We start from the raw sequence: 57,671 nt of genomic DNA, 5'->3' as shown, positions 1-57,671 counted from the left end.
GTTTAACGGCGGCTGTTGCAACAAAACTGGCATCCCGTGATATTAGTGCAAATGTAGTTGCTGCGTATTATCACGATTATATATTTGTGCCGAAAGAAAAAGCAGATGAAGCTCTATTAGCGTTAAAAGAGTTCGGTGCAGAAGAGAACTACTTTTAAAAGTTTTCAGAGGTCCATTTCCATTGTACTAGCTGGAGACATGCTAGTAAAATCAAGGGTTTTGACCATTACAGGATTTTTCCTAATCTTAGATTCATACCTTCCGTCATAATAAGATGTCTATTTGGTGCTTTCTCAAAGAGCTTTAATTATTAACACGAATTAGTTGTGGCTGTATGTGAACGATATAAACAGTTTATATAAACATATATTGCAGGAGTTACTTATGCTGTGACATTTAGAAGCATTCATATAGATATCTATTGATTTTTTATTATGCACGAAAAAAGAACGTTAAGTGATTTAACTTTTTTTAAAATAGTTCAGGAAATACTTTCACATTATTCATGGCCACGTACATGTCCTGCGATTTGCTGCAAAATAGCAGATATCAATCTGGATGAAAATGATCTAAACACATTAGGGGAAATACCAAAAGATAAGATAGAATCCTTCATTGAAGACGGAGAACGTCATTATAAAATGTCTCCTCCTTGCCCCTTTTTGGAATCTGATAAGTGTACTGTATATGATAGGAGACCAACTATGTGCCGTTTGTTTCCGTTTAATATCACCACTATGCCAGATGCGTTGCTTTTATTTCCATGTGATATGGGGGGAAGTATATTCGAAGACTATGTCGAATATTCAAACAATATATTAAAGCGTCCTGTTCCTACAGAAACGACTGGTGCTTTCAAGCAATCACATTCTTCTTTTGACATCAAGCTGAATGAAGATTTGCCCATTCCGATGTTATTATGAAAATTAATGATCTAATACATTTTAAAGAATATCTCGAATCAAGATAAAGTAGGATCAACTAATGAAACACATAATAATAAACACTATAAAATTTGAAGTGTACAAAAAATTGGCTTTGTGGCAATCCTCTTAATAAAATAAGCCCAAATAAGATTTCTACGAATTCTGATTTTTATTTATTTTTGTGTTTTCAGACAAAGCTAGTTGTATCTTAGTACATGGTGTTATTGTTTGCAGATTCGTCTGGTATTTTTTGTATGCTATCCCAGTGCTCGACAATTTTTCCGTTGTCATCAAATCTGAAAAAATCCATTGTAACATACTCTTCATTGCCCGGCCATACCTGATGCGTATGCAGGGCAACAAGATCACCTTCGGTTATAGCCCTTACAAACTCGATGCTTTTCTCAGGGTATTCTGCCTGCATCCTTTCAAAGTATTTGATGAATTCTTCAGTTCCATCATCCACCAATGGATTGTGCTGAATGTATTCTGTTCCTACGTATTGTTCTGTTGCTTTTCTGGGATTTCCGCCATAAGCCATTTTGTAGAAAGCAATTGCATTTTTCTTATTTTGTTCTAAATTTTGTTCCACTATTATCCCTCCCTTCTTGTCTAAAATTCAAGAGGCTCTTCGATTGCATCATTTGGACACTTTTCATAGCAGTTGCCACATTCAAGGCAAAGTAAGTTATCAATGACGTAAATATTGCCTTCACTTATAGCTCCGGTAGGACACGAATCCTTGCATATGCCACAGGCAATACAGTTATCGGTGATTTTGTATCCGCGTTCACTTACAGTTTCTCCGCCAAATGCAAATCTTTCACATTTTGGAGTATTTGTCGAGAGATCGAAAACTTCACCGACTCCTTTTGGAAGACAAAATGCTTCCAGAATTTCCCTTGTATCTCCTGGATATATGTGATTCATAACCGGATTTTCATCAAACATCTTATTAAGGAAACTGTTATCAACAAACTTAATTTTCCCCTTAACCCTTACAGTAACATAGTTTTCATCCATGGCAACAATGGAAATTTCAGGATTAGCTTTTAGTTGTTTATAGTATGGTTTTCCCCTTGCTGTCAAAAAGTATAACTTATCATCTTCATACAGCATCACATCAGCTATCCGAACTTCCGGTCTGTTGTTATCAACAGTTGCAATAGATACGGATTTAACCTTCCTCAAAAACTCCAATGGATCTTCCATTTCATCACAGCTTGATATTTATTGTTAAAATTGAATAGGACAAGTTCTTCATGAAAACTTGTCCCTTATACTTGATAATACATTCCTTACCGACCATATAATAATTGCCAGCCATTCTGCGGTCAATGGCAGAATGGAGTCAGAAATGGCATGATTCTTGATGTTGTGAGCTTACTACCCTTCTCACATCTCTAATCTCCCCATAAAATAAGCATAATTTTAGTTCGAAGCACATCCCACTTTTTGCTATTGGGGTATATGGAACGTGAAAAAGTGTCTGTGTACTACTTATGCAAAACAGACGTTTTTTGTGTGTTAGAAGGAAAGGAAAAAATATTTTTAAAAACATCTTCGATTCAGGCAATTACAAAATAAGCATTATATGCAATGGTCTAAAAAAATATACTGAAGTTATTTTCAATTTTATTCTTTTGACTTCAAGTATTCTGCAATCTTCTGACCCAGTTCTTTTGCGGCATTAACGGCTTCAGGCTGGTCTTCAAATCTGTTTATTCCTACGGACGCTTTAGTTGCATCTGGACCGAACATCATCTTGATGCCGCTCATGTCACATGTATCTCCATATTTGCATCTTACACAGGGATTATTGCCAAGGACCCTAACAGAACCTACCGATTCCATGCCTTCTTCCATCATGTAATACATGATTGCATTGATTCCGTTATCGCCTGCAGGTGGCAACATATCGAAATCCTTCGGAACTGCAGATGTGACTATAGCACCACCTGGTTTTCCTTTCATAAATCCGTGCCTGTGGCGAAGTGGATAGAGCCGTTCAATGAATGCCTTTGTACGTGCGTCAAGGGAAGAATATGGTGTAAAGCCCGCAATAATAAGAGCATCTGCTTCTTTTGCTTTTTCTGCCAGCGCAATACCATCGTCTTTTATTACACAGACATTTGTATTTACACATCCCAGACAGGCCTTGCAGGGAGCAACGGTATAATCAATCAGCTTGACATATTCGTAATCCATACCTGTTGCTTCAAGTGCTACCATAAGAGCACGATCTGTATTGCTGTCTTTTATCGGGGAACCCGATACACCAAGAACTTTCATAATTATACACTCCTGTAAATAATTATCCAGTCACTGGACCTTTGCCTGAATTTCTTTTGCGAATTCCCTTGCTTTCTGAACACGGGATTCATCAGGCTGTCCTTTTGTGGAGGGGCCCATCTCAGCAAATGCTTTCATCTGAGGGTCATCGGACTTTGATAGCATATCAATAATTGCTTGTGCAAGTTCACCCTGGCATCCAAATATACCAAGATAATTACCACTGGCTGCAAGATCAGTGCAGGAACAAGTCCATGAATGAATGGCAGGAGTTCCTTCAGGAACAGCATGGGTCATGAAGAATGCCACGTTCTTACCAGCCACGTTCTCTGAAACGAATTTTGTAACATTCTCAGGAACATTGAACTGCATTACCGGGAATCCCACAAATACCAGGTCATAGCCCTCAAGGTTGCTTACATCTTTGATATCTTTGATGTCCTTTTCACCAGTAATTTCACCATAAATTGCTTCTGCTATTCTTTTTGTGTTTCCTGTCTTTGTCATATATGTTACTAATGTTTTCATAAACTCCCACCTTATAGTTGATAAATAATCTGAGTTATACTGCCTTATAATGTTGACGACTAGTATTATGTACTTTTATTAAATCAGCGCATAAAAATACACGATGGTGAGAAATATTTGTAAACATTTTTTAAATGCTCGAGTCTTTTTAAGGTTTAAATTTCAATAATTCAAAAAAACAACAAAAAAGGAAAAGATACTTTAAAGAAAGTGAGGGAAGTTATAACCCTGCCCTTTCAACGAGAATGTCTGCAATCTGTTTTGCATTGTCAAATGGGAAGTCCTCTGCTGTAAGAAGTTTTCCTGCTTCACCTGCAGTTACTTCGACATCTCCTGACTTACATGTGGTATCTGCACCAGCAGGGAATGCTGCAAGCAAATCTTCAGGTGTATTTATAGGGAATGTTGCATTTGCAAGTCCGCCAAGAATCTGTGAATGAATATCTTCTTTTACGCTCATTATTTTTGTCTCCTTTATATATGATATATATGGCTGCATGTTTTCCGGAAGATTAGAACCACAATATACTATTGTATAGTCATTCATATATACTTAAGCGGCACCACAATGCACTTGGTGCATTCGAGTAACCCCCATAACTCTTTAAGTCTTGCCAGAAACTCGCCTGCATGATATGTATAAATTCCATATTATGTACAAAAATCCTGAATTATCAGAGAATTGAAACAGACATGGTATTTCCTCATATGTTCTCTTTTTTTCCATAATTGGATTATTTACACTGCACCACACATCTCTCAACAAACTTGCTCAATAGAAGTGCAGGCATTTCTTCTATAATGTCATTGCTTCCATTTTGCTTATAATACATCATTCCTGGATCTTTTTCAGCAGCCACGCCATGTTCTGGCCGAGGGTTTGCATGGTCTGAAGTCCTTCCTCATCAGACTCACATCTCCTGATGCAAGTCCAATACCCATGTTCCAGTAACTTGATCCCGGAACTATCATCTGAGTGACCATAAAGAAATGGTTGATAGAATCAAATGCATGAATTGAGCCTCCTCTCCTGACAGCCACGACAGCTGCTCCAACCTTGCGTTTGAAAAGTGGATCTTTTCCTTTAGTATGGCCTGACCCAGAAACTATAGCTGCTCTTTCTATCAGAGTTTTCATCGCACTTGTCAGATTGGCGACATATGTGGTTGTTGCTAATATGATACCATTGGATTCGATCATTTTTTCAATGCACTCATTGATCATATCATTCTTAATGATGCAGCGATTGTCTTCATTCTCTTTGCACTTCATACAGGCAGTACATCCCCTCACAGGATTATCGCCAAGCTGGATAATTTCGGTCTCACTCCCTTTTTTTCAAGTTCTGAAAATACATGGCCTATGAGCTTTGCTGTATTTCCTTCTTTTCTGGGGCTTCCATTGATTGCGACGACTTTCATATTCTTCTCCTTCCTGAGCAGTACTTGAAAAATACGAGTGATTTTGTCTATCAGAATATCACAATAGGTCATAGATAGTTATTCAAATAAGCTTAATCGACACTGTACTGTATTTAGTATGTATGGGTAACTGCAATAACCTCCAGGGGTTTACTGGAAACTCTTATAAGCTATGCGCATAAATCACTATTATGAATAAAAAACCCGACTCTGAAATTGACGATATAAAGGAAAAGCTCAATGAGATCCACAGGGATATGAGGACATTTATAGAAGATTCCAATAGGGAACATCTCGAATCCATTCTGGCTTTTGTCCGAAATGATTATTCCAATGTTCTGGAAAAACATCTCATTGCTGATGTAAAAGCAGGTCTTTCAAAGAACATGGTTAAGAAATGCGATAAACTTGAGGAATGCAGGCCCGTTTTCACAGATATGTTACAGAAGAATGCAGCCCTTGTCAAGCAAGCTCATGTTGACTGTGATATTATTGATGACAGTCGCTTAGCATTTAAAAACTTAAGGAACGGTATGCCATACGATAAATGTGATATCTGCTTCTCCGAGGCAAGTGACCTTTTTGAAAAGCAGGTAAATCTCATGCAGTCCATGAGGATATATGAGACCAAGAATGATACGAAGCAGGACATATCCCTTCTTCCGGCACAAACCGTGATCGATGAAGTGCTCGAATCCTTATGCCATGCAAAGCGATTTGAGATATTAAAAGCAGTTTCCAGCCAGTCAATGAGTTTTTCTGCCCTTTCCAAACTCACAGACCTTCGGGGAGGAAACCTTTTATTCCATCTCCAGAAGCTCTCGGATAGCGGTATGATCATCCAGCGCCATGAAAGAGGTGATTATATGATCACTGGTAAAGGATTTAAAGTGATGGAAGGTATAGGCGATATATATTCCTCTCTTGCACCTGAAGAGAATTGATTTTTAAATGGATAGGAAATACTCAGTATCTTTTGCCTTATATCATCCGAATCCTGTCTTTCAATATATAAACAGGCTTGCTAATATCTATAGGCTTTTTCTTACCAATAAGATGCTGAGCAAGCTCTCTAGTTTTCAGTAAAAAGGCATAACTCCAAACATACTCAAACTTCGCTCAACAACAATCATTAAATATTGAAACCATCAAAGAAAGAAGTGTGATACCCATGGATTGCCTGTTTTGCAAAATAGTTGCCGGTGAGATTCCTTCGCATAAGGTCTATGAAGACGAATTTGTTTATGCATTTCTCGATATTTTCCCCTGTTCAGAGGGGCATACCATTGTTCTTCCGAAAAAGCATTTTGACAGGTTCACAGATATGGAAGGAAAAGATGCATCCGCCCTTTTCACGTCAGTGAATAAAATTTCAAAGGTTTTGGAGAATACACTAAAACTTGAAGGAATGAATGTGGGCATCAATAACGGTGAGATTGCCGGGCAGACTGTGCCACATGTGCACGTTCATATCATACCAAGACGTGCAGGAGATGGAGAAGGTAACATGCACACCATCGTAGAATTGAATCCTTCAACAGACAACCTTCCCGAACTGGCAAAAACAATAAGTAAGTCCTTCGATTAACTTTAACAGGACAATATCATGTCTTTACACTTATTTCAATAAACTACAGGAGAAATGAATCATGGCAGACGATGAACAGAAAGTACTTGACGCACTTAAAGATGCAGCAAAACCAATGAGACCAGGCGAGATTGCTGAAGTAACAGGTCTTAAAAGCAAAGAGGTCAGCAAAATACTCAAGACTCTCAAGAGCACAGATGCCGTCTGTACTCCGAAAAGATGTTTCTATGCACACGCTGACTACGAAAAATCAAGCGAATAAAACCGTTTTTGTTTCTATTTCTTTTTTCCTTGTTCTTTACTCTGACGATTTTTATTGATTACTCCATTTTATACAGTTTCAATCATTACTAACAACTGTAATTGTAACCTCTCTTGTTCTGGGACCATCCAGTTCCGCAAGGAAAATGCTCTGCCATGTGCCAAGCAGTAGTATGCTAGCAATAACCGGAATAGTTTCACTGCTTCCAAGCATTACAGCTTTTAGGTGGGCATCTGCATTATTGTCTATTCTGTCATGAGCATAACCTGCGTGTGCCGGGATGAGCTTATCCAGCAATGTCAATATGTCAGAAGCAAGACCTGATTCATTCTCGTTAACGATAATTGAAGTGGTGGTGTGTTTTGTACTTATAACACATATACCGTTCTGCACTTCTGTCTCACTTATGTACTTTTGCACCTTTTTTGTAATATCTATCAGTTCGATCCTCTTTCCGGTCTGAATTTGCATGTTTCTCACTGAACCTGTCTTAAATTTATATTATCTGGGGCGCAATACGATGATAATTTATCTGTTTCATCCGCTTTTCAGATTGTTTACAATAATGGTTTTAGGTGTGCAGGACTATGTTCTGGTATTTTTGTTATCGATAGTTCCGTGTATTCCTTTGATTATGGTAGAGAAGAGAGTGGAGTTGTTGAGTTTTTTGTTTGGTGGAAGATAGATTATATTGGGGGCCTTTAAACTAAATCTGTTATAAATTATGTGAAGCATGTATAGAAGTGATGTATACATTAAAAAATGATTAAAGAATTTGTGGAAAAAAAAATAGATATCACGTTTGGAATTGAAAGCTTCATTTTAGAAAACACTAGTTATAATTCAAACAGTTATTATCTCGTAATTTTTTGCATCGTTCAAACCCGAGAAATGTTTATTTGACGCCTCAATGATAATCAAATCAACATCATACTTTTTTGATATTAAAAAAACACTGTCCTCAAACTTCCCTTTAATTTTCACAGTTTTAAAATCTATCCCATGTTTTACAGCTTCTTTTTCCACAAGACCTAGCCTGTGATCAATTAATTCATCCCTGTCTTTTTTGATATCGTCAGTTAGTTTTTTGACAACATCCCTGCCAAGAAAACCATGATCCTTTGAAACATTGGCGACCATTTGAGATATATTTTTATCACGTACACTCAGGATAATCAATTTAGCTTTGTTTTTTTCTGCCATATCAAGAGCTTTTTTAGCTTGCCCCATATGGATAAAGGTTGCAGAAAATGCCACAAGCACAGTATTTATTTTATTCATATTTCTCATTATTGTATAATGCTATGTTAGGCTTATTCCTATTAAAGGCCAATAAGTGAGTGCCATCAGGATAAACACTATCCATGATATTAGATTTAAAACTAACCCGGGAAGAAGTATTTCTTTTATTTCATAATAGCCTGAGGAATATGCAATTGCGTTTGCAGGTGTCCCCATTGGCAGGATAAATGCAAGACCTGCAGGAACTGCCACCATATAGGTCATAGCTATTGGATTAATATCAATAACAGCTCCAAGGCTAAAGCCAATTGGGAGTAGTATAGCTACTGCTGCTGAATTACTAACACCTTCTGTCAGAAACTTTGCTACCAATGAAATAATGATCAACATAACGAAGGGATTCGGATATCCATTATTAAGTACCGTGTCTGCAATCCATTCTACAGCACCTGTAGTAACCAGTGCAGAACCCATGGAAATAGCACCCCCGTACATCAAGATGATTCCCCAGTTCACATTTGACTCTACATCATCCCAGCTAATCACATTGAGAATAAATAAAGATACACCTGATAGCACTGCAATTTCAGCCAACCCTATTATATGTCCAAAGAAGATCCATGCAAGAACAGTAAAAAACAAGATCCCACCTGCTTTTTTTTCATAAATGCTCATTTTACCCATTCTATTTAACTGTCTTTCGAGCACTTCTTTTGCAGATCTGACATCATGAACATCTATCTTGAAAAAGAGATTCAGCGTAATAAACCCAACTGCAAGCATTACAAATACAATAGGTATTATCGCTATGCACCATTCAAAAAAACTTATTGTTACTCCTGAATTCTCCTCAAGAAGGCCTATTGCAAGTGGGTTTCTGGCTCCTCCGAGAAGTGTCCCAACACCTCCTATTATTGCACCCCAGGCCATTGAAAGGAAAAGTAATGTCCCATATTTGCTGTTCAGAGGTTCAAGGTCCAGACTGTCTGCAATCGCTGCTACTACAGGAAACATCATTGCAGCAACAGCGTGTTCAGGCATTATGAATGAAAGCAGTGCAGAAGAAAACATAACACTAAATAAAAGCCTTCGTGGAGTTCCATCGAACTTGCTTAGCATCAAAAGGGCAGCTCTTTTACTGAGTCCTGTTTTCATCATTGCGGCTGCAAGAATAAATGCACCCATAATGAAGAATACTGCCTGATTTCCAAAAAGTGCAAAAGCTTCCTTGCTGGACATCACATTAAGCAATGGCAAGAGAGCAATTACAAGAAGACCGGTTACTGAAAGAGGAATGGCACTTGTTGTCCATAGAATGATAGCTACAACAAATATTCCAAGTGCATTCTTACCCTCGACAGATAGACCATTGGGAGTCGGAACGAGGTATATGAATAACAGAATAACGAAACTTACCAGTAATACTCTGTAATTGGGCTTAATTTCTGTCATTCACGCCACCACTGTTTGAAATCATATACCACATGACTTTTCAAACCAGACTTTGCTTATGCTTGTAGTCCATACGGTTTCAGATATATTCCTGCAATTCTGATTTGGGACAATCAAATTCAATTACTTATAGACTCTGAGCACAAAACCACTGATACGCCCGATCTGGTAACAATACTGCAAAGTTCCTCCACAATATTGGAATATTCCTTGCTTTTAACTGGAATTCCTTTACACAAACCTTCAATCAGTAATTCATCATCCACATAAATGCAGTGTGTGCCTTGCATGGACAGACGGTCATAATTGCTCTTTGCCTCTTCTTGTTTCAATCCCGGATACTTTATGACCCTGGCTTTTACAGACTCACAGGCTTTATCAGGAGAAACCTGCTTGTATTTTGATATCATTCCGGCAGCAGCTGTCTGGTTAGTATGTGGATCGATCACAATAAATGAACCTGTGATCTTATTATTAGAGTATATATCAGCAAAAATCGGACTCTTTAATTCGATTTTAACTTTCCCGATATCATTTAAGCTTAACATTTCTGCAGGTTTTCTATGAATATCTTCAGGATCGAATTTATAAAGAACTTCGGTAAAACTTCCTTTCAGTGTCCTTGTAGTATGCTTTATCAGATAATCCTTCCCAATTTCCATAGGATCAGAATCCATCCATACTAAATTAGCTTCCATTGTTCCGACAATCGCAGGAAGATTATGAGCTCTGGCAATAACATCACCGCGACTAACATCAATGTCATCCTTAAGGCAAAGTGTCACTGCCATAGGAGCAAATGCATAATCAAGATCTCCATCATAAGTCACGATCCTTGAGATTTCAGTTGTCTTTCCTGATGGAAGAATCCTTACTCTCTCCCCTTTACGAATAACCCCTGAAGCTATTGTTCCACAATACCCTCTAAAATCACTGCCGTCCCAGTTGACATATTGTACCGGGAACCTGAAATCGATCAGGTTACGACCGCCTGATACATTCACGTTCTCCAGATAATCCAGTAATGTCGATCCTCCATACCATGGCATGTTGCTGCTTCTCTCGATTACATTATCACCTTTAAGAGCGCTTATTGGTATGAAGTATATCGACTCTGCTGACAATTTATCAGAAAAAATGTTATACTCATCAACAATTTTCTCAAATACTTCTTCAGAGTAATCAACAAGATCCATTTTATTGATTGCAACTACAAAATGCCTGATCCCAAGAAGAGAAGATATGAAAGTATGTCTACGGGTCTGGGTCATAACACCATTCCTGGCATCAACAAGAATCAGGGCAAGAGAGGCATTTGATGCACCGGTAGCCATGTTTCTGGTATATTGCTCATGACCTGGTGTATCAGCAATGATAAACCGTCTCTTAGGAGTTGAATAGAACCTGTAGGCGACATCTATCGTTATTCCCTGTTCTCTTTCAGATTTCAGACCATCTGTTACCAGAGAATAATCTATTTCCTGATTTCGATGAAGTTTAGAATAGTCTTTTATAGAACTTAATTGGTCTTCAAATATTGATTTAGAGTCATGTAGAAGTCTGCCTATTAGGGTTGATTTCCCATCATCCACACTTCCTGCAGTAGCAAATCTTAACAGACCAATATTCTGGTTTTGTTCAATCAAAGATTCAGAACCTTTCAAAAGTATCCCTCCCTCTTCTTTTGTTCCATTGAACTGTCCTGATCATGATCGATCACTCTTGTAATACGTTCTGAATGACGTGCAACCATCATTTCCTCAATTATTTGTGGCAGAGTAACTGCATCTGATCTTACTGCGCCTGTACAATAATGACATCCAAGGGTCCTGAAACGACACATAACTTCTTTGATCTCTTCTTCATGCTCATTTGTATAAGCTGGAATAAGTTGATTATTCTTTTCAATAACCGGTCTTTTTTTGGCAAAGTAAAGAGGAACAATGTCAATATTCTCATGATAAATGTAAGTCCAGATATCAAGTTCAGTCCAGTTAGAAAGTGGGAATACTCTGATAGATTCTCCGGGGTCTATTTGTGAATTGAAGATGTTCCACAATTCAGGTTTCTGATTCTTTGGATTCCATTGACCGTGCTTGTCCCTGAAGGAAAATATCCTTTCCTTTGCCCTGGATTTCTCTTCATCTCTGCGGGCACCACCAAAAGCAGCATCATAGCCGCCCTCTTTTAACGCATCGAGTAGTGCTTTTGTTTTAAGCTCAGCACAGCATTTGACTGTTCCTACTGAAAGAGGATTAATTCCTTTTCTAAGAGCTTCCTCGTTCTTATGAATTTTCAGATCAAGATTATTCTTCTTTGTGTAACCATCTCTGAAAGTATACATTTCAGGGAACTTATACCCGGTATCAATATGTAACAAAGGAAAAGGCACTTTTTTCGGATAAAATGCTTTGATAGCCAGATGTGCCATTACCGAAGAGTCTTTTCCTACCGAATATAACATTACAGGATTTTCGAATTCAGAAGCAACTTCCCTTATGATACCTATACTTTCTGCCTCAAGTGTCTTTAGATTTGAAAGCCGATAAGATTCTTCTGTAGCGGACATTTTATGCTCCTCAGATAAGTTGCTCTTCATAAAGATATTTTATTACTTTATTCACTGATTCCGAAACTTCTTCCTTTCCAGTATCAAGCACAAGTTCAGGATTTAAAGGTTCTTCATAAGGATCGCTTATTCCAGTGAATTCTGAGATTTCATTTGCAAGTGCCTTCTTATAAAGACCTTTTACATCCCTTTCAATCAATATGTCACGATCACATTTAACATAAATCTCAGTAAAATTATGACATCTGATTCTTGCATACTCCCTTAAAGACCGATATGGAGATATGAACGAAACAAGCGTTATAACACCATTTTTAGATAACATTTCAGCAACAAATGTTGCTCTTCTTATGTTCTCATTCCGGTCTTCTTTTGAAAAACCCAAATCGTGACATAGATACTCTCTGACAAGATCCCCATCAAGTCTTTGAACATATCCCATTTTTCTTTTTTTCAGTTCTTCCTCAATAGCCATTGCAATTGTTGTTTTGCCAGCTCCTGACCAACCTGTAAACCATAATGTAAATCCTTCTTTTGACATAATCCACTCACTCAATATCAGGTATCTTTATAGAAGAAACATCCAATCCCTGTCCTATTACAAGGAAGTAATTATTTAATAATGATTCCTTGTTGTATTCCGGTTCTTTCATCGTTTTGAGATCTAAAAGCTTACATCCTGCCTCTTTTGCAATGATATGTCCTGCTGCAATATCCCACTCCATTGAACCTTGAAATCTTGGGTACAAGTGCGCATATCCCATGGCAACCCTGCAGAATTTAAGGGAAGAACCGGCAGGAATTACATTTTCGATATAATTCATCTTCATAAAGCTGGAATCTAGATAAGTTGTATGTTTTCTACTTCCAGTTGCAATAAGTTTGTCTGATTCGAGTTCAGTAACAGGCAATTTTTTAATGCCATCTGAATCTTCTACATATGAACCAAAACCTTCTGCAGCAAAATAAGTTACGCCGGTTGCAGGTGTGTATATTACTCCCATGATTGGTTTTTTATCTTTCATGTAAGCAATATTTACTGTAAATTCACCATTACCTTCGATGAATTCCTTAGTTCCGTCAAGCGGGTCCACAAGGAAGAAATCAGTATAATTCTTCCTGAGATCATAATCGGCATACTTTTCTTCAGAGACTATTGGAATATCCCACAGTTCTTCCAGTTTGTCTGCTATGTATTTGTCAGATTCGAGATCGGCCTTCGTTAAAGGAGAATCATCATTTTTTATTTTAATACTTTTTTCAGGATCGTCATAGTACTTTAAAGTAATATCCCCGGCACCCCTGGAAATTTGAATCATTTCCTCCAGCATTTCTGGAATTTTGTTTTCATTCATTTCTTTATTCATTAATTGTTGCAATATAAAAAGACATCCCATTTAACATATGTGATTCAATAATTCTTATGTCATTACCTAAAGAATACATACTCATAATTAGATTTTTAATTTTCAAAATATTTGATTTATTAACGCCTCTTGTTTTGTATGTTATGCGGATAAACAAAAGATAATTGTATTTTGGATGTTTGTATTATTGGTATTTACTTATCTGGTATTAACAAATCGAAAATTATGTTTACAATAATTTATATAATACTTTGCATTAAATAGGTCATTATGGGGTTTAGAATAAGTAGGATACTCAGGTTTATACCTTATAAATCTAGTATAATGAAAAACATTAACACATTTCGTTGCAGAAATAAAATTAAATACTTTTGTATAGGAAAAAATAAAACAGGTACAACATCTCTCAAAAAAGCATTTGAAGACCTTGGTTTTATTGTGGGCAAACAAAGAGAGGCAGAGTATCTTTCTAACACATATTATTTCCATGGAAATTTTGACCCAATTATTAAATATTGTAAGACTGCACAAGTCTTTCAGGATGTGCCCTTTAGTTTGCCAAATATATACAAATATCTTGATAAAGCTTATCCGGGAAGTAAATTTATTCTCACAGTAAGGGATGATCCAGAGCAATGGTATAATTCTCTTATAAAATTTCATGCAAAACTATTTGGTATGGGTGGAAATATTCCAACAGCTGAGGATCTTAAGAATGCAGAGTATATAAGCAAAGGAGCCGCGTATAATTTAATAAAATTGTACAAAACACCAGATAATGATCCTTACAATAAAGAGATACTTATTTCCCTCTATGAAGATTATAATAAAAAAGTTATGGCCTACTTTAAAAATCGTCCAAATGATCTGTTAGTTATTAATGTTTCAAAAGCTGATGATTATAAGAGATTTGTTAAATTTATCAATGTGGAATCACAATATTCTGAATTTCCCTGGGAAAACAAAACATGACTAATAAATTGCAAGCTTGAAAGTATAGTAGCACAAACTACAATTGTTAATCAATAATTGAAAAATCAGAATCTAAATATGCTATTCATTTGATTAACACAAACACATATTGATGTTAACTATTTTTCATAACACAATTCATAAAAAATATCCAAAAACATGTCATTTGTTAAAAAAACGACTGGATAAAGAAACGAAAAAAATAAGGGAAAGTAAATGAATACCGGAGTATTCATTCAAATTTAGAAAGTCCGGCCATATCCAGTGTTGCAAAATAGTCATCTACTGTCTCGGCCCTTCTTATCAGCACAAAACTGCCATCAGGTCTCAAAAGGATCTCAGCTGACCTAAGTTTCCCGTTGTAATTGAAACCCATAGCATGTCCGTGTGCTCCTGCATCATGGATGGCAAGTATGTCACCTCTTGTAACTTCAGGAAGGAACCTATCAATTGCAAACTTGTCATTGTTCTCACAAAGAGAGCCTGTGACATCGTAGAGCTGCGTAGCCTCTTCATTTTCCTTACCTAGCACAGTGATATGATGATATGCACCATACAGGGCCGGACGCATAAGATTTGCCATACATGCATCTGTACCCACATAGTCTTTGTAAATATGCTTAAGGTGGCGGACACTGGTTATAACATAACCATATGGTCCGGTGATAACCCTTCCGCATTCCAGGAATATCTTCAGTGGATGCAGACTATTTGCCCTGATGACTTCATCATAAGCCTTACTAACACCCTTTGCAATAACATCATAAGGTACTGGTTTCTGCTCGGGCCTGTAAGGAATACCGATTCCACCGCCAAGATTCACAAACTCGAATTTGATGCCCAGATCCCTTGAAAGTTCAGCTATCAGCTCGAACAGTATCTTTGCAGTCTCAATGAAATACTCAGGGTCCAATTCATTGGAAGCCACCATTGTGTGCAGACCGAACCTTTTGACACCTTTTTCTTTCATCATCTGGTAGCCTTCGAAAAGTTGCTCTCTGGTAAAACCATATTTCGCTTCCTCAGGGTTACCTATAATGGCGTTTCCTTCCTTAAGTGGTCCAGGGTTGTAGCGGCAGCAGACTATCTCAGGTAGTCCGGCAACCTCTTCCAGATACTCAATGTGACTGATATCATCCAGATTTATGATAGCTCCCAAGTCCCTTGCTTTAATAAACTCCTCTTCAGGAGTATCGTTGGAACTGAACATGATATCTTCACCAACTATACCTGTCTTTTCTGCAAGCAGAAGCTCTGGAAGGGAACTGCAATCAGCACCGAAACCCTCGGCCTTGAGCAGTTTCATGATATACGGATTTGGAAGAGCCTTTACTGCAAAATATTCCCTAAAACCATTTACTTCACTGAATGCTTCCTTGAACTTTCTTGCATTCTCAATGATTCCCTTCTCATCATATACATGAAAAGGAGTAGGGTACTTTTCAATAATCGCTGTTATCTTTTCCTTTGTGAATGGAACTTGCTTTGACACCATTGGTCTCCCTCTTTTATTCTAACTAATCTGGTTCTTTAAAACTCGGTGCACAAATAAATAGTTGATTGGAAAAGTTTCAGCACTTTGCTATTATATCCATCTAATCCACATTACATCCCTTTATTTTTTAGAACGCAGAATATTTATAATACTTGTTCGCATATAATAAAACAATCAGGGGTTATTTGGTAGCATACAGGTTGTAGTGAACAGTTTACGAATAACATTTTTTCTAAAAAAGAGGATATAGAAATGAACGACAAAGATCATTACTCCGGTGATGATGACTCGCACGATAAGATTGCCAGCATTGATGAGCTGATAGAACATATTATGGAAATGTTCACAAGCAACATCAGCAAAAATGGTGGCAAACCTGTGATACATGGTTTTACAATTATCAACCAGCCAGGGAAAAAACCGGTATTCTTTGGCTTCAAAGGACAGAATGAGCCAGAACCTATGGAATACGAGGACGATAGCGAGGAAGAGGGCGATTTCTATATTTTCAAACAGGAACCCTTCATAGATGTCTGTGAGGTTGAAAACAAAGTATTCCTGATGGCAGACCTTGGGGCTGAGGAAGAACAAATAGAATATCACCCCTGTAAGTCCCACGTAGAACTGACCGTAATTACACCGGGTACAGGATATTCCAGAGTAATTGACCTTCCATGTGAAGTAAACCCTGCAAGCATGATAGCCAACTACAAAAACGGTGTACTTGAGCTTGTGTTTGAACATGCCGCGAAGACAGAATAAGTGGCATAATCTATTTTTTGTTTTTGATTCTTTTTTGTATTTTTCTTTTATTTCACTGATATTATTCTATTTGCTATTGTTTTGCCTTTAGTTCTAACTCCAGATATTAAATAAATACATCCTGAAACCAGCATAACAGTCAAGTACTTAAACCCGGATGTCAGATTGAACGAAAAATCGGGAAAGATAAAAATGATAAAGATAGTCAAAGCCGACGAAAGACATCTTGTAGATAACGAGTCACAGCACAGTTACTGGCTTTTTTCCTATTCAGATTACCTGGATATGAAAAATACGCATTTTGGAGACCTTAAGGTTTTTAATGATGATATAATAAGAGCAGGAAAGACTGTTGAGACAGAATCTATCTACGATAAAGAAATAGTTACCATAATTCTTGAGGGTGAACTGACCCATGAAGACAGCATAGGAACAAAAGATGTTCTCAAAGCCGGTGATGTACAGGTCCTGTCTGCAGGTAGTGGAGTTTCTTATTCAGGAATAAATCTATCAGACAAAGATACACACATTTGCAGGATGTGGATTAATCCACTAAGGCAGAATATGGAACCTGCATGCAGGAAAAACAATTTCTATATGGATTCCCGGAAGAACGAGTTAGTAGCCCTCGCAGGACAGGGATATCCAGGGTCTGTTAAATTACGTGCCAACTCAACTGTCTTCATGTCTAAACTGGAACAGGGTAAAATGATTGAGTTCCTGACTGATATTTCCAGATACATTTCTATCTATGTACTTGAAGGAAATATCAAGCTTTGCGGAGAAAAACTTGGCCAAAATGATCAGATTCGCATTAATCAAAATGATACAATAGTCATTGAAGCAGATACAGAGGCTTTTTTTGTTTTTGTGGATGCTGCCGGCAACTACTGAAAACAGGTGAACGTAGTGGGTGATCTTTCAAAGCTTCCCAACATCGGCAAAAAAGTGGAAGAACAACTTGATCAGGCCGGGGTTAAAACTCCGGCTGAGCTTATAGAGCTTGGAAGCAGGAAAACATTTGAAAGATTAATGATTATCGATGAAACTTCCTGCGTAAACAAACTCTATGCACTTGAAGGTGCGATTCAGGGAATTCGCTGGCATCATCTGCCTGAAGAGGATAAAAAATCCCTGAAAGAGTATTATCTTTCCCTAAAATAATCCGACAGGTAATTGAAAACATCACCAAGTTCATCATACTTAAGGTATGCATACACATCAAGTGGTGTTGACATGTTATTTATTATCACAAGTTTAGCACCTGTCTTTAGCGAAAGCATTGGGAGGCTTGCTGCTGGCTGGACTACAAGCGATGAACCAATCACCACAAAGAGGTCAGCATCTGAACTTGCATCTACAGCCTTTGTAAATGCATCTTCGTCAAGCATTTCTCCGAAAAAAGTGATATCCGGTTTTATCAAACCACTACATTCACTGCAATGAGGAACTTCCTCTTTTAGTAACATATCACATATTTCAACATAAGAATAGTTCCTGTTACATGAAAGACACCTGTGATTTGCAGGTGAACCATGAATTTCAATAACATTAAGAGAACCTGCCTTTTGGTGGAGCATATCAATATTCTGAGTAATAATCGCTTTAATTTGTCCTTCTTTTTCAAGATGAGACAGGGTTTTGTGGATTATATTAGGTTCTTTTGTATCGAGATTATAAATGAAATCCCTGGCATGAGTGTAAAAATAAGCCGGATCTTTACGGAAGTAGTCAATATCAAATATTTTATTAGCATCATATTTCTTATAGAGGCCATTGCTTCCCCTGAAATCAGGAATTCCTGAAAAAGTTGAAATTCCTGCTCCGCTTAGAAATACAATGTTCTTTGAACTTTCCAGAAGCTCAATCAATCTCTGCATATACCTATTTTACAATGCACAATTATAAATTGCTTTTCATTATTGAAAAAACGCATTGAGTGCCATATCTAGTTAAAAAGATAACGGTAGAAAAAGTGACGATTAAGAAATATTGTAAAACAGAAATAAAAAATTTAAAAAACAATTGCAAAAATATCATTGCTGCAATTCGATTTAAACAAACTTATATACTAAAAAGAAAAAGAAATGCTGTAAAATCATTCTGATGTTGGAACTGCATCCGTATTTACATCTGAGATAATTGTGGTAAAATGGAACACAAAATCAAAAATAAAGTGTCACTTATATTTTTTCTCTTCTTTATAGTAGTTCTCATAATCCTGTTCCATATTTATATTAATCCAGATGCACAAAGCCCTGAATTTATGTTTTTCCTTGCACTGATGACAGGATTTTTGCTCATCCATGCTATAATGGTAAAAGGATTGAAAAAGGATCTTGAAACTGAAAAACAGAAAAAAGATTAAGCTCATGAAACACTTTTGTTAAAATACAGGATAGAAAATACATTATCGCAAATATCTTCTCTCCTTGCTTTTTCAGACAATCTTGATAAAAAAATAGATGAATCACTATCACTGCTTGGAAAACTTTGCAATGCAGATCGCGCATATGTATTCAAATTCCATCCTGATGGAGAATTTGTAGATAATACACATGAATGGTGTGCATATGGAGTCGAGCCACAGAAAGACGAACTACAGAATATTCCAATATCAATGTATCGATGGTGGACAGAAACGCTCTATAATGATAAAGCCATCCACATAAAAGACCTGAGCAAACTTCCTCCTGATGCAAAAGCTGAAAAAGAACTGCTAGAAAGCCAGGATATAAAATCACTTATCGTGTTACCATTCAAGATAGAAGCAGAGCTTGTAGGTTTTATTGGTTTTGACAATGTAAAAGAAACTGGAGAATGGAATGATAAAGATATTGAAACCCTCAAGACCTTTGGAAATATTCTTGGAATGGCCTTTAGGAAAAATACTTTTGCAGAAGAATTAGATTTGGAAAGACAACAATTATTGTCTATTTTTGATAGTATCGAAGATTCCATTTATGTGTCAGACCCTTTCACCCATGAGATTCTTTATGTCAACGAGTGCCTGGATAAAGTGGTCAACAATGATATTACCGGGAAGAAATGTTATGAAGCATTACAGGGAACTGAACAACCCTGTGATTTTTGTACAAATCCTATTATTCTTGAAAACAAAGGTAAGACATACAAATGGGCATATCATAATCCCATAACATACAAGGATTACCTTATTTCTGACAGGATAATAAAATGGCCTGATGGACGTGATGTGCGCCTGGAAATAGCCCACGATATTTCAGAGATCAGAGAGGCTGAAAGAGCACTGAAAGAAAACGAAGAGAATTTCAAGAAGCTAATTGACAGTTCTCCATTACCTATAGCAATAATGAATTCAAACGGACGCTTTGAATACATAAATAACAAACTCACCGAAATGCTGGGATATACAATAGAGGATATACCAACCATTAATGACTGGTGGGAAAATGCATATCCCGATAGTGAATACAGGGAAACTATCCGCAATAACTGGGCAAACATTTTCAAAACCAAAGAAACAGGTCTTATCGGCGAATGGATTTTGACCTGTAAAAATGGGTTAGAAAAACAGATTGCATTCTATTTTTCAAAAAGTAACAAAGGTATTATCTTTATCCTCAGTGATCTGACAGACCTGAAAAGAACAGAGGAAGCCCTTTTGCTGGATGAATCATGCCTTGAGACTTTACATGCCTTGAGCCAGATGAATATATCCTCAATTGATGAAATAAAATCTTTCGCACTCGAAGAAGGAGTAAAACTGACAAAAAGCAAAATTGGCATGATTGGGTTTTTTGATGAAAATGAACAGAAGATTACTACAAATGTTTATCCGGAAAATGTATTGTTATTAAACAATCTCAACAAAGATATATTCGCGTCCCTGCTTGAAAGTACAGGTTTTTTGCCAATGTTTATGAAAGGAAAAAAACCAGTAATATTAAACAGATCCATGGATAAAATCAATTCACCTGATTTTGCATTTTGCAGAAAACTTTCCCTTGAGTCCTATCTTACTGTGCCAGTAATGAATGAAAATGAAGTTGTGGGATTTGTGGGTGTTGCAAATAAAGAAAGAGAATATACAGCTTCGGATCTGAGGCAGCTTACTCTCATTACACAGATGATGGGGAGAATAATATTACTCAAACAATCAGAAGATGCCCTTAAAAAGTATAATAACAAACTTGTGGACATCAATTCTGAGCTTTCCAGAGCAAATAATGAGCTACACTCACTTGAAGAACTAAAGAATAACTTCCTTTCAACCATGAGCCACGAACTTAAAACACCTCTGATATCTATAATGGGTTTCAGTGAGTTAGTTGAAGATGAAATCCTGGGACCTCTTAATAACGAACAAAAAAGAGCAATGAACGTGGTGAACAGTAATTCTGCTCAATTAAAACGCCTGATAGAATCACTGCTTTTCATGTGCTCCCTAGGAGCAAAAAACTACAGTTATGATTTTAGCAACATACCAATTAAACCTATAATAGATAATTCACTGACAATTATTTCCATGGAGAATAAGGACAAAAAACTTACAGTAGAATATAAATTGCCTGCTGAGCTCTATTTTGTCAAGGGAGATTCAGATTATCTCGGCGAATTATTCATCCATATCATAGACAATGCATTCAAGTTCACACCATCGGAAGGAAAAATATCTATTTATGGATACAATGAAGATAACATAGTTCATATCGTCGTCGAAGACACAGGCATAGGAATACCCGAGGCTAAGATCATGAAAACATTTGATAGTTTTCACCAGCTGGATGGGTCACTTGCACGCAAATACGGAGGAGCTGGTATCGGGCTGAACATCTGTAAAAGGATAACAGAAGACCATGGAGGTCAACTCTGGATTGAAAGCATAGAAGGAGTTGGAACAAAAGTCCATATCACACTCCCTGCAAGACAAAAACTATTGCCTGCCTAATCCTTCAGGATCATCATAGGATTTCCTATACCTACAATTACTAATATAGTCTCCAAAGGAGGATGGGACCAGTTATTAGGTGATGTTGTCTTTTTGGACACAGTTATCTTTGTATCTTCTTTTAATATTCCACAACGTACTTCATAATCAAATACAAGTTCAGTTCCAAGTTTTGTCGCAAATTCAACTGCATCAGCATACCTCTGGAACCGTTCTCTGCCAACAGGTGAGAATACCAGGAAAGCCTCATCAGGATTTTCAATTGAAGCCGGCATTATCATGATCTCGATTCTTTTTACACCCTTGCCTGTAAGAGCACCAACAGCATTTCCAACATCTGCAAAGTCAGGTACTACAACATCTGCTTCAATAAGAGATCTGAGCTCACTGCCATATGCCTGAGAAGGTCCTCCGAGTAACACCACCGGTAGTTCCACTTTAAGCTTTGCGGGATATTCATGACTTAACAAGTCTCCTATCATTTCAACCGGATGGTGAGGGAGTATATAGCACATAAGATCTGCTGCCATGTTCTTTGCTACAAGTTCTCTTACATAAGTTGAGAAATCATATTTTCCTTTACTGACATACCTTGAGAGATTCATTGCTCCGATCTCAGCCGTATCAACATCCCATTTTGTGTACACACCGAGTACATGTAATGCATCTGTGGGAGTGAAACCAATTCCCTGTATCAGTCTTTTTTTCAGGAGGGAATCAAGTACTTTTGTGGATATGTTGCTGCTAAGAACAGAAGAAATCTCTATTGCTGAAACGGGATCATTCCCTATGAAAGAAAGCACTGTTTTTTCGTTGTCTTCAAGCTCCAATGATTCAAAACCGGTCCTGACAAAGAACTTTGTGGGCTGGAAATTCTCATCCATCAGGTTCCTTGAAATTACCCTGCTTCTTTTGAGTTTGCTGGAAAAACCAGGATATCTTCTGGCTGCAACACAAAGCGGGATTACTCTTCTCGGACCGACATGAACTTTTTCATTCCGGACCCATATATGACTGTCACCGCCGGTTGCAGATGTCTCCATCTTCATAGCTCTTACACGGGTTTTCCAACCTCCAACAACAGCACCAGATGCACTTATTTCAGGAATGCCATTATACAACATGGAAACATCGGTACTGGTCCCACCTATGTCTATTACTACACATGTATCCATCTTTGACAGGTATGAAGCTCCAAGAAGACTTGCAGCAGGCCCGGAAAAAATGGTTTCAATTGGTTTTTCAAGTGCATCCTCAATATTATAAACAGAACCATCACATTTAAGCATCAAAAGACGTGCATTAATGCCTCGTTCCCTGATATCTTTGACAACAGAATTGACAAATTGGTATGTGATCGGAATCAACTGCGCATTCAGGACAGCAGTAACAGCTCTCTCATATGCACCAAGTTCCTGGGATAGTTCATGTCCACACACTACCGGCATTCCGGTCTTTTCCATTATGAACTCTTTTACCTTCAGCTCATGTTCTGGATTACGAACACCGAAATAAGCCGAAATGGCATATGCCGAGACTTTTGATTTTGTTCTATTAATGAAGTCTTCAACTGCGCATATATCAAGCTCATAGGCTTCATCACCTCTGGTGTTGTGTCCACCTGAAACGCAGAAAGTATACTTTGAAGGGAATTCAGTTTGTGCCGGCTCCTCTCCTATTATAATAAGACCAACAGTTGTTCCTGTGCCCTCCAAAAGTGAATTGGTTGAAAGGGTAGTAGAAACGGATACCAGGTTTACATCCTTTAAAAGATCCTGGTCAAGTGAATCCAGAACATTCTTAATTCCCTCCTGAAGGTCAGGATAGGTTGTAAAAGCTTTTTTCGAATCTACAATCGTTCCGTCGGAGCCTCGTATGAGTACTGCATCCGTATATGTTCCGCCTGCATCGATACCAAGACCAAAATGCATTTACGATCACCTTTTTAAAAAAATTAATCTAGCTACATTTAATACAATGCTTGCGAGATATTTAAGTATAATAGTTTCAATAAATTTTAAAATAAATTTCACTAATATGGTGGGGGAAATGCGAGTAAATGATATAGAAAAAGTTCTTCCATGCATAGCAGACCCATGGAAACTACGGATCATTGCACATCTTGATGAAAAACCAGACCTTCCTCTGATCGCAAAATATCTCGATGGGAAGTATTCAGAAAATCTTGGTATGGTAGTAATAAAGATTGGGATAAAGGAAATGAACTTTTTTCAGAATGGCCAGATTACAGTGAGAATGGTCGATTCTGAGCAAGAAGCCAGTGATCTTGTGAACCGGATTCTGGCAATGGCTTACCACAAAGCAATGATTGGTGGGGATATATGAATGCTTCAACATCTCCTGTTTCAATCATAATTTGCTTGTTTTTTACGGATGAACCAGAGCATAAACATTGCCTACATTAAAATAATATGAGTAGGCCATGGGATGACTCTGTTTGAACTCTTAGTCAGGTTAATCAAATCGAAGAGTTTTTTTACTGCCGGGTCTTTCCTTAGTTCATCTACGTTCATAAATTCCCTTAACTACAATATGTAATAATAATAATGATACAGGGCAATTATTATAACTAAAGTATCATAAGCCTTTGAACAAGTTTTTGATAAAAAGAGGATTAAAATGGAAGAAAAGAACATACTCGGAAACAAGATCCGCCAGATACGTGAAATGCAGAAAATGTCTGTACAAGAACTGGCAAACACCAGTAATACAAGTATCGAGCTTGTCGAACAGCTTGAGAATGGAGCACTTGTTCCTTCATTGACCCCACTTATGCAGATCGCGAGAGCTCTGGGAGTTCGTTTGGGAACGTTCCTTGACGATGCTGCTCACAACGGGCCTGTAGTTACTAAAGACGGTGCTTCAAAGAACGTAGTAAGATTCTCCGGCAACTGTGATACTTGCGAGAAAAGTACTCTTGACTTCTTTTCACTTGCAACTGACAAAGCTGACAGGCACATGGAACCTTTCATCATTGATGTCCATCCACCAAAATCAGAAGATGCAAAACAATCATCTCACGAGGGAGAAGAGTTCATTTACGTACTCAACGGCCAGATTGAGATCCTTTATGGAAAGGACAGCTTCAAACTCTCAACCGGCGACAGCATCTATTACGATTCCATTGTTCCGCATCACGTCCATGCAGTAGGCAGTGAAGCAAAGATTCTGGCAGTCGTATACACACCTTACTAAAAAAGAAGATCAATATGTTCAAAACAATTGTTACTCCAAGATTCGGTGATATTGACGGATTGAAACATGCTAACAATATTGCTATTGCCATATGGTTCGAACAGGCACGTAACCCTGTATTCAGACTATTCACACCTGACCTTGACCTCAGTTATGAAAACTGGAAACTCATAATGGCAAGAACCGAGTATGATTATGTAGGGGAAATGTTCTACGGAGCAGATGTCGATATACTTACTTACATTTCAAGGATCGGTAACTCATCGTTCACAGTCACCCAGGAAGCATGGCAAAATGAAAAGATTGGTGCAATAGGCAGGTCCACAATTGTTCACTACGATTTCATAAACAAGAAATCAGTTCCTATACCTGATGATATCAGAAGGGAACTGGAAATGCACCTGCAGGAAGAAAATAGCAGTTGTAAATAATTAAAGGGGACATAATCATGCCTTTTACAAATGATACAGTTGGTGTTTTTTTTGAGAAAGCGGTCATAAATGACCCTGATAGGGAGTTTTTGGTCTATCCGGACAGGGACCTGAGATTTACCTATAAAGAATTCGATGAACGAGTCAACATGCTGGCCAAGGGCCTGATAGAGATTGGCATAGGAAAAGGTGACCATGTAGGCATATGGGCTACAAACGTACCTGACTGGCTGACTTTTCTGTTCGCAACATCAAAGATAGGAGCCGTTTTCGTCACAGTTAATACCGCATACAAGATACACGAAGTCGAGTATGTCATGAAACAGGCTGACCTTAAAGCCATTGCAATAATAGATGGTTTCAGGGATGTGAGTTACATTGATACAATCTATGAACTTGTTCCTGAACTTAAGACACAAAGCCGTGGAAACCTTAAAAGTGAGAAGTTTCCTTTCCTAAAAAATATTATTTTTATCGGTCAGGAAAAACACAGGGGAATGTACAGTACCCGTGAACTGCTCCTTCTGGGACAGCATGGTAGCGATGAAGATGTCCATAAGATCATGCAGACTCTCGATAAGGATGACGTCATCAATATGCAGTATACATCAGGAACGACTGGTTTCCCTAAAGGTGTCATGCTCACTCATCATAATATACTTAACAACGGTTACTACATCGGTGAAAGACAAAAATTCACCGAGGAAGACAGGGTTTGCCTACCGGTCCCGCTTTTTCATTGCTTTGGAATTGTGCTCGGTGTACTTGCAACTCTCACACATGGCGGCACACTTGTGTTACTTGAACTGTTCGATCCGCTTATGGTGCTGGCTGCAGTCCAGAAAGAGAAATGTACAGCCCTATACGGTGTACCAACAATGTTCATTGCAGAGTTCAGCCACCCCATGTTCAAAATGTTTGACCTTTCCTCACTTAGAACTGGTATCATGGCAGGTTCGCCATGTCCTATCGAGGCCATGAAACGTGTTATCAATGACATGAACTGCAAGGACATTACCATTGCCTACGGACTTACCGAAGCATCACCTGTCTTTACCCAGACCAGTACGGATGATCCTATAGAACGACGTGTCAGTACGGTGGGAACAGCCATGCCTGAGATTGAAGTGAAGATAATTGATCCTGAGACCGGAGAGACTGTCGGACCGGATGTCCAGGGTGAGATATGTTGCCGTGGTTACAATGTCATGAAGGGATACTACAAGATGCCAGAAATGACCGATTTTGCTATTGATGAGGATGGATGGCTGCACAGCGGAGATCTTGCAACAGTTGATGCTGAAGGATACTACCGTATTACCGGTCGTATAAAGGATATGATAATCCGTGGCGGTGAGAACATCTATCCCAGGGAGATCGAAGAGTTCCTGTTCACCATGCCAGGTGTCAAGAGTGCACAGGTCGTTGGCATACCTGATGAAAAATACGGTGAGATAGTTGGAGCTTTTGTGGTCCCTGATGATGGAAATGAACTCACCGAAGAGGATGTCAGGGATTATAGTCTTTCAAAGATAGCACGCTACAAGGTTCCAAAACATGTCTTCTTTGTGGATGATTATCCACTTACCGCAAGCGGAAAAGTGCAGAAGTTCAAACTAAGGGATCTGGCGGTTGAGCTTTTAAAAAAAGGAAATGAATAATAAAAAATGAAAAATAGAACCAGATGATGTGAATATCACATCATCTTCTTTTTTGCCTGTATGCGACTGCCACCAATCCGGCAACTGCGAACAATACAGTGAATCCAGGTATTCCTTTGCTTTCAGTTTCTTCCGGTTCCACTGTTTCAGGAACGGTAGTATATGCCTCATAGTCTTCATAGACAACGATGGATGTACCCATGAATGCTGTATCTTCAACATAGTAAGTCTGGACCTCTTCTAAAAGACTCTGGACAGCAGTATCCGTTATGAAATCTGTGTTAACTGCTATACCAATAAGTGCTTTGCTTTCAGATGCCCTTATTTCACCCATTCTGGATGCTACAGCATCGATAACATCATTCTTGGTTTCAAGATTACTTCCGTCCAAGGCATAGGTCTGCAGAATGATAAGATCGGCATCCTCTGATACATTGGAAATATCGGACAGTGTGTACGATGAAGGAATATCAACTGCAATTGCAAGTTCATTTCCTGTCATATCACGGACTTCCTCAAGGAGTAATAGATTCAGAGTACAGGCTTCTCCCAGATTCTCACTGCACGGATCAAGGGCAATATCAACACCATCAAAGGCCGAAAGTGACTTGCTGTTGTAATCAATGACCTTTTCCAGCACACCTGTGACATATGCAGAGTTGTCCTCATCTGAATCACTTTTCGGATCGTTGAGTATCATTGCATATACCTGCATATCATTGTCATGAGCTGTCTTTACAAATTTTTCCAGATTCCAGATGTTTTCACCATCTGTGAGCAACATGATAGTATTCAGTCCGCTATCTTTAAGGTCTAATATGGCTGCATCATCATAACCTGTTGTATCAAAAATACGAATCGCAGTCATCAGACCACTTGCAGGAGTAATATTTATTTTGACAGGCTCAGGTGTTGTAATGATTTCTTCTGTCATAGAACCTGTGAACTTCACAGTAGGTTCTTCTGATACATATTTTCGTACATAGGCATAATCAATGGATGAATAACCTGTATTATCAGAAACGTCTGAATAAGTACCTGTGTAAAGATACACCTTCATGTCATTAACAGGAACATAATTGTTCTCTTCTGTTGACTCAAGATTCATTTTACTGTCCCTTACACCATCCTTAAACCAGGCAATATTCCCAAATTCTTCTCCCATGTACCATGCTACTCCAATAGTGTACCAATCACCTTCAACTTCATTGATATTCGTTAGATCCTTTGGGAAATAACGGACACCGCTCTTGGAATTTTCAAGTATCCAGGTAACCTTTGTCTCATTTTCAAGTTCACTGGAAGTTAGTATCTGGTTCTTGGTTTCCTTTTGCGGGTCCACAAATCCCTGTATTATAACAGGACCACGGGTATCAGTACCAGTTGTTGTTTTTTTCCTTTTAGCTACAAACATGGAATTTATTGAAAATTCATCTTTGGATTTGATAGTTGCAACATCTTCAGGATGGAATTTGGGAACTATTATATTACAGACACCTGCAGAGACTTCTAGCTCACCTCCTCCGGTTGTAAATGTCTCCCATTTGCTGAACAGACCAGTAGATGTGAAGTCATCAAAGAAATCAAATGTTGTCGGACCACTGCTTATGTCTGACGCGCTGGGATTCCCATAGTACATTGTTATTTTTGTATTACCATTGGCAGCAACAGATGGAACTTCAACCCATATGACCGCTGATTCCTTTTTTGCATCCCACTGCTCTATCCAGTGTTGAAGTTGTTTATCGCCGGATGTAAAACGAATATCTTCACCTTCAGAACGAGCAACTGAAAAATCAAAATTGGAACTATCAAGAATCACAGGAATCTGGTAATTCACAAGAGAAGTACCCGAGTTTTCCTGAATAAGTAGTTCTTCTGAGTAATTCCATTCCCCTCCGCCTGAATATGTCAACGCAGTAGCTGTTTGTACAAAGACCATACATGCAAAAAACAATAATGTAATACAGAGAATTCTTTTTGATACCAATCCGCACACCTTCCTTAAAGTTATAATCTCATAGTAGTAATACGATTATATACTTATTTTGTATTTCCTATTTAAAGGTGAGTACATTCTATAAATATTATGTATTTACTATTCTATTTAGCTTATAATATCAAATAAATATAATTTGAGACGCATCTAATAGGGGTGGGAGCTTAATTGATATAGCAAATATTACCATAAAATGAAAAAAGAAAGATATTGTATTCGCTAAACTATAAGCAGGACTTTATAAGCTAGGAATGCCTGCTAATGAAATATTCGATCAACTGTCCCGATATACTATCAATTCCAGGAATTGCAGGGATCTCATCCTTCCTGAACCAGCCGGCATTATCTATTTCAATACCGTCAACTTGTATTTCACCTTCTAAGAACTCTGCGGTAAATCCTATCATTAGTGAATCAGGGTAAGGCCAAGGCTGGCTGCCAAAGTATCTGACGTTTTTGATGGATATACCTACTTCTTCTCTGACCTCACGTACAACAGCCTGTTCTATTGATTCACCGGGCTCCACAAAACCAGCTATGATACTGTATAACCCTGGTCTGAAATTAGGAGAGCGGGCCAGCAGAACCTTGTCCTCTTTTTCTATAAGCACGATGATTGCCGGAGATATCTTTGGAAATGCAAGGAATCCACATTCAGGACATTGTTTTGCCCTTTCGTTTTCCTTTAGGGATGTGCTGGAACCGCACCTGCCACAGAACATGGTGTTCTTGTCCCATTCCATTATATGGACAGCTTTGCCAGCAATCAAAGGAAGAGGGGCCTGTAGGATAGCTCCCAGTTCCCTGAGAACAAAAAAACCAAAGTTATCATTATTCCCCATATCCTTTGAGCCATCAAGTTCCATGGAAAAGCAGGATATACTTTTCAGTTCACCAAGATACTGTTGCCTGAGGATTGTAATATCCATATTACCTGTTTCTTCCAGGGAAGGTAACCTAAAATTACCATTCTCATTTAGCAGCAATAACCTGCGATCCCTGAATGCAAAACAGTATGTTTCGCTGCTTTCTTCTTTGTACGGAGGAATTACCAGCGGAAAGAAATCCAGTCCCAAATCATTATCTTCTTTATTCATGGCTTGAAGAGTAATGTCCGGGTACATTTATCAAAGTTACCTTAGAAGACCTTAAAGCTTTAATAACCTGCAAACAAAATATGATACGAGTTAACGGGGGGATTTGTGATGAACTACTTAATACTTGTAAGACACGGACAATCAAGGTGGAACCTTGAGAACAGATTTGCGGGGTGGGTTGACGTACCACTTAGTGAAAAAGGAATTCGTGAAGCAATGGACTGTGCAGATGAGCTGGCAAATATAAGGCTGGACCTTGCCTTCACATCTAAATTATCCAGAGCACAGGAAACACTTTTCCTGATACTTGCAAAACAAAAAAAAACTGGTATTTTCCTGCATGAAAGTAAAAAAAGAGATGAATGGTCGTACCACCCTTCAAGATTTGAAGATACAGAGATACCGATATATTCGAGCGATACCCTGAACGAGCGTTTCTACGGAAAACTTCAGGGACAGAACAAACAGGAAGCAATGGAAGTTTACGGTGAAGAACAGGTGTTCATCTGGAGAAGAAGCTATGATGTGCAACCTCCGGAGGGGGAGAGTCTTAAGGATACATATGAACGCACAATTCCTTATTTTAAGAAAAGTATTCTTCCACAACTGGAAAATGGTAAAAATGTCATCATTTCTGCCCATGGCAACAGCCTTCGTTCTGTGGTCAAATACATTGAGAATATCAGCGATGAAGATATAACTAAGCTTGAAATTGCAACCGGGAAACCACTATATTACCAGTTCGTTAAAGGTGAGTTCATCAAGGACGAATGAAAAAATGAGGGAGAGTTTTGTTATTCATATGGTGATACTTCATCAGGCATGGGAGTGGTGTGCAAGACGCATTCATTACCATGTCTTATGAGTTCTGCTATTGCTTTTCTAAGTATTGAGGGATATACAAGTCCTACTTCTTCCTTGATTGCCCGGCCCTTGCAGAAGAATTTGAAGGTTGGGGTTCCCCTTACACCATATTTCCTTGCAGTCATAGGACTTTCAAGCCCATTCATCTTTACAAAAGTACATGACTCATGGAATTCATTGGAATAATCCCTGAAATACGGTTCTATCTCTTTGCAATGAGTACATGCAGGAAGATAGAACATAACAACCATAGGCTTCTCCTGGTTTTTCAGAAGTTCTTCCCAGTTAGAATCATTAAACTCTATAACATTGCTTTTAGTCATTTTAACCGCTCCCATATTAGAAGTTGATCTATAGATATTAAAATGTTATCTTTAAAAAAGAGAAATGTAGCAGGCAAATAAGCCTGCATCATTTATGTAAATCTGTTTTAGATATTCTCTTTTGCCCATGAAGCTGCTGCATCGAGAACTGCATGGTTTAAAGGAATTAGCTTTGGTTTTTTGGAGAATGTCTCTGCAAGTGCTGACTTGAAATGTTCCTCGCCAAGTCCTGTAATTCCAAGAGCCATGATAACACCTAGCATGACAGTGTTAGCAGCCTTTTCTGAGCCTGCATCACCTGCTATTTTGACAGCAGGGACAGCTATTCCAGTAACACCTTCAGGAATATCAAACTCACCTATAGCTGAATCATAGAGTACGTAACCGCCTTCTCTTACATCTACAGCAAACTTCTCAAGGGAAGGGCGGTTCATTGCCACAAGAACATCAGGAGTATAGACCACAGGGGAACCTATGGACTCACCTGAAACTACAACTGAACAGTTGGATGTTCCGCCCCTCTGTTCAGGACCATATGATGGATACCAGGAAACAAAGCGTTGTGCATCGCAACCTGCATGTGCCAGAGTCAGGCCCATACTCAGAACACCCTGACCTCCAAAGCCTGCTGCTTTTATCTGGACCTCAGGGAACGATGGGTCAAGCACTGAATCTTGTGATGATTCGGTATCAAGGTTAAAAAGATCATCAATGGATTGTTTGTCAAAGACGCTTTCACTCCTGTGCAAAGGTTCGGTCTCATCGGAAAGGTCTCTGAAATTACCCAGCGGGAACTCCGGCTCCATCTGCTCATTCACAAACTTCGTGCTTTGCTCGGAGTTTTGCCTTAAATTTGTGGGACAGGTGGAAAGTATCTCCACAAATGTATAGCCTTTGCCATCACGCTGTATCTCAAGAGCTTTACGAATGGCTGTGCGTGCCTTTCTGACATGTGAAATGTCGGAAATAGAAACTCTTTCGATGAATACAGGAGCCTTCAGGTTGTTGATCAGTTCACACATATGCAGGGGGTAACCTGCAAATCGGGGATCTCTTCCATCGGGACATGTGACAGTCTTCTCCCCAATAAGAGTAGTGGGCGCCATCTGGCCACCGGTCATTCCGTAGACTGTGTTGTTTACGAAGAATACTGCCATCTTTTCGCCACGGTTAGCTGCCTGCAGGGTCTCGTTCAGACCAATGGATGCAAGATCTCCATCTCCCTGATAAGCTATAACTACTGCATCATCCTGTGCTCTGGAAGCACCTGTTCCAACAGCAGGAGCCCGTCCATGTGCTACCTGGAGATTTCCACAATCAAAGTAATAATAAGCAAAAACAGCACAACCCACCGGGCTTATCATGATACTGCGGTCCTGTATTTCCAGATCATGCATTGCTTCACCAATGAGTTTATGGATCACACCATGCCCACATCCCGGACAGTAATGGGTTGCAGTTGGTGCTGCACCTCCTTTTCGGGAGAAGTCTGAATAGAGGCCTGCGCTTTTGATAACTCGCTCTGTCATCTTTATTCCTCCTTGCCAGCAATTTTCCTGATACTTTCCAGAACCTGATCCATTGTAATGAGGTTTCCACCCATACGATAGACCAATTCAGTAGGTCTGCTGCATTCAATAGCCAGCTTAATGTCCTCAAGCATCTGTCCGTTACTCATTTCAACAGAGACAAATGTACATTCCCTTGAATCAGCTATTGCTTTCAGTTCATTCTGAGGGAACGGGAAAAGAGTCTTTGGCCTGAAAAGTCCGACATTAATGCCTTCTTTTCTTGCCTGATCAATAGCAGATCTGCATATACGACTGCTGATACCGTATGAAACAAGGATTATGGATGCATCCTTTGTTATGTAATCCTCGTAATCGACCTCTTCTTCCTTTATGGTGTCGTATTTCTCCTGGAGTTCATAGTTGAATTCCTCAAGCTGATTAAAATCAAGGAATATCGATGTTACAAGGTTATCTCTGGTCTGCGGGGTTCCGCTTACAGCCCAGGACGTATCAATTTCCGGTTTAACAGAAACCTCAGGGAATTGCAGGGACTCCACCATCTGACCCAATACTCCATCGGCCAGCACATAGACAGGGGTGCGGTACTTGAAAGCAAGTTCAAAACCTTTGATGACCATATCGCACATTTCCTGCACGGAGTTGGGGGCCAGTACTATGCTCTTGTAATTGCCGTGTCCGCCACCCTTTACCACCTGGCTATAGTCACCCTGTTCGGGACCTATGTTACCAAGTCCGGGACCTGCTCTCATGATGTCAACTATGACACATGGAAGTTCTGCACCTGCAAGATAGGAAACTCCTTCCTGCTTCAGGCTGATTCCCGGACCTGATGAAGCAGTCATGACCCTGTGACCGGTTGATGCAGCTCCGTAGACCATATTGATAGCAGCCTCTTCAGATTCTGCCTGTACAAATTTTCTTCCCACCATGGGGAAATATTTGGAAGCTTCTTGCAAAATCTCACTTGCAGGAGTAATAGGATAACCAAAATAACAGTCACAGCCAGCATACAGTGCACCTATAACAGCGGCTGTGTTACCTTTTACTAATTGTGTTGCCATGTTCTCACCTTAAGTTCATTGATCTTTAAGCGGAATGTGTATCTCTATGGCAAGCGGTTCCGGACAGGTGTAATAACAATTGGTACAACCTGTACAGCCCTCGCCTGCATACTCTATGTAGTGATATCCTCTCTCATTAAGTCCATCACTCATTTTAAGGACACCTTTGGGACATGCTACAATGCAACGTCCGCAGGCTTTACACTCAATAATATTAATAACCGGGTATGGTTCATTCTTGCCTGACATAATACAATGCCTCATTTTCAGTTAATAAAATAATTAATATCCCGGATACAGGAATAGTCCATAAATTCATTGAACATCTATTTACTTTATGGTCCGGGAGTGAATAATAGATCATATATGAAAGTATATGAGAAAACAAGCTACTGCTTGCCCTCCATATCATGATCACGTATTTCCACACGCCTGATCTTGCCGCTTATGGTCTTTGGAAGTTCAGGTACAAATTCGATTACACGAGGATACTTGTACGGTGCAGTGACCTTCTTAACATGATCCTGAAGCTCTTTTTTAAGTTCATCACTTGCTGTGTAATCCCTTGTAAGCACAATAGTTGCCTTGATGACCTGTCCCCTCACCGGGTCAGGAACACCTGTGATGGCACATTCCAGGACCGCAGGGTGTTCTATCAGAGCACTCTCAACTTCGAAAGGCCCAACACGATAACCGGATGTTTTAATGATATCATCGGCCCTTCCAACGAACCAGTAATATCCATCCTCATCCATCCAGGCCATATCACCAGTATGATAATATCCGTCATGCCAGACTCTTGATGTCATTTGTTCATCAGAGCGGTATCCGGTGAATATGCCAGGTGGATTTCCAAAACTTGTATCTATTACAATTTCACCCTCCTCACCAGCTTCACATGGCTTGCCTTCACTATTAAGAAGGATTATATCGTACTCAGGAGATGGTTTTCCCATTGAACCGGGTTTTGGTTTGAGCCATGGGTAAGTTGCGACGGAAACAACGGTTTCTGTCTGCCCGAACCCTTCCATGAGCTTCATTCCTGTGATGCGGTAGAACTGCTCGTAGACTTCTGGGTTCAGCGGTTCTCCTGCTGTTACACAGTACTTAAGAATGCTGAAATCATAGTTACTCAAGTCTTCCCTGATAAGGAACCTGTATATTGTTGGCGGGGCACAGAATGTAGTTACACCGTATTTGATAGCGTTCTCAAGCATCCTGTCTGCACTGAACTTCTCATAATCATAAACAAAAACAGCGCTGCCTGATATCCATTGTCCGTATATCTTGCCCCATACACATTTTGCCCAGCCAGAATCTGCAACAGTATAGTGAAGACCATCGTCTGTGACGTTCTGCCAGTATTTTGCAGTGATGATGTGTGCAAGAGGATAAACATAGTTGTGCTGCACCATCTTCGGAAATCCGGTGGTTCCAGATGAGAAATAATTCAGCAGAATATCATCATTAGTTGTTGTTTCCTCACCTGTTGGACGAGCAAAGTCCTCTGAGGCTTTCTCCATTTCTTCAGTGAAGCTAAGCCATCCTTCTTTTTCAATTCCAATTACCAGACGGTTTTTCAGTATGCTGCTTACCTCATCGTAAGCTTCATCCACATACCTGAGAACACCTTCGTCAGGTGCACAGATAACAGTATTGATAACTGCACGTTCTACCCTGTAGACAATGTCCTTCCTGGTAAGCATATGTGTGGCAGGAACTGCAATGGCACCTATCCTGTGAAGTGCAAGCACACAGAACCAGAACTCATAACGGCTCTTGAGCATGAGCATTACGTTATCGCCTTTTTTAACTCCCATACTTTGAAGCATGCTGGCAGTTTTATTACTATAATACTCAAGGTCCTTGAAAGTGAATACCTTTTCAGCACCGTTGTCATCACACCAGACAAGAGCCTTTTTATCAGGCTGCTCCGATGCATAGACATCAACTACATCATAAGCGAAGTTGAAATTGTCAGGGATATTTATTTTAAAATTTGTTTTAAAATCCTCATAGGAATCATATTTAACACGTGAAATATATCGATCAAGTAATGAAGTCATAATGCCTCCTCATAAGTACAATATTACAATTACAAAATTACAGCCAGGAATTTTGCAGTTTTTCCACCCATTGCCTGCATTCCATGTTCATAATTGGAATCAAAGAAAATGGAGTCGCCTTCTTCAAGAACAAGCTCATTGTTATGGATGATTACTTTAAGAGTTCCTTCAAGGACAAAATCGAATTCCTGTCCAGGATGAGAGTTCATTGAGACAGGTGTACCTTCAGGTTTGGGGTCAACCTTTACAACAAAAGGTTCGGCTTTCTTGTGAGCAAAATTAGCAGCGATATTCTGGTACTTGTAATCCTTGCGACGTTCAGCACTAACGCCTTTATCCTTGCGGGTAACTGAGAAAACATGCATTCTGGGTATTTCACCAGTAAGCAATAATGACATATCAACATTTAGACACTGGGCTATCTCAAGAAGAATACTTGCAGGCATGTCCTCTTCCCCATTTTCATATCTGGAATATGTATCAATAGGCAATACCAGTTTCTTAGCCATCTCCTCAACGGAAATACCTGAAATATCCCGTAATTCCCTTACACGATCTGTGATTTCTTTGATCTTTTCCTGCATAGAAATACCTTCACAAAATAAACGTTCGGATACAACGAGAAATTTCCCATATCTTGTCACCTGAAAGAGAAACTTCTCAGAAAGGAAACCTGTCCCCATATCCGTATTGGTCTGTGATTTTAAGGGTTACTATTATTTGAATATATTTGTTTTGACAGTGTCATGTGTAAACATAGCATGGAAGAGGAAAAATGATTATGTGAAGTAAAAAAACATATTGGCTTTTATTATATGAAAATATATTAATAAAATAATATTGGATTTAACATTATTAATATATACTTTAATAAGTATTCTACATTATTAAAAAACACAACCGATTAACATGAAAGGCATTCTAGGATTGTTTGAAAAAATGGAGCATGAATACAGAAGACAGCTACTTCATGCTGCCTTTGGCCTTCTGATAGTGTTATTTCCTTTCATCGGTTCTGAAATATTGCTTTTACTGAGTTTTATTGTAGTAATGGGGCTTACGTTCCTTCCTGAAGATTCACGTATTTGTAAATACCTCTACAAAAAACCACTTCCGGGCTCCAGGGAAATGCTTACTGATAACATTAATGACGGACTGAAAAGTGCAAAGCATCTTGCTGTTGCAGTATTTGTCCTGATGTTGATAAGCTCATTACTGGAATTAACTCCTTATCGTTTCCCATTATATGTGATTGCAGCAGCAATTGCAATATCTACATTTGGTACAAGTTCTGCAAATTTCATAAGACACAGGAAGAAATTACAAACACTTCGTGTCCGTCCATGGAGAAATAATGGACATGAAAGTCATCTGTTGCCTTCGAGCATAGTACTTCTCGGTGTTGGAATAATTACTGCATACTTTGCCGGACTCTGGCTTATGTACTGGCAGGGAATTAGTGTCAGCCTGAACATGATATTCTTCCTTGCTGTCATTGGGTCAATAACAGGTGCTCTCTTCGAATCAATTCCATCGAACATAGACAACAATCTTTCTGTTCCACTGAGCTCAGGAATGACAATGTGGTTGTTCAACTCATTTGGTTATTCTGTTCCACCTAAAACGATGTTTCTTGCACTTGTATTTTCACTGGTACTAGGGTATCTGGCATACAGGACTAAAATAGCTGACCTTTCAGCTCTTTTCAGTGCTTCACTTCTTGGAGTATTGATAATTGTTTTTAGTGAACTCTTCTGGTTCATCCTTTTACTCACTTTTTTTATACTGGGTGGGGTTTTCACCAAATACAAATACAGATATAAAAAATCCATAGGTCTCGCCCAATCCAAAGGAGGAGTACGTAGTTATGAAAATGTATTCAGCAACAGTACAGCTGCTCTTGTACTCGCCCTGTGCTATGGAATTTACCCGCAACATGCAGAACTTATCATTTTTGCTTATCTTGGTACAGTAGCCACAGCAACCGGAGATACTCTGGCAAGTGAGGTCGGCACCACAGCACATGCCCAGCCAATAATGATTACAACCCTTAAACCCACACATGCAGGAGTTGATGGAGCGGTCACAGTACTTGGTGAAATAGCAGCCCTTCTGGGTTCACTTGTTATAGGCTTGCTTCCGGTTCTATTTGGCAAAGTAGATGATGCTTTCCTTGTAGTGACAGTCACAACAGCCGGAGGATTTATTGGAACAAATATAGACAGCATTCTGGGGGCAACGCTCCAGAAACAAGGTCTGCTTTCAAACAGCGGGGTCAATTTTGTGGCAACTTTTGCAGGTGCCATTGTTTCCGGAGTTATTTATCTGCTGCTCGTGTAAGTTTTCCTGTCTGTACTAACTCTTGTTAAAGCGAATCTGTCCTTGCAACACCATCTTTAATTGCTGCACTTGAAACAGCTAAAGAGACTGCTTCAACAACTCTTTTATCAAGCGGAGCAGGGATAATGTAGTTCTCATTGAGTTCTTCGTCTGTAACAATATCTGCAAGTGCAAAAACTGCTGCCATTTCCATTTCCAGAGTAATGTTACTGGCACGTGTATCTAGAGCACCACGAAATATACCAGGAAAACCAAGGCAGTTATTGACCTGGTTAGGACAGTCAGACCGACCTGTTGCAACAACTCTTGCACCCGCCTTTTTTGCGTCAAACGGCATAATTTCCGGTATGGGGTTGGCCATTGCAAAAATAATTGCATCGGAAGCCATGGATGAAACCATTTTAACGCTTACGATTCCAGGTGCTGAAACACCAATGAATACATCAGCACCAATCAGTGCATCTGCAAGAGTTCCTATCATCTTTTTTTTGTTGGTCAGACTGGCAATCTCTTCTTTTTCCTTGTTCATGCCTATCTTACGGCCTTTGTGGATTACTCCACGACTATCACACACAACAAGTTTTTCGGCACTGACACCTGCATACATTAGCTTAAGAGCGATTGCCTTACCGGCAGCCCCGGCACCGGAAATAACTACATTTATATGTTGTATCTTTTTGTCAACGATCTTCAGAGCATTGATCAGTCCTGCAATGACTACAACTGCAGTTCCGTGTTGATCATCATGAAAAACCGGTATTGGAAGTTCATTACGCAACCTTTCCTCTATCTCAAAACAACGTGGTGCACTGATATCTTCCAGATTTATACCACCAAAGGCAGGCGCTATATGTTTAACTGTTTTGATTATCTCTTCAGTATCGTTTGTATCAAGACAGACAGGAAACGCATCTATGCCTGCAAGTTCTTTGAATATAAGGGCTTTACCTTCCATTACAGGAAGAGCTGCGTACGCACCTATGTTTCCAAGACCTAGTACTGCTGACCCATCTGATATAACCGCCACTGAGTTCTTTTTCATAGTGTAGCGGTAAATATCGTTTTGATTTGCTGCTATTCTTTTGCATGACTCAGCAACCCCCGGTGTATAAACCAGACTCAGGTCCTCTATATTGTCAAGGGGAACCTTGCCGCATATTCCAATTACTCCACCGGCACTTTCATGAAGCTCCAGTGACCTTTCACCTAGTGTACTATCGCCTGCCTTGCACATGAAAGCCTTAGGGTCTTTATCCATTTTAATCCACTTCCCATACAGTATTAAAAAATATAATTATAACTTCTTTTCCATATAAAGTCTTCAAAAAAGTTATATGTTCTCCCTGAATAGAGTCATAAGATGAATAAAGCAATTAAGGGAATTGCAAGGGTAACTCTTGATTTCATACTGGAAGTAAGCAAATCAACATATCCAAAGGAATTTGCAGGACTTTTGCAGGCAAATAATGGTATTATAACAGATATTTTAATTCTCCCCGGCACAGAGTCCAGTGAAATAAATGCTGTACTCCAGCTTTTCATGCTACCAAACATGTCAGCTGTGGGCTCAGTGCACAGCCACCCAAGTTCAGTGATAAGACCTTCAAAAGCAGACCTGCGACTATTCAGTAAAACAGGTAATCACCATATTATTGTTGGTCACCCCTTCGGACCAGACAACTGGAAATGCTACAGCGGAAACGGGGAAGAGATATCTTTGCCTGTACTGGATGTTGAAATTGAGGATGATGAACTGGTTTGAACAGAACTTTTAATATTTATTCAAGAATCTCTCTTGAATAATAATCATTACCCACATAGCTACTCATATTCGAGCTTATTGAAGGCAATATAACCTCAAATGTGCTTCCTTTTCCAAGTTTACTATCAAGAGATATATGGCCACCGTGCACTTCTATGAACTTTTTTACAATGACCAGCCCAAGTCCTGTTCCCTCGAATTTCCTATTGAGTGAACCATCAAGCTGCACAAAAGCATTATAAAGCTTATTCTGATCATCTTTTGAAATTCCTATTCCTGTATCCTTGATAACCAAATGCAGGTCTTTTTCTGGACTCTGCTTTATAGCCACAGACACTTCACCCCCAGCAGGTGTAAATTTGATACTGTTATTTATTAAATGATGTAATATTGTTTTAATCTTGGATTTATCTGCATAAATTACGTTTACATTAGGATCAATGTCAAACTCCAGTTTAACGCCTTTTTTAGCTGCATTCGGGCTGAGCATTCTTTTCATATCAGAGACCATAGTCGGCAGGGAAAACATATCAATATCAAGCTCCATCTTCCCCTCTTCTATTTCTGCAATGTAAATTAGAGAGTCCACCAGATCTAGGAATCGGGAGCCTGCAAACTTGATTATTTCTGTAAAGTGTTTCTGTTCTTCATTAAGCTGACCGGTTTCCTGGGCTAAAAGCAAATCAGCATAACCTAATATTAAATTTAGAGGAGTTCGTAACTCATGATTCATGTTGCAAAGAAACTCACTTTTTGTGCGGGAACTATTCTCTGCAAGCATTTTTGCATCAAACATTGCTTTTTCAGCCTGTTTCGATATGCTAGTGTCCTGCAAAGTTTCGATGGCACCAATTATCTCGTTATTGTGATCCCTAATGGGTGCCGCAGTGAAAAAAACCCACTTATTAAGAGCCGGGAAGAAATCTTCAGCCTGGTATCCGCCTTCTACAAAAGAAGGGCTTAGCTTTTTGTCACCGTATAATTTATCTATACTTTTAAGAGAGTCATCTACTATGAAATCTGCAAGTACATAGCGCTTTTCCTTATAAAAAGCCATCCAGGCATTTCTTGTACCAATTATTTCATTTGCCTTGATACCGGTGGTTTTTTCGCAAGCCCTGTTCCAGTAGATAATTTCATGATCTTTGTTAATCACAAACATAGGTATTGGACTGCCGTTGACTATCTGGAACAATTCGTTCTTTTTGTCTTGTAGTTCTATTTCTGCACATTTACGCTCGGTGATATCACGACCAACACCAACAACGCCTATCAACTTATTATCTTCTGTAAAAATGGGTGCTTTGAATGTTTCAAGAAGTATTCTTTTGCCATCTGCACGATCGATCCATTCTACACTTTTATAAGACTGACCTGAATCCATAACTTTTAGATCATTGGACCTGAAAAAATCTGCCCGGCTCCGTTCAAATATATCATGACTTGTTTTTCCTATTATTTCACTGACTGGTTTACCAACATACCTGGAAAATATTTCATTACAAGAAAGAAAAGCACCATTTGTATCCTTAAAAAACACAAGATCAGGAACAGAATGAAGCAAAACGGAAAGCAAAGCAGTTTTTTTAAATAATTCTCTTTTTAACGAGTCCTGCATACCTAAATCAGAATCATCTTCTTTATTATTATCCAACAATGCCAATATCCCCCTATACCATGTATTTCACATGTGTTTAGCAATCTTCAATATGCAGACTATTATATCATACAAGTATAGTTATTGCTTCACTTAACTGAATAAATAATTGCGTCGCATAATATAAATATTTTGCACAACATTTTAAATTATATTTAAATAGCACCAATTAAACAGTAGAATTATATTACTGGCATTAAATTTAATTAGAAACGGAAATAATGACAGGACAAGTACACTATCATTTATATAGTGGAATCTGACAAAACTTTTTGAATTTGAAGGGTCATTGTATTTAGTATCAATATATGTAAGTGTAACAAATTATCAAATGAAATTAAACAAAAAATATTTGACTACCTTAGTAGTCATAATTGGATGAAACTGGGGAGCTGTGGATGCAAATGGAAAAACAATGGTACATACCATGGGATAAGTATCAGATGATGCAGTAGTTTATTTTGGTTCCGGAAAGGATACACGTAAAATTGTTAAAAGCATTCCAGTTAATGCTTGAAAAGTTCCCTTTTATGATTGACATGCCTGTAGATAACGACAATATGCTTTTAAAAGTGGAACCTGTAACAGCATACTATCTGGATTACAAAAAAGTATTTGGTTACAGGGATATGGTCAGCTATTAAAAGTTATATTTTTGCATAAGCATCAGATGGACAATCACTGTCCATCTATATTTCTTCTAAAAAACAGAAGTATTTTTTATTTCATAATCTTAATGCCTTATTAAAAGCATAAAAGTCAGGTAGCACATAGGAAAAGAATGCAAATGGATGATGGATAACCCATTTGCCCTTTTCCACAGTAAACCCCTTACTCAGTTTTGTATATTTGTGTGGTACACGTAAAAGCTTAAACTACACCATGGTAGCTGAGGAATGAATAGTATGTCAAGAGAGCTACCATAAGAGAAACAAGAACTGTTCCGAAACTGTATGAATTGTGGTTAACGTGATATTCTGTCATGTTTTATCATGACAATCATTGACTTGATACTATATAAAACTTACTTCTATTTATCATTATTAATCATTTGCTTTGTATTGTTACGAACAATTGTGAACGATTAGTGAAATCCAATCAACAATAGATAAGTACCAGAAAAACAGAGAAGATAGACATAATTCAGATGAGGGAAAGCATGGAAACACAAGAAAACATGGATGATATCAAAAGATATTTCTCACAGGAATGTTTTGCGTCAAATTCAGGTATGAATCTCACATTTATTTCAAAGGGATATGCAAAAGCAGAGATGGAAATTGAAAAAAGACACCTCAATATATTGGGTACGGTCCACGGAGGAGCTATTTTTACTCTAGCGGACATGGTTTTTGCCGCTGCATCCAACTCCCACGGGAATGTAGCAGTTGCTATTAATGTGGACATAGCCTACGTTAAAGCCGCAATTAAAGGGACACTTTATGCTGAAGCTAAAGAAACCTCCATAAACCCAAAGATATCAACGTATGTAGTCCATGTAACTGATGATGAGGGAGATATTGTAGCTATATTCAATGGAATGGCTTACAGAAAAAAGAACAAACTTGAAATTCCTGAAAAGTAAAACATATTGTACAATAATAAAATCAAAACATTCAAAAAACAGTTAAAAAAGCTGGATGATCAAACCAGCTCTTTTGGCTGCCTGTTATCAGGCAATGAAGGTAATTTCATAGAACTTACAAGCAAAGGTGAATCAACTTCCTTTGCTCTTTCAAGAAGCAGTTCCTTTCCCCTTTGCGTAAGTCCGAAAAGAGGCACTGCATTCCCGACCTGTACAAGTGGTTTAACAAGGTCACGTATATTTTTTGATGCACAGCTGGTAACAATATCTACATTGTTCAAGAGCTCCTGTGCAAAATCCCTGTCAATACCGGTTACATGTGCACCAATTATGGTCAGCTCGAGGTCCAGTTCAGATTCCAGTTCCCTTAACTGCTTTGCAGTCTCTGGGAAAACAACGGTTACTGCTATCTTCTGATAGCCAAGTCCGGCAGCCTTCCTGGTAGCGGCAACCGGATCTAGTTTTGCAGTTGATGGATCAAAGACGATTCCGCCACGCTCAGTTATACCGTTGATGGTTTCATCAATGGGTTCCGTCTCAACGAGACCGGAAATACGGGCACCCATACCCTGTACAAGATTTGGGTTGTTGGATATCACAGAACCTGCGCCATCACATGCGGTAACCGTTGTGTCAAGAAGACCTCGGTTAAGTCCTGTCATCATAGTCTCGGAAGCACCAAATCCAACAAAGACATCCATGTCAAGCTGACGTTTACTTGTAAATAGACCAAAATCCAGGATTCGGAATTCCATATTCTTCTTAATCTCTTCCTTTGTTATCTCAGTGATGCCCCGAGTCTTTTCAAAAATCGGACACCAGCTGATAAGAGGTTCACTAACCTCTACAACTTCTCCGTTATCCACAACAACTCTAGCCTTTCCCAATATTTCCATTACATGTGGCATTGTTTTTCACCTTTTATAAGAACTATAATTCTTCAATGTATTTAAAGAGCATTTCTTCTGTCAACGACCTTCTTTGACTTACCCTCTGAACGTGGGATAGTACCCTTCTCGACAAGTTCCACATTGGTCCTTATATTAAGCACGCCCTTTAGCTCATTCTCAACATGTCTGCGTACAGCAGCAAGGTCTTTCAGTTCACCAGTGAATGCATTTTCCTCAAGTTCCACTTTTACCGTGATCTCATCAAGCATCTTTACATTCCTGTCAAGGATGACCTGGAAATGCTCTGTTACCTCCGGAATATTGACTATGACATCTTCAATCTGTGAAGGGAATACGTTTATACCCCTGACAATAAGCATATCATCGGCTCTTCCGAGAAGTCTTGATATACGGGGCGTTGTTCGACCACATGAACACTCACTTTCGAGCAATCTTGTGATGTCTCCGGTCCTGTATCTGATAATTGGCAGTGCTTCCTTTGTAAGTGATGTGAGTACAAGTTCTCCTTTCTCGCCTTCGGCAACCTGGTCACCATTCTCATCAAGTACTTCCACAAAGAAGTGGTCACTCCATACGTGAAGACCATCCTGCTCTTCACATTCAAAAGCAACTCCCGGACCCATGAGCTCCGAAAGACCATAGGAATCGTAAGCTTTAATGTTCAAGGAGTTCTCCAGTTGTTTTCTTGTGTTGGATGACCATGGTTCAGCGCCAAAACATCCAACCTTAAGAGAAAGCTTGTCCACGATGTCCATTTCCTTTGCGGTTTCTGCAAGATAAAGAGCATAAGAAGGAGTACAGTGTACTGCAGTAACACCGAAATCCATCATCATCTCAAGCTGTCTGCAGGTATTGCCTGTGCCGCTTGGAACTGTCATGGCACCCATGCGTTCCACACCGTAGTGAAAACCAAGACCACCTGTGAAAAGTCCGTAGTTCACAGCATTCTGGAAAACATCATTACTGTCAAGACCTACCATGGTAAGGTTTCTTGCCATAAGGTCAGACCATGTCTCAATATCATTTTTAGTGTAACCGACAACGGTAGGTTTTCCACTTGTACCTGATGAAGCGTGAATCCTCACAACATCCTTTTTTGGAACGGCAAAGAGTCCAAAGGGATAATTATCCCGAAGATCCGTTTTTTTTGTGGTAGGTAACTTGCTGATATCATCCAGCGATTTGATATCATCTGGACTTATTCCAAGTTCCCGGAAATTTTCCCTGTAGAAAGGAACATTATTATAGACTGCTGCAGCCGTCTTCTTTAAGCGTTTTAATTGTAATTCAGCAAGTTCGTCCTTTTTCATTGTTTCGTATTTTGGCTGCCAGTATCTCATAGGAACATCTCCGCAAAATATCCTCACATATGAGTACATCTTTAAATGATTTGCTATAATGGTCCATGATAACAGGACTCTTATAAAAAAAGCTTACCTGCAATTTATATTTGTACATATATATTCAATTGTGACTACATATATTTATATTTTAGACTGAATTTTTATAAATACATGTACACAAATAGATTTATCATGGCCATATATCCAAATTTAATGACATAACAGTTTAAACGGTGTACATTCAGTATGTTCATTAGAGAATAATGAGATATTCTAAAAAACGTAGCTTACTTGCAGGGACAATTATTTTAATTATGTTCCTGTGTACTATCCAAATAACAGTAGCAGGTGCCAATGATATTTCTACAGACATCAGTTCCAGCTACAAACTTATCCCCGAAGATGGAATTGTGGAAGTCTCCAAGGAAATCACATTCCATAATGACAACAGTAATACCAGCTACTGGAGAGGATACTATTCAAATTACAACTATTACTTGCCCAAAGGTGCAATGGACATCCAGGCTTATGACAGTAAAGATTCAATGGATTATTACATGGCACCAGAAGGATACTACGTATTTTATTTCAACAATAAAGTCTGGTACGAAGAGAGTTACACATTCTATGTGAGCTATAAACTTGAAATAAACAAGAACACAGCTGTCTTTTCCTTAAATGAATACGGAGATAACATTGAAGTTACACTCGAAGTACCATCTGATTTTGATACGTACTTAAGCAGGGACGATTACAAAGTAGAAGAAAAAATGTATTCAAGCATTTATAAATTCGAAAAAGGACAGAAATGGGATACAGCCTGTGTTGTAAATTCAGTAAGAGCCTCACCACGCCTGACGCTAAAAGATACAGCCCATTTAAGCGAAAAAGATGTGGATGTAGAAGTAATATACTGGGAAGGCGAAGAGGAATGGGCACAGGACACCATGCAGACAACCATCGAAAGTCTGAAATTACTTGAAAATAAATGGGGATTTGCATATCCTGCAAATTACAACATTACCATTACACAGGCAAACATAACCGAAACCGGCGGATATGGAGGATATAACGAAGGCAAGAATGGAATCTGGTTACTATATACATCCAACCACGGAATACTCATTCATGAGCTGGCACATTACTGGACACGTGCCTGCAACTTTGATCAGTTATGGATGGATGAAGGGTATGCTGATTTATATACCTATATGATATTGGCTGAAATAGAACCCGAAGAAGCAGAATCAAGGCGTGACAGATTCCTTAACAAATATGAAAATCTGAAAAATGAGTGTGATTATCCATTATCCGATTGGAGTACACCTGAAAGCCTTGATGATTCAACTGAAGAGCGAGTGGATTTTGGATACAAGAAAGCATTCTCTCTGACATACACATTATATAAGACAACAGGTATTGATACTTTACAAGACATGAACCAGCAATTCATAAGTTATGAAAACGGCATTGATAATTCAGAATATATTCAGATTGCCAGTTCTGCTTCAAGTCAGGATATTAGCTTTATTGAAAGCTATATATATGCCTGAAATCCAACATATCATTCTTTTTCAGCCACAATACAAAAACTACTTATAAATATATCAATAAAATATATTTGTCATGGATATATTTATAACTCTAAAAAACATAAAGGCAATTGGTTAGTGGGAATGTTCCTATATTTTAATGCATAATCTCACTCATAATATACCGCGGGGCAATAGGAAATGAGAACTCCTAAAAACACTGAATATGCCATCGAAAACATAGCAGACATAGTAGATAATATTCTTGATCAGGCACCCATCGAAGAAGTATTAAAAGTACTTGTAGATAAAATCCCATCTTTTTTTTCTGAACCTGAAAATGTAGCTGTCAGGGTAGAATGGATGGATAAAAGATGTGAATCATTTGCCTGTGGAAAAAATGATTTTATTCTTACCAGTGACATTGTTATTAAGGGAAAAAAAGAAGGCTTTATTGAGATTACTATCAAAAACAAAAATAAAGCAATTATAGAAGATATAGAGCTGATAAATGGTTATGAAAAACTTCTTCAGCTTATTTCCAGAATGATATCTGTTTTTTTTGAAAAAAGAAGAGAAGTTGTAGATTTAAAAGAACTGGAAAAGAAAACAAGAAATTATTGTGAAAAACTTGAAGACCACATATTTATTGTAGATTCAAAAGGCAATATAATAGATTTTAATAAAAAATTTGTGAATTGTCTAGGTCATACTATTGAGGAGCTACTGCAGATGAACATCAGTAGTATATTGTCCCAGTGTACAACTGATATAGATAAATCTTCTCTTTTAAGGAACGCAATCGAAACTGGATGTTCGAAATTTGAGGTTGAACATAATTGTGACGGGGAAATAATCCAACTGAGCATAACATGCAAACCACTTGAAGATTCTGAAGATACAGCATTTATCTGTGTAGCAAAAGATATCTCAGAGACGAAACAGACTGAATCTGAATTACATGAATCAGAGAAAAAGTATTCAACCATAGTGGAAAAAGGAAATGATGGTATCATCATAGTTCAGGAAGGAAAAATAAAGTTTACAAATTTAAAAATTCTCAATATTACCGGATACACACACAATGACCTCATCAATAAAGATTATCTGGAGTTAATTTCACAATATGATCACCATAAATGCCTTGATTGGTTCAGTAAGCGAAATGGCAATTCAGATGAGAACAGTATATTCAGCATAGATATGGTGACAAAAGAAAATAAAGATATCCCGGCAGAAATTAATGTGTCTGTGATTGATTATGCAGGTGAGAATGCTGAGCTTCTTATCGTGCGGGACATCAGCGAAAGAAAACGTAGTCAAGATCTGCTTCAGAAAGAGAGAGACAGGCTTGAGAATTATCTTGATGTTGTAGGTTCTATTATAGGAATAGTTAACAGTGATTCTGAAATAATTTTTGTCAATCAGATCGGGGCTGATGTCCTCGGATATCCTAAAGATGATATCATAGGCAAGAACTGGTTCGATGATTTCTTGCCTGAAAGTGTAAGAGAGATGACCAGACAGAATTTTTATAAAGTTATGGATGGCGAACTAACTCCACCACAGTATTTTGAGAACCTCTTGCTAACGAAAACAGGGGATGAGAGATTAATATTCTGGCATGATGTTCCACTTGAAGATGAAACTGGTAAACGGATTGGTATGATCAGTTCAGGTGAAGACATCACTGAGAACAGAAAAATAGAGGCCATGCTTATAGAGTCTGAAAAAAATCTGAAAGCAATATTTGACCATGTTGATGACCAGATATATATTTATAAACCATATGGAAAATTCATAGACGTAAACATGGCTGTAATTCATTCTACCGGTTATACTAAGGAAGAAATGCTTGAAATGACACCACATGATATGCTTAAACCGGAAGTAAAACCTTTGATGGACGGTTATACCAGACGGATTTTAAAAGAGAAAAATATCATGTTTGAACTATACCATGTTCACAAAGACGGAACTTTGTTACCACTAGAAATCAATTCAAAACTAATTGAATATAAAGGTGAACAGGCTATTATTTCAGTTGCCAGGGATATCACTGAAAGGAAGAAATCAGAGGAAAGACTAAAAAGATACGCTGGTGAACTTAGACAGTCGAATGAACTCAAAGACCTTTTTACAGACATTATCAGACATGACTTACTGACTCCTGCAAGTGTTATCAAAGGTTATACTGAAGAACTTCTTCTTGCTATAAAAGATGAACAAACACATAAATTGGCAGAAAAAGTAAGAGATAATAACGACAGGCTTATTGAACTACTTGAAACGGCTACTAAACTGGCAAAATTGCAGAGGGAAGATGAAATTACTTTTGAAAAGATAGATATTGTTCCTATCTTCAAAATGGTTATTGATAGTTTTAGAACACAGTTGGAATTGAAAGAACATGATATTATTATCAGTGGACATGAAACATGCCATTCTATAATTAATCCTGTTATTGAAGAGGTTTTTGTAAACCTCATTTCCAACGCTATAAAGTACAGTCCTGAAAAGAGCAATATAGAAATAGCTTTCACCGACGAGGGAAGCATGTGGAAGATAAGTGTTACAGATTATGGAATTGGCATTTCAGATAATGAAAAACCTCTGCTGTTCACTCGTTTCCACCGTGCCGATAAAAAAGGTATCAAAGGAACAGGACTTGGACTTGCCATAGTAAAAAGAATAGTAGAATTGCATGACGGAAAATTCGGCGTCGAGGACAATCCTAAAGGAAAAGGTAGTGTTTTCTGGGTAACTGTAAAGAAAGGATGAGTAGCAACCCACACTTTCATTATAAAATATCACTGTTTTGAACTTATTTTTACCTCATCTTTCTAGCTTATTCCAACCTGTTTTTTACCTATCATAAAATCAAAGCTTGAATTTAGAGGATTTCTACAGAGCCGCTTTTATTGAAATGATTTAAAAAAACAATATTTGCCAAGTAAGTAAAAAGAGAGTTATTCAATAAATTTAACAACTCGCTTTGTAATATCGTATTCAGTCTATTATATACTTAATCTGTCTACTACTGTGCCTTCCTCCAATGCATCAAGTATGTCATCAATATCATCTTCAGTTACCTCGCCATACCATACCTGCTGAGGATAAATCATTACTATCGGTCCTTTCTCACAAAGACCTACACATCCGGTTGCAGTAACCATCACTTCACCCTCCAGATCCCTGTCCATTACTGCTTCGGTAAACATCGTTACCAAATCATGTGAGTCCTTGTTCTTGCATGCGCTCTGTACTTTTCCGTTCAGTCTTGTGCTTGTGCAAATAAATATATGGTTTCTGGTTTTTGCATGATAAGCCTCCTCAAATTAATGTTTTGAGCCATGTTTTTAATGGCATACTAGCGGAAGGCATTTACTGATATAAATATATTTATAACTATGTATTGCAGGATATTTGCACAAAAATCATACATTCAGGTGTTGTTTTATTGACTAAGCCAGTACTTCCAGACAACTATGCTTTCCACATTCATTATATATTTAATTTATAATAATTAAGAATCAAAGAACAGCTTTATATAGCATTATCAGTATTATACACATGCTTTTAGAGGTTTAAACTAGTTTGATGAATTATAGGTTCAGATAGTATTTTTTTAATCGAATTTACTGTTTTTCCATATCTTTAGCCAAATGGTTGTATTTCTTTTTAAGCAAATTAATCAGGACGTGAAATATTTGTTTAACAACATGGATTCAAACGCTCCAGTAGAAGCTGGAAGTACTTATGATGTGACTATTGAAGATATCGCAAGAGAAGGCGACGGAATTGCAAGAGTCAGTGGATTTGTAGTCTTTGTCCCCGAAACAAAGGTCGGCGACGAAGTAACTATTAAAGTTACAAAAGTAATGAGTAAGTTCGCATTTGGCGAAGTTGCTTAATCTTAAAGTTACTACTAATTGAATATCTGATCGGAAGACCAAAATTATGGTTTTCCTTTTTTTTCTACAATGCCTATATAACTATTAGTTTTATTCTAGTGAGAACAATAAGGTCGATAAACTATTGGTTTTGTTTTTTTGATGCTTTAGACTATTTGCATTCTTTTAGACACGAATGGTATTTTTAGTATGAACACTCTCCTTCTGCATTTCTTAAAGCGTATATGCTACATCACTTAAAAAATGCTTAGTAGAGCTATTTTAGTAGTCTACTCATGTCTTCTTCTATGGTACTGCTAAGGGTAATATTGAACTTCTCCACCAGTACTTTGAGAACATTCGGTGAGACAAATGCAGGGAGCTTCGGGCCAAGTGTAATATTCTGTATTTCGAGCCTCAGGAGAGTAAGCAACACAAGAACTGCCTTTTGTTCGTACCATGCGATATTATACGAGATCGGTGCTTCGTTAACATCTGTAAATCCAAGTCTGGACATAAGTCCCTGTGCAATGACAATCAGTGAAAATGAATCATTGCACTGTCCTGCATCCAATACCCTTGGAATACCATCGATGTCCCCAAGATTAAGTTTGTTGTAGCGATATTTTGCACATCCTGCGGTGAGTATGACAGTATCCTTTGGCAGTGCTTCTGCAAAATCCGTATAATATTGCCTGTCCTTTTGACGTCCATCACAGCCTGCCATGACAATGAACTTCTTTATCCTGCCTGTTTTAACAGCATCAACTATCTTGTCTGCGTTAGATAGTACTGCATTGTAAGCAAACCCACCCATAATCGTACCTTCTTCCAGTTGTACCGGAGATTCACACGTCTTTGCCTGCTCGATGATGACTGAGAAGTCTTTCTTACCACCTTCAGCTACGATATGTGTGACACCGTCATAGCCTACGGAGCCGGTAGTGTATAACCTGTCAATGTAGCTCTCCCTTGGAGGAACTATGCAGTTGCTCGTCAGTAATATTGGTCCGTTGAAGCTCTCAAATTCCTGTTTCTGATGCCACCATGAACCACCATAGTTGCCTACCAGGTGTTCATACTTTTTAAATTCCGGATATGAGTTTGCAGGCAGCATCTCACCGTGAGTATAGATATCTATACCGGTTCCTTCTGTTTGATCGAGAAGCTGTTTCAAGTCCTTTAGATCATGACCACTTATGAGAATTCCAGGTTTGTCTCTTGTTCCGATATTGACCTGTGTAGGTTCAGGATTCCCAAATGCAGTGGTATTTGCCCGGTCAAGGTCTGCCATGACATCAAAACCCTTTTCACCACATTTCAGGACCAATGAAATAAGGCGCTCACCATTCAGACTATCGTCCGTGGTTGCCACGAGGCCTTCTTCTATAAATGAATTAACCTTTTTATTGGTATTTCCAAGCATCATAGCATGATGTGCATATGCTGCAATTCCTTTGATACCAAAAATCAACAGTTCTCTCAACGACCGGACATCTTCATCCTCTGTTGCGAGTATGCCGGTATTCCTGTCCTTGAGGTTTTCCAGGGTCAAAGTTGCAATCTCGGGCTGATCATCATTCCCAAGTAAATTGTTATCCAGAAGTTTCTGCCTGATCTCCTTCTGAAGCTTAAATCCTCTGTCAATGCGGTCCTGAATTCCGCTCTCTCTGAAATCGGTATTAGTTATAGTTGAGAACAGTGCATCGAGCATAAAATCATCAGTGCTCTCTTCTGAAAGACCTGCCTTTCTTGCTTTCTGGTTGTAGAATGCAATACTCTTAAGCACATAGATCAAATCGTCCTGAAGATCTGCGACCTCCCCTTTCTTACCGCACATACCATTCTTTGTGCAGCCCTCCCCATTCATCGTTTCCTCACACTGGTAGCAAAACATTTTATCACCTATCTTAGTATGCTGTGCAGGTATATCTATTTACGTTGCATGATTTTTGTATACAAATTCAGTACTTTGCTAATTTAATCCACTTGAGCTCATCAATGCCTTTCGATAGCTTTATAATCGGCGGAAACGCCGCCATATATCTCTTCTAGCATCTAATCCAAACGCCTGTGCTAAAGTCGAATTAAGATCTAAAGAATGCATTGATACTGTTCTATAATCCCTTGCGGACAATATCACCATTACTATAAATGGTTCACTTATCTGTAAAGACCTGTTCTATGCTGCCATTTAGATGGCACTAGATAATAGTTCGATTCATTCCATGTCAAAACACTATCAAAAGATTCCTTGTGAAACATCTACAAGACATCATCTCAATAAACTTGATCTTGAAGAACTTATCCACCTAAACGAAAATATCCTGCTCCAAGATCCTATTGCCACACTTAATCCAGAGAAAAAGTAATATGGAATGAAATGCAGAATCAGCTTGATGTTCTTGGTTTGAAGATTAAAAAAGGAATGATACAGGATGCAACTTTTATTCATTCACATCCAGGACATGCCAAAGCAGATGAACCCCGAGGAAAAGATGCGAAAACTAGAAGAAGCAAAGATGTAACCTGGACTAAGAAAAATGGAAAATCTCATTTTTGGTACAAACGTCGCACAATTATTGGTAAGGTTGTGAACTAATCAGAAGATTTGAGACAAAAACTGCATCACGTCACGATTTACAGGTTGATATGTCTGAAAAAGTGAAGTGGCGTATAGAGATAAAGGATATTTTGGAGCAATGGCAAAAGGTTTTGCAGCAACAATGCAACGAGCTGTAAGAGGACATCCTTTGGGAATAATGGATATCCTCAGAAATGAACGAATAAGTGTATAAAGAGTTCCTTGTGAAAGAGTGTATGCAGTGACAAAAGAAGTATTCAAAATCAGAAATGTTCCTGTTACGACTGTAGAAAGAGTGAATGCAAAAATGTTGATGACAGTCTTTTGTTTTAATTTGTATCAAATGGGGACACTAAAAGCCAAAGGAGTAATCTAGGATAGCGGAAGCTATCCTTAAAATCAGGATAAATGAAGAGAAATACACAAAATGATAAAAAACTAGTGGGGATAATTGAGTTTGAATACTTAAATGATCAAAAATGAGAGAATATCAAAATCCTCTTAAATAAATCAGTTTTGTGAAAGAGGTCTTTTTATCGAAATTCTTATATTATACTGGGTTCTCTAAGGGATGAAAAAACCGGAAGAATATCTCGAAAGAATGAGAGTTATCAAGAATAATGTGGGCCATAAAAGGAACAATAAAACTGCTGTGAATTAGTGTACTAAAATAGATGAGTTCTTATAATAATACGTTCATGCATTAATTAAAAAAGTTAACTATTCCAACATTTACGTTCGGATGAGGAATATTTTATGAAGATTATTAACCTAAAAACGATAAACGATAAGCTGGATGTGATTTTTGGAATCCTGGGCGTTATTCTTGGTCTTGTTATTCTTGTTGTATCTTATATGCTCAACATAAATCAACAAGGTATTGGTCTGGCTGTATTTTTTGCATGTTTTTTTTACTTGTTAGCTCGATCAAAAATCAAAAAAAATCCCGATACAATTGCACAGTTCATAGATAGTCTCAATCCTCAAAATAAAGTATTCTTAGATGTTCTTTTTTACAGTATTTTCTTAATTTCAATGGTTCTTTATTATCTGCAGTCATACAAAAGATCTATTCCTTACTTCATACTGATAGTAATTCTAGTAGCATTAATTGCCATTGAAATCATGTATTCAAGGGATGCTGAAAATGTCTATTCAACACTGCTAAAAATCATACTCGTATCTTTTAATATAAGGGTGGGGATTTACTATGCATTTCCAAGTCTGATAGGATATGATGCTTATACTCATGGTGGTATAAGCAATTTTATTGTATCCACGGGTTTTGTACCATCCGTTGATATAATTGGAAAATACGCCTCTTATCCGATATTTCATCTTTTTATGTCCTTAACTCAGATAATCTGCCAGGTAACCCTTAAAAATGCTATTTTCTTTTCAATTGGCTTCGCAAGTATTTTTATGGTTACTTTTTTCGTGTATCTTATTGGTAAAAATCTTATGGGACCAAAGGTTGGTCTTTTTAGTGCCTTACTAATAAATGTGCATAATTACAATATAATAACAGGAATTGCAAATATTACTCCTGGGTCTTTGGTTCTCTGTTATTTACTACTTTGTTTATACTTTATTTTTGGAAAGAACCAGAATGTTGAAACTAAAATTATATTAGTAGCAATTACATTCGTGATGGTAATTACTCATCAATTGACTACATTTGTTTCATTCGTGATGTTCATGTTTTTACTAATTGGCATATACATTTCTAATGTTCTAAATTCCGTGAAATGGAATGGTTTTTTGGGCATGAACATGAACTATATTATACTTTTTGCCGTTTCATTACAGGCATACTGGATGTATACCTATGTCAATTCAGGTGTGTCATTTTTTGAGATGATTCTAGTTCCACTTTTACATGTATTGCAATCCGGTAGTGAGTATGGAAGTGATGTATTACTTACCGGGTATGAGTATCAACGAGGATTAGTTGATACTATCCTAATTCAATCATGCTATCTGATTATGCCTTTTTTAGTGATTAGTGGAGTTTTATCATGGATCTCTTCAAGAGATTATAAAAAGTTTTCATTTGCTTTTGCAATTAGTGGATTGTATGCGATCATATATGTTGTTCCTGTACTTGGAATGAGAAATCTATTAACTACCAGGTGGATTCCATTACTTTCTATTTTGTTGGTTATTGTAGTATCTGCATATGTTTTCGATTTTGCAAATACTATTAAATCGAACAAAGGCAAAATAATGACAGTACTTGTGGTAGTATCTGTTTTTACATCGTTTATGCTAATCACACCGGCAATAGACAAAGATGTTCCTGTAATCGAAAAAGAAAGGACAACTAGAAATCAGTTTAAATATTCTGAAATGAATGCTGCAAATACAATTACCAATTCATACTCTGGAGACATAAGGTTAGATTCACTTTTTGTCACTTGTGTCCGATCTTATGGAAATGGTTCAGATGACGCTCTTTATCCCTTTTCGTTAGAATATATTGAATCAAATTCAACAGAAATAGATGATAACTCATTGGTTGTTTTTAGACAATCAACATTAAAAGAACCTATTAGTGTTACATATGGAAAACTTTTCGGACTGAGCATGAGTATGATACTACCAGAGAATTTCTTTGCAAAGTTTAAATCAAATGATTATGATTTGGTCTATAATAATGGTGATATTGTAAGTTACATCAATAAACGGGATGACAAATAAAAAGTTTCCATTTATGTTTTTACATATGGTGATTTCTACAAATCGGGGAAATATCAAAGTAAAGGCTTTGTAGAATTTCATATGTATTCACAATATGGCGGTTTATTGGTTTTCATTTTTTTATCCATGCAATAAGAAACTGGAAATATTTACTAAACACCAACCAAATTACACGAAGATTAGGGCCCTAAATCAACGTTTAAATGAAGGATGTATATACACTATTTTTATAAAGTGATTGTAGGAGTTCCCATCCCCTAAAAGTACACCATTCATGCGATTAATTGTGTAAATTGGAATCAGTATGCTTTAATTGAAATATAGGATTTCTACAGACCGTGTCTTACATTAATTATAATAAATTTAGAATAAAAATGTGTAAAAAGTTAAAAGGAAAATTATTTTATATAATAAATTCTTGAATGTTATATGGGATTTGCATATAATGGGTTTTGCTGATTATGATAATAAAACGAGCTTTGTATATTTTTGGTAATTTTGTTTTTTTGCTTGTATTCTACATAACTGTTGGTGGTGCATCTGTTGTATATGTTGCTGATGACGGAAGTGGTGATTACAACTGTGATGGAATCGACGACCAGGTACAAATCAACCAGGCGCTTGATTACGTTGAGTCCATTGGTGGTGGAACAATCTATATGAAGTCAGGTCTTTTTGTTATTAGTGGTCCTCTTAATGTAGGTTCTAACACAATCCTCACAGGTGATTCTGATACTGTGCTTAAATTAGATGACCATGTGCGTTTCGCTAATAATGTTCCTATGATTCTGGCAGAAGGCGCTGAAAATATCAAAATTCATGGTTTTGAAATAGATGGTAACTATGAAAATAATGATGAGTGGATACTTGGAGTACCTATGTATTATATGTTGATTTTCATGGAGGATGTCGATAACATCGAAGTCTATGACATGTATATGCATGACAATGCATACGATCTAATGCACTTTAACAGATGTTCTAATGTGTCTGTCCATGACAATATAGCGAGGGACCAAGGACATGAATTCGTCTGGGTCTTTTACTGTGATGGTGTAAACATCTACAATAACGATATATCTATTCAGGTAAACACAGGAATTCGCGCTGAAGCATCAAAAAATATGAAAATTTACAACAATAAGATATATGCTACAGTTAATAGTGGATACACGGGTATTTACGTTCAATCATATGATAAAAACAGTCCCGTGACTTCTGTTGAAATATATAACAATATAATATACAATACTATGTATGCTGGAATTTATGCATGTGCTTATGATTATGGTGATGAACACGGGACCA

The 57,671-nt window shown here is 38.1% G+C and carries 54 protein-coding genes and 3 pseudogenes (1 of these 57 running past the window's edge); 27 read left to right on the top strand and 30 right to left on the bottom strand.

What is annotated here, in order from left to right; all coding sequences use genetic code 11:
• A protein-coding gene (locus QZZ23_RS13570) for an ACT domain-containing protein (RefSeq protein ID WP_292471134.1) crosses the window boundary here: on the top strand, positions 1-158 show its 3' portion. 253 nt of this gene lie to the left of the window's left edge; the window shows 158 of its 411 coding nt (coding positions 254-411); its start codon lies off the left edge, out of view; it ends in the stop codon at positions 156-158.
• Positions 159-434: 276 nt separating this feature from the next.
• A complete protein-coding gene (locus tag QZZ23_RS13565) occupies positions 435-923 on the top strand; it encodes a YkgJ family cysteine cluster protein (RefSeq protein WP_292471133.1) in 489 nt (162 codons plus the stop codon).
• 211 nt (positions 924-1,134) lie between these two features.
• On the opposite strand, the gene QZZ23_RS13560 is transcribed toward QZZ23_RS13565, so the two are convergent.
• The 6 genes and pseudogenes from QZZ23_RS13560 to QZZ23_RS13530 all read right to left on the bottom strand — a co-directional run bounded on the left by QZZ23_RS13560 (position 1,135) and on the right by QZZ23_RS13530 (position 5,167).
• A complete protein-coding gene (locus QZZ23_RS13560) occupies positions 1,135-1,518 on the bottom strand; it encodes a nuclear transport factor 2 family protein (RefSeq protein ID WP_292471131.1) in 384 nt (127 codons plus the stop codon).
• Positions 1,519-1,538: 20 nt separating this feature from the next.
• On the bottom strand, positions 1,539-2,138 hold the full coding sequence (locus tag QZZ23_RS14740) for a 4Fe-4S binding protein (protein WP_366931362.1): 600 nt from the start codon (positions 2,136-2,138) through the stop codon (positions 1,539-1,541).
• 423 nt (positions 2,139-2,561) lie between these two features.
• Positions 2,562-3,218, bottom strand: a complete 657-nt coding sequence (locus QZZ23_RS13545; protein WP_292471129.1) for a flavodoxin family protein — start codon at positions 3,216-3,218, stop codon at positions 2,562-2,564.
• A gap of 30 nt (positions 3,219-3,248) precedes the next feature.
• On the bottom strand, positions 3,249-3,746 hold the full coding sequence (locus QZZ23_RS13540) for a flavodoxin family protein (protein WP_292471126.1): 498 nt from the start codon (positions 3,744-3,746) through the stop codon (positions 3,249-3,251).
• A 220-nt stretch (positions 3,747-3,966) separates the two neighbouring features.
• Positions 3,967-4,206 carry an MTH865 family protein gene (locus QZZ23_RS13535; RefSeq protein WP_292471123.1) on the bottom strand — a complete coding sequence of 80 codons (240 nt, stop codon included), beginning with the start codon at positions 4,204-4,206 and terminating at the stop codon, positions 3,967-3,969.
• Positions 4,207-4,595: 389 nt separating this feature from the next.
• Positions 4,596-5,167, bottom strand: a pseudogene (locus QZZ23_RS13530) (flavodoxin family protein).
• Between the two features lie 191 nt (positions 5,168-5,358).
• Here QZZ23_RS13530 and QZZ23_RS13525 point away from each other — a divergent pair.
• The 3 genes from QZZ23_RS13525 to QZZ23_RS13515 all read left to right on the top strand — a co-directional run bounded on the left by QZZ23_RS13525 (position 5,359) and on the right by QZZ23_RS13515 (position 7,017).
• Positions 5,359-6,111: a helix-turn-helix domain-containing protein gene (locus tag QZZ23_RS13525; protein WP_292471120.1), complete on the top strand. Its 753-nt coding sequence runs from the start codon at positions 5,359-5,361 to the stop codon at positions 6,109-6,111.
• 227 nt (positions 6,112-6,338) lie between these two features.
• Complete coding sequence (locus QZZ23_RS13520) at positions 6,339-6,755, top strand: HIT family protein (protein ID WP_292471118.1); 417 nt, start codon at positions 6,339-6,341, stop codon at positions 6,753-6,755.
• A gap of 61 nt (positions 6,756-6,816) precedes the next feature.
• Positions 6,817-7,017, top strand: a complete 201-nt coding sequence (locus QZZ23_RS13515) for a helix-turn-helix domain-containing protein (RefSeq protein ID WP_292471115.1) — start codon at positions 6,817-6,819, stop codon at positions 7,015-7,017.
• Between the two features lie 78 nt (positions 7,018-7,095).
• On the opposite strand, the gene QZZ23_RS13510 is transcribed toward QZZ23_RS13515, so the two are convergent.
• From QZZ23_RS13510 to cysQ, 7 genes are all read right to left on the bottom strand, one after another.
• The gene (locus QZZ23_RS13510; RefSeq protein WP_292471113.1) at positions 7,096-7,488 is read right to left on the bottom strand and encodes a secondary thiamine-phosphate synthase enzyme YjbQ; all 393 of its coding nucleotides are present in this window, start codon (positions 7,486-7,488) and stop codon (positions 7,096-7,098) included.
• 372 nt (positions 7,489-7,860) lie between these two features.
• The gene (locus QZZ23_RS13505) at positions 7,861-8,298 is read right to left on the bottom strand and encodes a universal stress protein (protein ID WP_292471110.1); all 438 of its coding nucleotides are present in this window, start codon (positions 8,296-8,298) and stop codon (positions 7,861-7,863) included.
• A gap of 21 nt (positions 8,299-8,319) precedes the next feature.
• Positions 8,320-9,711, bottom strand: coding sequence for a DASS family sodium-coupled anion symporter (locus QZZ23_RS13500; RefSeq protein WP_292471108.1), 1,392 nt, complete (start codon positions 9,709-9,711; stop codon positions 8,320-8,322).
• Between the two features lie 119 nt (positions 9,712-9,830).
• A complete protein-coding gene (cysN, locus tag QZZ23_RS13495; RefSeq protein ID WP_292471105.1) occupies positions 9,831-11,375 on the bottom strand; it encodes a sulfate adenylyltransferase subunit CysN in 1,545 nt (514 codons plus the stop codon).
• Positions 11,372-12,280, bottom strand: a complete 909-nt coding sequence (gene cysD / locus QZZ23_RS13490; protein WP_292471102.1) for a sulfate adenylyltransferase subunit CysD — start codon at positions 12,278-12,280, stop codon at positions 11,372-11,374. Before cysD ends, cysN begins: the two co-directional genes overlap by 4 nt.
• Before the next feature lie 10 nt (positions 12,281-12,290).
• Complete coding sequence (gene cysC / locus QZZ23_RS13485) at positions 12,291-12,821, bottom strand: adenylyl-sulfate kinase (RefSeq protein ID WP_292471100.1); 531 nt, start codon at positions 12,819-12,821, stop codon at positions 12,291-12,293.
• Between the two features lie 7 nt (positions 12,822-12,828).
• Positions 12,829-13,635 carry a 3'(2'),5'-bisphosphate nucleotidase CysQ gene (gene cysQ, locus QZZ23_RS13480; protein WP_292471097.1) on the bottom strand — a complete coding sequence of 269 codons (807 nt, stop codon included), beginning with the start codon at positions 13,633-13,635 and terminating at the stop codon, positions 12,829-12,831.
• Between the two features lie 282 nt (positions 13,636-13,917).
• Here cysQ and QZZ23_RS13475 point away from each other — a divergent pair, with 282 nt between their 5' ends.
• Positions 13,918-14,619, top strand: a complete 702-nt coding sequence (locus QZZ23_RS13475) for a sulfotransferase (RefSeq protein WP_292471094.1) — start codon at positions 13,918-13,920, stop codon at positions 14,617-14,619.
• A 232-nt stretch (positions 14,620-14,851) separates the two neighbouring features.
• Here QZZ23_RS13475 and lysA read toward each other — a convergent pair whose 3' ends face one another.
• Complete coding sequence (gene lysA, locus QZZ23_RS13470) at positions 14,852-16,114, bottom strand: diaminopimelate decarboxylase (protein WP_292471092.1); 1,263 nt, start codon at positions 16,112-16,114, stop codon at positions 14,852-14,854.
• Between the two features lie 252 nt (positions 16,115-16,366).
• On the opposite strand from lysA, the gene QZZ23_RS13465 reads away from it, so the two are divergent.
• From QZZ23_RS13465 to QZZ23_RS13455, 3 genes are all read left to right on the top strand, one after another.
• The gene (locus QZZ23_RS13465) at positions 16,367-16,876 is read left to right on the top strand and encodes a hypothetical protein (protein ID WP_292471089.1); all 510 of its coding nucleotides are present in this window, start codon (positions 16,367-16,369) and stop codon (positions 16,874-16,876) included.
• A gap of 165 nt (positions 16,877-17,041) precedes the next feature.
• Positions 17,042-17,770 (top strand): pirin family protein, encoded by a 729-nt coding sequence (locus QZZ23_RS13460; RefSeq protein ID WP_292471086.1) that lies wholly within the window; start codon positions 17,042-17,044, stop codon positions 17,768-17,770.
• Positions 17,771-17,785: 15 nt separating this feature from the next.
• Positions 17,786-18,040 carry a TfoX/Sxy family protein gene (locus QZZ23_RS13455; protein WP_292471083.1) on the top strand — a complete coding sequence of 85 codons (255 nt, stop codon included), beginning with the start codon at positions 17,786-17,788 and terminating at the stop codon, positions 18,038-18,040.
• Here QZZ23_RS13455 and QZZ23_RS13450 read toward each other — a convergent pair.
• Complete coding sequence (locus tag QZZ23_RS13450) at positions 18,022-18,756, bottom strand: NAD-dependent protein deacylase (protein ID WP_292471080.1); 735 nt, start codon at positions 18,754-18,756, stop codon at positions 18,022-18,024. The genes QZZ23_RS13455 and QZZ23_RS13450 overlap by 19 nt on opposite strands.
• A gap of 272 nt (positions 18,757-19,028) precedes the next feature.
• Here QZZ23_RS13450 and QZZ23_RS13445 point away from each other — a divergent pair, with 272 nt between their 5' ends.
• Together QZZ23_RS13445 and QZZ23_RS13440 are read left to right on the top strand one after the other, a co-directional pair.
• Positions 19,029-19,244: a hypothetical protein gene (locus tag QZZ23_RS13445; RefSeq protein ID WP_292471078.1), complete on the top strand. Its 216-nt coding sequence runs from the start codon at positions 19,029-19,031 to the stop codon at positions 19,242-19,244.
• Between the two features lie 15 nt (positions 19,245-19,259).
• Entirely contained in the window at positions 19,260-21,806 is a 2,547-nt protein-coding gene (locus QZZ23_RS13440; protein WP_292471075.1) for an ATP-binding protein, read from the top strand.
• Here QZZ23_RS13440 and QZZ23_RS13435 read toward each other — a convergent pair.
• Positions 21,803-23,737 (bottom strand): hydantoinase/oxoprolinase family protein, encoded by a 1,935-nt coding sequence (locus tag QZZ23_RS13435; protein WP_292471072.1) that lies wholly within the window; start codon positions 23,735-23,737, stop codon positions 21,803-21,805. The genes QZZ23_RS13440 and QZZ23_RS13435 overlap by 4 nt on opposite strands.
• A gap of 118 nt (positions 23,738-23,855) precedes the next feature.
• Between QZZ23_RS13435 and QZZ23_RS13430 the strand changes: the two genes are divergently transcribed.
• The 4 genes from QZZ23_RS13430 to QZZ23_RS13415 all read left to right on the top strand — a co-directional run bounded on the left by QZZ23_RS13430 (position 23,856) and on the right by QZZ23_RS13415 (position 27,114).
• Positions 23,856-24,152: a hypothetical protein gene (locus QZZ23_RS13430; protein ID WP_292471069.1), complete on the top strand. Its 297-nt coding sequence runs from the start codon at positions 23,856-23,858 to the stop codon at positions 24,150-24,152.
• A 294-nt stretch (positions 24,153-24,446) separates the two neighbouring features.
• Positions 24,447-25,022, top strand: a complete 576-nt coding sequence (locus QZZ23_RS13425; protein ID WP_292471066.1) for an XRE family transcriptional regulator — start codon at positions 24,447-24,449, stop codon at positions 25,020-25,022.
• 14 nt (positions 25,023-25,036) lie between these two features.
• Positions 25,037-25,453, top strand: coding sequence for a thioesterase family protein (locus QZZ23_RS13420; protein ID WP_292471063.1), 417 nt, complete (start codon positions 25,037-25,039; stop codon positions 25,451-25,453).
• A 17-nt stretch (positions 25,454-25,470) separates the two neighbouring features.
• Positions 25,471-27,114 carry an AMP-binding protein gene (locus tag QZZ23_RS13415; protein ID WP_292471060.1) on the top strand — a complete coding sequence of 548 codons (1,644 nt, stop codon included), beginning with the start codon at positions 25,471-25,473 and terminating at the stop codon, positions 27,112-27,114.
• A 40-nt stretch (positions 27,115-27,154) separates the two neighbouring features.
• Here QZZ23_RS13415 and QZZ23_RS13410 read toward each other — a convergent pair whose 3' ends face one another.
• Both QZZ23_RS13410 and nudC read right to left on the bottom strand, forming a co-directional pair.
• Positions 27,155-29,056 carry a DUF2341 domain-containing protein gene (locus tag QZZ23_RS13410; protein ID WP_292471057.1) on the bottom strand — a complete coding sequence of 634 codons (1,902 nt, stop codon included), beginning with the start codon at positions 29,054-29,056 and terminating at the stop codon, positions 27,155-27,157.
• 302 nt (positions 29,057-29,358) lie between these two features.
• The gene (gene nudC / locus QZZ23_RS13405) at positions 29,359-30,210 is read right to left on the bottom strand and encodes an NAD(+) diphosphatase (protein WP_292471054.1); all 852 of its coding nucleotides are present in this window, start codon (positions 30,208-30,210) and stop codon (positions 29,359-29,361) included.
• 108 nt (positions 30,211-30,318) lie between these two features.
• Between nudC and QZZ23_RS13400 the strand changes: the two genes are divergently transcribed.
• The gene (locus QZZ23_RS13400) at positions 30,319-30,984 is read left to right on the top strand and encodes a 2,3-bisphosphoglycerate-dependent phosphoglycerate mutase (protein ID WP_292471051.1); all 666 of its coding nucleotides are present in this window, start codon (positions 30,319-30,321) and stop codon (positions 30,982-30,984) included.
• A gap of 20 nt (positions 30,985-31,004) precedes the next feature.
• Here QZZ23_RS13400 and QZZ23_RS13395 read toward each other — a convergent pair whose 3' ends face one another.
• The 6 genes from QZZ23_RS13395 to QZZ23_RS13370 form a co-directional block, all read right to left on the bottom strand.
• Positions 31,005-31,397, bottom strand: coding sequence for a thioredoxin domain-containing protein (locus tag QZZ23_RS13395; protein WP_292471049.1), 393 nt, complete (start codon positions 31,395-31,397; stop codon positions 31,005-31,007).
• Positions 31,398-31,504: 107 nt separating this feature from the next.
• The gene (locus QZZ23_RS13390; protein WP_292471047.1) at positions 31,505-32,926 is read right to left on the bottom strand and encodes a 2-oxoacid:acceptor oxidoreductase family protein; all 1,422 of its coding nucleotides are present in this window, start codon (positions 32,924-32,926) and stop codon (positions 31,505-31,507) included.
• Between the two features lie 2 nt (positions 32,927-32,928).
• Positions 32,929-33,990, bottom strand: coding sequence for a 3-methyl-2-oxobutanoate dehydrogenase subunit VorB (locus tag QZZ23_RS13385; protein WP_292471045.1), 1,062 nt, complete (start codon positions 33,988-33,990; stop codon positions 32,929-32,931).
• A 15-nt stretch (positions 33,991-34,005) separates the two neighbouring features.
• The gene (locus QZZ23_RS13380; RefSeq protein ID WP_292471042.1) at positions 34,006-34,239 is read right to left on the bottom strand and encodes a ferredoxin family protein; all 234 of its coding nucleotides are present in this window, start codon (positions 34,237-34,239) and stop codon (positions 34,006-34,008) included.
• Between the two features lie 140 nt (positions 34,240-34,379).
• Positions 34,380-36,056 (bottom strand): AMP-binding protein, encoded by a 1,677-nt coding sequence (locus tag QZZ23_RS13375; RefSeq protein ID WP_292471039.1) that lies wholly within the window; start codon positions 36,054-36,056, stop codon positions 34,380-34,382.
• Between the two features lie 29 nt (positions 36,057-36,085).
• A complete protein-coding gene (locus QZZ23_RS13370) occupies positions 36,086-36,640 on the bottom strand; it encodes a helix-turn-helix domain-containing protein (protein ID WP_292471036.1) in 555 nt (184 codons plus the stop codon).
• Between the two features lie 355 nt (positions 36,641-36,995).
• Between QZZ23_RS13370 and QZZ23_RS13365 the strand changes: the two genes are divergently transcribed.
• On the top strand, positions 36,996-38,396 hold the full coding sequence (locus QZZ23_RS13365) for a TIGR00297 family protein (protein ID WP_292471034.1): 1,401 nt from the start codon (positions 36,996-36,998) through the stop codon (positions 38,394-38,396).
• 25 nt (positions 38,397-38,421) lie between these two features.
• On the opposite strand, the gene QZZ23_RS13360 is transcribed toward QZZ23_RS13365, so the two are convergent.
• Positions 38,422-39,654, bottom strand: a complete 1,233-nt coding sequence (locus tag QZZ23_RS13360) for an NADP-dependent malic enzyme (protein WP_292471032.1) — start codon at positions 39,652-39,654, stop codon at positions 38,422-38,424.
• Positions 39,655-39,756: 102 nt separating this feature from the next.
• Here QZZ23_RS13360 and QZZ23_RS13355 point away from each other — a divergent pair, with 102 nt between their 5' ends.
• Positions 39,757-40,158 (top strand): Mov34/MPN/PAD-1 family protein, encoded by a 402-nt coding sequence (locus QZZ23_RS13355; protein ID WP_292471029.1) that lies wholly within the window; start codon positions 39,757-39,759, stop codon positions 40,156-40,158.
• A gap of 16 nt (positions 40,159-40,174) precedes the next feature.
• Here the strand turns inward: QZZ23_RS13355 and QZZ23_RS13350 are convergent, their stop codons facing one another.
• Positions 40,175-41,812, bottom strand: coding sequence for a PAS domain-containing sensor histidine kinase (locus QZZ23_RS13350; RefSeq protein WP_292471026.1), 1,638 nt, complete (start codon positions 41,810-41,812; stop codon positions 40,175-40,177).
• A gap of 464 nt (positions 41,813-42,276) precedes the next feature.
• On the opposite strand from QZZ23_RS13350, the gene QZZ23_RS13345 reads away from it, so the two are divergent.
• Positions 42,277-42,459 (top strand): hypothetical protein, encoded by a 183-nt coding sequence (locus QZZ23_RS13345; RefSeq protein WP_292471023.1) that lies wholly within the window; start codon positions 42,277-42,279, stop codon positions 42,457-42,459.
• A 515-nt stretch (positions 42,460-42,974) separates the two neighbouring features.
• Entirely contained in the window at positions 42,975-43,400 is a 426-nt protein-coding gene (locus tag QZZ23_RS13340; RefSeq protein WP_292471020.1) for a PaaI family thioesterase, read from the top strand.
• A 59-nt stretch (positions 43,401-43,459) separates the two neighbouring features.
• Here QZZ23_RS13340 and QZZ23_RS13335 read toward each other — a convergent pair whose 3' ends face one another.
• Together QZZ23_RS13335 and QZZ23_RS13330 are read right to left on the bottom strand one after the other, a co-directional pair.
• Positions 43,460-44,308, bottom strand: coding sequence for a methanogenesis marker 8 protein (locus QZZ23_RS13335; protein WP_292471018.1), 849 nt, complete (start codon positions 44,306-44,308; stop codon positions 43,460-43,462).
• 41 nt (positions 44,309-44,349) lie between these two features.
• Positions 44,350-45,651: a phenylacetate--CoA ligase family protein gene (locus QZZ23_RS13330; protein ID WP_292471015.1), complete on the bottom strand. Its 1,302-nt coding sequence runs from the start codon at positions 45,649-45,651 to the stop codon at positions 44,350-44,352.
• 317 nt (positions 45,652-45,968) lie between these two features.
• Between QZZ23_RS13330 and QZZ23_RS13325 the strand changes: the two genes are divergently transcribed.
• Together QZZ23_RS13325 and QZZ23_RS13320 are read left to right on the top strand one after the other, a co-directional pair.
• A complete protein-coding gene (locus tag QZZ23_RS13325) occupies positions 45,969-47,207 on the top strand; it encodes a M1 family aminopeptidase (protein WP_292471013.1) in 1,239 nt (412 codons plus the stop codon).
• Positions 47,208-47,387: 180 nt separating this feature from the next.
• On the top strand, positions 47,388-49,967 hold the full coding sequence (locus QZZ23_RS13320; RefSeq protein WP_292471011.1) for a PAS domain S-box protein: 2,580 nt from the start codon (positions 47,388-47,390) through the stop codon (positions 49,965-49,967).
• A 236-nt stretch (positions 49,968-50,203) separates the two neighbouring features.
• On the opposite strand, the pseudogene QZZ23_RS13315 reads toward QZZ23_RS13320, so the two are convergent.
• A pseudogene (locus QZZ23_RS13315) lies at positions 50,204-50,491 on the bottom strand ((2Fe-2S) ferredoxin domain-containing protein); the annotation flags it as partial.
• Between the two features lie 417 nt (positions 50,492-50,908).
• Between QZZ23_RS13315 and QZZ23_RS13310 the strand changes: the two are divergent.
• Positions 50,909-51,100, top strand: coding sequence for a TRAM domain-containing protein (locus QZZ23_RS13310; RefSeq protein WP_292471008.1), 192 nt, complete (start codon positions 50,909-50,911; stop codon positions 51,098-51,100).
• A gap of 256 nt (positions 51,101-51,356) precedes the next feature.
• Here the strand turns inward: QZZ23_RS13310 and hcp are convergent, their stop codons facing one another.
• Positions 51,357-52,976, bottom strand: coding sequence for a hydroxylamine reductase (gene hcp / locus QZZ23_RS13305; protein WP_292471005.1), 1,620 nt, complete (start codon positions 52,974-52,976; stop codon positions 51,357-51,359).
• A 301-nt stretch (positions 52,977-53,277) separates the two neighbouring features.
• Between hcp and QZZ23_RS13300 the strand changes: the two genes are divergently transcribed.
• The 4 genes and pseudogenes from QZZ23_RS13300 to QZZ23_RS13285 all read left to right on the top strand — a co-directional run.
• A complete protein-coding gene (locus tag QZZ23_RS13300) occupies positions 53,278-53,451 on the top strand; it encodes a hypothetical protein (RefSeq protein WP_292471002.1) in 174 nt (57 codons plus the stop codon).
• Positions 53,439-54,039: pseudogene (locus QZZ23_RS13295) on the top strand (transposase); the annotation flags it as partial. The gene QZZ23_RS13300 and the pseudogene QZZ23_RS13295, both read left to right, overlap by 13 nt.
• A gap of 380 nt (positions 54,040-54,419) precedes the next feature.
• Positions 54,420-56,363, top strand: coding sequence for a hypothetical protein (locus QZZ23_RS13290; RefSeq protein WP_292470999.1), 1,944 nt, complete (start codon positions 54,420-54,422; stop codon positions 56,361-56,363).
• Between the two features lie 461 nt (positions 56,364-56,824).
• Positions 56,825-57,671, top strand: an 847-nt coding sequence (locus QZZ23_RS13285) for a right-handed parallel beta-helix repeat-containing protein (protein WP_292470997.1), incomplete at its 3' end; no start/stop codon positions are given.

The sequence above is a fragment of the Methanolobus sp. genome (assembly GCF_016278385.1).
In the GTDB taxonomy this organism is placed as follows: Archaea; Halobacteriota; Methanosarcinia; order Methanosarcinales; family Methanosarcinaceae; genus Methanolobus.
This window is presented reverse-complemented; position numbering and strand designations above follow the sequence as displayed.

Bases quoted from the DNA above. Each gene is read 5' to 3' on its own strand.
- QZZ23_RS13565 (WP_292471133.1), top strand. From the start codon at position 435: ATGCACGAAAAAAGAACGTTAAGTGATTTAACTTTTTTTAAAATAGTT.
- QZZ23_RS14740 (WP_366931362.1), bottom strand. From the start codon at position 2,138: ATGGAAGATCCATTGGAGTTTTTGAGGAAGGTTAAATCCGTATCTATT.
- QZZ23_RS13545 (WP_292471129.1), bottom strand. From the start codon at position 3,218: ATGAAAGTTCTTGGTGTATCGGGTTCCCCGATAAAAGACAGCAATACA.
- QZZ23_RS13540 (WP_292471126.1), bottom strand. From the start codon at position 3,746: ATGAAAACATTAGTAACATATATGACAAAGACAGGAAACACAAAAAGA.
- QZZ23_RS13535 (WP_292471123.1), bottom strand. From the start codon at position 4,206: ATGAGCGTAAAAGAAGATATTCATTCACAGATTCTTGGCGGACTTGCA.
- QZZ23_RS13525 (WP_292471120.1), top strand. From the start codon at position 5,359: ATGAATAAAAAACCCGACTCTGAAATTGACGATATAAAGGAAAAGCTC.
- QZZ23_RS13520 (WP_292471118.1), top strand. From the start codon at position 6,339: ATGGATTGCCTGTTTTGCAAAATAGTTGCCGGTGAGATTCCTTCGCAT.
- QZZ23_RS13515 (WP_292471115.1), top strand. From the start codon at position 6,817: ATGGCAGACGATGAACAGAAAGTACTTGACGCACTTAAAGATGCAGCA.
- QZZ23_RS13510 (WP_292471113.1), bottom strand. From the start codon at position 7,488: ATGCAAATTCAGACCGGAAAGAGGATCGAACTGATAGATATTACAAAA.
- QZZ23_RS13505 (WP_292471110.1), bottom strand. From the start codon at position 8,298: ATGAATAAAATAAATACTGTGCTTGTGGCATTTTCTGCAACCTTTATC.
- QZZ23_RS13500 (WP_292471108.1), bottom strand. From the start codon at position 9,711: ATGACAGAAATTAAGCCCAATTACAGAGTATTACTGGTAAGTTTCGTT.
- cysD (WP_292471102.1), bottom strand. From the start codon at position 12,280: ATGTCCGCTACAGAAGAATCTTATCGGCTTTCAAATCTAAAGACACTT.
- cysC (WP_292471100.1), bottom strand. From the start codon at position 12,821: ATGTCAAAAGAAGGATTTACATTATGGTTTACAGGTTGGTCAGGAGCT.
- cysQ (WP_292471097.1), bottom strand. From the start codon at position 13,635: ATGAATGAAAACAAAATTCCAGAAATGCTGGAGGAAATGATTCAAATT.
- QZZ23_RS13475 (WP_292471094.1), top strand. From the start codon at position 13,918: ATGGGGTTTAGAATAAGTAGGATACTCAGGTTTATACCTTATAAATCT.
- lysA (WP_292471092.1), bottom strand. From the start codon at position 16,114: ATGGTGTCAAAGCAAGTTCCATTCACAAAGGAAAAGATAACAGCGATT.
- QZZ23_RS13465 (WP_292471089.1), top strand. From the start codon at position 16,367: ATGAACGACAAAGATCATTACTCCGGTGATGATGACTCGCACGATAAG.
- QZZ23_RS13450 (WP_292471080.1), bottom strand. From the start codon at position 18,756: ATGCAGAGATTGATTGAGCTTCTGGAAAGTTCAAAGAACATTGTATTT.
- QZZ23_RS13445 (WP_292471078.1), top strand. From the start codon at position 19,029: ATGGAACACAAAATCAAAAATAAAGTGTCACTTATATTTTTTCTCTTC.
- QZZ23_RS13435 (WP_292471072.1), bottom strand. From the start codon at position 23,737: ATGCATTTTGGTCTTGGTATCGATGCAGGCGGAACATATACGGATGCA.
- QZZ23_RS13430 (WP_292471069.1), top strand. From the start codon at position 23,856: ATGCGAGTAAATGATATAGAAAAAGTTCTTCCATGCATAGCAGACCCA.
- QZZ23_RS13425 (WP_292471066.1), top strand. From the start codon at position 24,447: ATGGAAGAAAAGAACATACTCGGAAACAAGATCCGCCAGATACGTGAA.
- QZZ23_RS13420 (WP_292471063.1), top strand. From the start codon at position 25,037: ATGTTCAAAACAATTGTTACTCCAAGATTCGGTGATATTGACGGATTG.
- QZZ23_RS13415 (WP_292471060.1), top strand. From the start codon at position 25,471: ATGCCTTTTACAAATGATACAGTTGGTGTTTTTTTTGAGAAAGCGGTC.
- QZZ23_RS13410 (WP_292471057.1), bottom strand. From the start codon at position 29,056: ATGGTCTTTGTACAAACAGCTACTGCGTTGACATATTCAGGCGGAGGG.
- nudC (WP_292471054.1), bottom strand. From the start codon at position 30,210: ATGAATAAAGAAGATAATGATTTGGGACTGGATTTCTTTCCGCTGGTA.
- QZZ23_RS13400 (WP_292471051.1), top strand. From the start codon at position 30,319: ATGAACTACTTAATACTTGTAAGACACGGACAATCAAGGTGGAACCTT.
- QZZ23_RS13395 (WP_292471049.1), bottom strand. From the start codon at position 31,397: ATGACTAAAAGCAATGTTATAGAGTTTAATGATTCTAACTGGGAAGAA.
- QZZ23_RS13390 (WP_292471047.1), bottom strand. From the start codon at position 32,926: ATGACAGAGCGAGTTATCAAAAGCGCAGGCCTCTATTCAGACTTCTCC.
- QZZ23_RS13385 (WP_292471045.1), bottom strand. From the start codon at position 33,990: ATGGCAACACAATTAGTAAAAGGTAACACAGCCGCTGTTATAGGTGCA.
- QZZ23_RS13380 (WP_292471042.1), bottom strand. From the start codon at position 34,239: ATGTCAGGCAAGAATGAACCATACCCGGTTATTAATATTATTGAGTGT.
- QZZ23_RS13375 (WP_292471039.1), bottom strand. From the start codon at position 36,056: ATGACTTCATTACTTGATCGATATATTTCACGTGTTAAATATGATTCC.
- QZZ23_RS13370 (WP_292471036.1), bottom strand. From the start codon at position 36,640: ATGCAGGAAAAGATCAAAGAAATCACAGATCGTGTAAGGGAATTACGG.
- QZZ23_RS13365 (WP_292471034.1), top strand. From the start codon at position 36,996: ATGGAGCATGAATACAGAAGACAGCTACTTCATGCTGCCTTTGGCCTT.
- QZZ23_RS13360 (WP_292471032.1), bottom strand. From the start codon at position 39,654: ATGGATAAAGACCCTAAGGCTTTCATGTGCAAGGCAGGCGATAGTACA.
- QZZ23_RS13355 (WP_292471029.1), top strand. From the start codon at position 39,757: ATGAATAAAGCAATTAAGGGAATTGCAAGGGTAACTCTTGATTTCATA.
- QZZ23_RS13340 (WP_292471020.1), top strand. From the start codon at position 42,975: ATGGAAACACAAGAAAACATGGATGATATCAAAAGATATTTCTCACAG.
- QZZ23_RS13335 (WP_292471018.1), bottom strand. From the start codon at position 44,308: ATGCCACATGTAATGGAAATATTGGGAAAGGCTAGAGTTGTTGTGGAT.
- QZZ23_RS13330 (WP_292471015.1), bottom strand. From the start codon at position 45,651: ATGAGATACTGGCAGCCAAAATACGAAACAATGAAAAAGGACGAACTT.
- QZZ23_RS13325 (WP_292471013.1), top strand. From the start codon at position 45,969: ATGTTCCTGTGTACTATCCAAATAACAGTAGCAGGTGCCAATGATATT.
- QZZ23_RS13320 (WP_292471011.1), top strand. From the start codon at position 47,388: ATGAGAACTCCTAAAAACACTGAATATGCCATCGAAAACATAGCAGAC.
- QZZ23_RS13310 (WP_292471008.1), top strand. From the start codon at position 50,909: ATGGATTCAAACGCTCCAGTAGAAGCTGGAAGTACTTATGATGTGACT.
- hcp (WP_292471005.1), bottom strand. From the start codon at position 52,976: ATGTTTTGCTACCAGTGTGAGGAAACGATGAATGGGGAGGGCTGCACA.
- QZZ23_RS13300 (WP_292471002.1), top strand. From the start codon at position 53,278: ATGGCACTAGATAATAGTTCGATTCATTCCATGTCAAAACACTATCAA.
- QZZ23_RS13290 (WP_292470999.1), top strand. From the start codon at position 54,420: ATGAAGATTATTAACCTAAAAACGATAAACGATAAGCTGGATGTGATT.